The following is a 56,167-nucleotide window of genomic DNA, read 5'->3' as shown; positions in this document are numbered from 1 at the left end:
TCGGTCGCGTTCCACGCCTCGAAGTACCGTGCCACCGCGTCCGCGTACCGCTGCTGCTCCGTCATGATCTGCTCCTCGTCACGTCCGTAACCATGTGGGGATCGCGGTTCACGGGCCGGAGTGCGCCGGCCCGTGAACCGGTGCCCTCAGCTTGCCGGGCGGCGCGGCCGGGGTCGATGACGTCGGAGGTAATGGCCCTCGTCAGCGGGGGTGCGGGACGCGCAGCGGCTGCCACCAGCCGGGGTTGTCGCGGTACCAGGCGACGGTGCGCAGCAGTCCGGTGCGGAACGGCACCTCGGGGGCGTAGCCCAGCGCGCGCAGCTTGCGGTCGTCGAGGGCGTAGCGGCGGTCGTGGCCGGGCCGGTCGGCGACGTGGCGGATCCGGTCCGGGCCGGCGCCGCAGGCGTCCAGCAGCAGCTTGGTCAGGTGCAGATTGGTCAGTTCCTCGCCGCCGCCTATGTGGTAGACCTCGCCGGGGCGGCCCCGTTCCAGTACGAGGTGGATGCCGCGGCAGTGGTCGTCGACGTGCAGCCAGTCACGGACGTGCCGGCCGTCGCCGTAGAGCGGCACGGTCCCGCCGGACAGCAGGGAGGTCACGAACAGCGGGATGACCTTCTCCGGGTACTGGTACGGCCCGTAGTTGTTGCTGCAGCGGGTGATGCTCGCGTCCAGCCCGTAGGTGCGGGCGTAGGACCGGACGAGGAGGTCGGCGCTGGCCTTGGTCGCCGCGTAGGGCGAGTTGGGCAGCAGCGGGCTCTCCTCGGTCCACGCCCCGTCCTCGATGGAGCCGTACACCTCGTCGGTGGAGATCTGGACGAAGCGCGGTACGCCGGTGCGGCGCACCGCTTCCAGGAGGGTGTGGGTGCCGAGCACGTTGGTGCGGACGAAGGCGTCCGCGCCGGCTATGGAGCGGTCGACGTGGGACTCCGCGGCGAAGTTGAGCACCGCGTCGTGCCCGGGCAGCAGGTCGGCGAGCAGCGGACCGTCGCAGATGTCGCCCCGGACGAAGGTGAGGCCGGGATGGTCGCGCACCGGCGCGAGGTTGGCCGGGTTGCCGGCGTAGGTGAGCTTGTCGAGCACGGTGACCCGGACGTCCCCGGCGCCGGGGTACGCCCCGCCCAGCAGGCCGCGCACGTAGTGCGAGCCGATGAAACCGGCGGCACCGGTGACCAGCAGCCGCATCACGCTGTCCTCTCCGTCGGGGCGCCCGGGGCATTGTCCCCGGTGCGGTCACCCGGCAAGGCGCGCGGGTTCCTGGTCGTCCGTGTGGTCGGCCCCGGGGGCCGCCGGGCCGGCCGTGGGGGCCTGCCGGGTGGTGCGGCGGGCGGCCATCCAGGCGTAGACGAGGATTCCGGCGAAGAGGAACAGCACGCCCTGGTAGATCGCGGCGTAGCCGGCGCCGGCGACGAGCCAGAAGGTGAAGCCGAAGGCGGCCAGCGCGAGGGTCAGGTCGCGGGCGAAGCGGGCCGGGCGGACCCGGTCGCGGCGGCCGGTGAGGAGGAAGTAGACCTGGGCGCCGGCGGCGAGGAGGTAGGGGACGGTGGCGGAGAAGGTGGTGATCAGCACCAGGATCTGGAAGACGCCGCCGGTGCCGAGGAAGTAGTTGATGACGGTCAGCGCGCTGGCGAGGACGACGGCGGCGAGCACGCCGACGGTGGGGACACCGCGGCGCTTGATCAGGAACGGCGCGGGGAAGAGGCCGTCCTTGGCGGCGGCGTACGGCGACTGGGCGCTCATCAGCGTCCAGCCGTTGAGCGCGCCGATGATCGAGACGACGGCGGCGCCGGCGACGAGGGTGCCGCCCCAGTGGCCGCCGAACATCGCGTTCACCGCGTCCGAGAACGGCGCCGTGGAGTTCACCAGCTTGGTGTGCGCGACGGTGCCGAAGACCGCGAGGGTGCCCAGCAGGTAGACGACGGCGGCGCCGACGGTGCCGAGGACGGTGGCCCGGCCGACGTTGCGCTCCGGGTCGCGGACCTCGCCGGCGCTCATCGCCGCGGACTCCACGCCGACGTAGGAGTAGAGCAGGATCGCGGCGGCGGCGGACATGCCGCCGAGTGCGCTGCCGTGGCCGGCGTGGAACGGGCCCAGGTTGTGCGGGTCGAAGAAGAACAGTCCGACGACCGCGATGAAGAGCAGCGGGACGAACTTGAGGATCGTGGAGACCATCTGGACGGCGCCCACGTAGCGGGTGCCGGCGAAGTTGGCGAGGGCCGGGAGCCAGAGGGCGGCGAGCGCGACCAGCAGGTCGGTGCCGGCGGAGGCGTGGCCGGGGACGAGGACGTGCACGTAGCCGACGGCGGCGACCGCGAGGGCGGCGTTGCTGACCCAGGTCATGGTCCAGTACGACCAGGCCGAGAGGAAGCCGGCGAAGTCGCCGAACGCCTCGCGCGCGTAGACGTAGGGCCCGCCGGTGTCCGGGTGGCGCTCGGCGAGCCGGCCGAAGACCAGGGCGAGGGCGACCGCGCCGATGGTGAGCACGCCGAAGGCGACCAGGCTGACGGTGCCGAAGGGGGCCACGGAAGCCGGGAGGAGGAAGATTCCGCCGCCGATGATGTTGCCCATCACCAGGCAGGTGGCGGTCCCGAGACCGAAGCGGCGGGTGTGCCGGTCGTGCATGGCGTGGTGGGCCTCTCGTCGTGCGCGGTGCACCCGGGGTTACCGAGCAACGGTAATGGTCGGTGATCGAACGGCCGGGGCCCAAATCAGCGGGATTTGTGCGGCGGAGGGTGGTCCGGCGCGGCAAAACCTTCGGAGGCCGGGCCGTCGGGCCGTATTTCGTCCGCGGTGGCACCGCGCGGCCGATCCGCTCCTCGAAGGCGCGCACCGCACCGTGGCGGTGGTGGGAGCCGTCCCGCCGCGGCCCCGGCCGTACCGTCCCGTCAGCGTTCCGCCAGTACCCGGGACGCACCCACGGGCAGGTCCCACAGGTCCTCGCGGGGGCGGCCGGTCGTCTCCCAGGCGGCGCGGACCCTGCGCAGCGGTTCCAGCGGCGGCTCACCGGAGAGCAGGAACGTGGACCAGTGCATCGGCACCAGCGCGCGGGCGCCCAGATCCTGGCAGGCCCGGACCGCCTCCTCGGGGTCGGTGTGCACCGGGCGCAGCATCCAGCGCGGGTCGTAGGCGCCGATCGGCAGCAGTGACAGGTCGATGCCCGGGTAGCGGCGGCCGATCTCCTCGAACCAGTGGCCGTAGCCGGTGTCCCCGGCGAAGTGGACCCGCCGTCCGTCGGGGGCGGTGAGCAGCCAGCCGCCCCACAGGGAGCGGCAGGTGTCGGTGAGGGTGCGCTTGCTCCAGTGGTGGGCGGGGACGAAGTCGAGGCGCACCGGGCCGCCGGGTGCGGGGAGTTCGACCGCTTCCCACCAGTCGAGGTCGGTGACGTGGCGGAAGCCGCGCCGGCGGGCCCAGCAGGCCAGTCCGGCGGGCAGCAGCAGCGGGGTGTGCCGGGGCAGCCGCTTGAGGGTGGGGATGTCGAGGTGGTCGTAGTGGTTGTGGCTGATGAGGACGGCGTCGACCGGCGGCAGGTCCTCCCAGCGGACGCCGACGGGGGTGACCCGGGGCGGGGTGCCGAGGATCTTGCGGGACCAGACCGGGTCGGTCAGGAGGGTCAGGCCGGCGATCCGGATGATCCAGCTGGCGTGGCCGGCCCAGGTGAGGGCGACGGTGGTGGGGCCGGCGGCCGGCAGCGGGCCCGGCTCGAACGGCAGCTGCTGGATCTCCCGCAGCGTTTCGGGGGCCGGGCGCAGCTTGCCCTCGCGGGCGATCCGGGCCAGCGCGCGGACGCCGGGCAGCGGGGCGGTCAGCCGGTCGGTGAAGTCCCGGGGCCAGGTGCGGGTTTCGCCCAGCGGGCGGGGCTCGGCCAGAGGCGGCGGGGTGTCGGTGACCGGTGCCGGGGCGGTGACCGGTGCCGGGGCGGTGACCGGTGCCGGGGCGGTGCCGGGGTCCGCCGGCCCGCCCGGTCCGGCGCCGATGCCGCCCCGGTGGTCGGCGGACTGCTCGGCGAGGGAGCGCTCGGTCTGTTCGGTCATCGAGGGGCTCCATTCGGTGGACAGAACCGGGGCGGTTCACAACGGGGTCGGGGCGCGCAGGGCCGGTGGATCAGCCGTCCCCGGCGGCCGTGAGCGCGGCCAGGGCGCGCGAAAGGGCGGTCAACGCCTCGGTGATGTGCGGGAGTTGCAGCGGGTCGGGGGCGTCCAGGACGCGTTGCCGCAGCTCCTGGTCGGCGCCCAGCAGGGCCTCGGCGCCCAGCCGGACCCGCAGCGCGCCCGGATCGTCGCCGAAGCGGTGTCCGCCGCGCGCCGCCCAGGGCGCCAACTCCCGTTCCAGCGCGGTGGATTCGACGATGCCATGGGTGGTGAGGGGGCGCCGCAGCGGTTCCAGGTCGGCGTAGAGGTGACTGCCGGCGCGCGGCGGCCGGCAGAGGGCGCCCGCCTCGGTGAGGACGTGGTGGAGGGCGGTGGTGAGCACGCTGTGGATCCGGGCGACGGTGGCCGTCCGGGCCCGTACGGTGTCGGGCTCGCCGAGCGCATGGGTCACGGCGCAGGCGAGCGGGCCCGGAAGCGGGGTGCGGAGCTCGGCGAGCACCTCCAGGGTGGCGGTGCGCAGCTCGGCGCCCCGGCGGGTGTCCGGGAAGCGGGCCAGCGCGGCGGGCCAGGAGGCGGGCAGCAGGGTGGCGCGCAGGTCCGTGATCACCACGACCTCGCCGGGCAGCATCTCGGCGGGGCTGAGCAGCACGGTGTCGTGCGGTTCGTGCAGCAGGTCGCGGCGGGTCTCGTCGCTGAGGACCCACAGCCCCTCTTCGGCCGCCGCCTCGCACACCTCGTGCAGCTGCTCGGGCGCGGGGCAGGTGCCGGTCGGGTCGTCAGGGACGGAGAGCACCAGCACCCGCGGGGGGTCGCCGTGCCCGCGGGCCCGGCGGACGGTCTCCAGCAGCGCGAACGGGTCGGGCAGCCCACCGGACTCCGCGGGCACCGGCGCCCGGTGCACCGCCCGGCCGAGCAGCCGGGCGGGCGGTGCGTACGACTCCGAGCAGGGCCGGGGCAGGACCACGGCGCCGTCGGCGGCGGCGTACAGCGCGAGCAGCAGCGGGGTCGCCCCGGGTGCGGCGAGGATCTGGCCGGGGCCGGTGGCCAGGCCGCGGCGTTCCCAGTGGCCGGCGGCGGCGGTGCGCAGCGGGGCGCCGCCCCCGGGGGGTTCGGCGTCGGTACGGCCGGCGGCCGCGGCGAGGTGCGCGGCGAGGTCCGGCAGGACCGGCAGGCCCACCGGAGGGTCCGGGTCCGGCTCAGGCCGCGGATCGGGGGCGGTCCGCTGCATCCGTACCTCCACTCCACGACGGCGGGTCGATCGTGGGCCCATCACATGATGGGCGGCCCCGTCCACCTTCGCAGATCGCGCCGGTGCCGCCCGGGGGCGACACGTCGCGGGGACGGGTGGTGATCCCCGGGGGGCGTCAGGACGCCGCGGCCTTGGTGGTGCCGAGCTGGCCTTCGGTGGGGCTGCAGTCGGTGTCGCCCCGGGTCACGGTCACCGCGTTCACCCGGCTGGTCGGGACCATGACCAGCTGCGGCGCGATCGCGCGGCCGGTCTTGGGGTCGTAGGAGGGCTCGGCGAGATAGGTCCAGTCGCTGGCCGCACCGATGAAGTAGGCATCCAGTTCGTAACCCGCCCCGCAGGCCCGCGCGTCGTAGAGCGGCAGACTCGCCGACCAGGCCACCGCGCCCGGGACGGCCGTCAGCATCATCGCGGTCGTACATGCCGCGATCCAGACACCGGGCTGGGCTTCCCGGTAGCGGCGCATCTTCCGCAGTGCGGTGGCGAGGAACGCCGCCGCCGGGAGGAGCACGATCTCCGCCAGGACGATCATCCAGCGCGCACGGGCCGTCCCGGCGTGGATCAGGGCGACGGTTCCCGGAACCGCCAACAACGCGGTCAGCAGGACGAAAGCGGATCGCGGCGCCCGCTCGAAGAGCACGGTGAGTCCGCGGCGCAGCCGCGAGTGGCCCGGCAGGACCAGTCTCGGGAGCAAGTAGCCGACCACGGCGAACGCCAGGGCGGGGAGCAGGACCGAAGAGGCCGCGATCTCCTGGAGCACCTCACGGGGCAGCTGGCTGAGCACCAGTCCCCACCAGAACCCGTGCACCTTCATCCGTGCCGCGAGCGCCACGATGCCGGCCACGTAGATCAACACCGCGGACACCGTGAGCATCGCCGCGGCGCCGCCCAGCAGCCCTCGTGTGCTGAGCACCGCACCGGCCTCCGGGCCCGGTGCCGCCTTCTCGGAATCTGCCATGACTCATCGGTGTGCCGGGCCGTTCGGGCACACACCCGCCGGGGCGCGGAAACACCCGATCAGCGAGGCGGGAACGCGGGGAGCCCACGCCTCGCCGGCCCGACCCGCTCGTAGCGGTGCACCGTCACCCTCTCCCCCGCTCCCCAGTCCTGCTGCCCGGTGGCGTGGCGGACCCAGCCGCGCCGCTCGTAGAGGGCGATGGCCGCGGTGTCGGTGGCCTTCACCTCCAGTACGGGGCGCAGTCCGCGGGCCGCCGCGGCGTTCTCGACGGCGCCGAGCAGGCGTCCGCCGTGGCCCGCGCCGCGGGCGCCGGGGGCGACGTAGAGGCGGCTGACCTCGCGTCCGCACAGCGCGCCGTGGCCGACGATCCGGCCGGCCGACAGGGCGACCCAGGCGGCGGTCAGTCCGTCGGGGGTCAGCCAGCGCGCCGGGTCGTCCGGCCAGTGGTGGGGATATCCGCTGTGCGCGTGCACCTCGGCCAGTACGGCCGTGCAGGCGTCGAGGTCGGTGGCCCGTCGTCTCCTCAGCACCGGATGATGGAAGCACAGTTCCGGTCGGGAGGGGGTAGGAGGTGCCGCATGCGAACGCTCCTGAGCAAACTCGACCGGCGGACCTTCGACCTGATCGCCACCCGCGAGTGGCCCGGGGCCCAGCGGGTGCTGCCCCGGCTGACCCGCAGCGCCGATCATGGGGTGCTGTGGTTCGGGATCGCGGCGGGCGCGGTGGCACTGGGCGGACGGCCGGCGCGGCGGGCAGCGCTGCGCGGGGTGGCGTCCCTGGCCGTCGCCTCGGCCACGGTGAACACGCTCGGCAAGCGCTCGGTGCGCCGGCAGCGTCCGCTGCTGGACGCGGTGCCGGTGATACGGCAGCTGACCCGCCAGCCGTTCACCTCCTCCTTCCCGTCCGGGCACGCCGCCTCGGCGGCGGCCTTCGCGACCGGGGTGTTCTTCGAGAACAAGTGGTGGGGCCTGGCGCTGGCGCCGGTCGCCGTCTCGGTGGCGTTCTCCCGCATCTATACGGGCGTGCACTATCCGGGTGATGTGCTGGCGGGTGCCGCACTGGGCGCGGGGGCGGCGTTCGCGGTACGGGGGCTGGTACCGACCCGCGCCCAGCTGGCGCCGCCGGCCCGGCCGCGTGCGGAGGCGCCCGCGCTGCCCGGCGGCCGGGGGCTGGTGGTGGTGGCGAACCCGGGCTCCGGGCAGCGCACGGGCCAGCGCCCGGACCGGGCCGCCGAGGTGCACGCGGTGCTGCCGGAGGCCGAGGTGATGGTGTGCGACGGGCCGGAACGGCTGCCGCTGGAGGAGGCGCTGGAGGCCGCCGCGGAGCGGGCCCGGGAGCTGGGCGGCGCGCTGGGGGTGGTCGGCGGGGACGGCACGGTCAACGCGGCGGCGGCGGTCGCGGTGCGGCACGGGCTGCCGCTGGCGGTGCTGCCCGGCGGTACCGCCAACCACTTCGCGTACGACCTGGGGATCGAGAGCTTCGCGGAGGCGGCGCGGGCCGTGCAGAGCGGGGAGGCGGTCGCGGTCGACCTGGCGCGCTTCCGGACCGGCCCACACCGGGAGGGGCACTATTTCCTCAACACCTTTTCGGTGGGCGTCTATCCGGAGCTGGTGCGGATCCGGGAACACTGGGCGGGCCGGATCGGTGCCTGGCCGGCGGGGGTGCTCGCGGCGTGGGAGGTGCTGCGCTCCGCGGAACCGATGTCGGTGCGGATCGGCGGCGAACGGCGCTCGGTCTGGCTGCTGTTCGTGGGCAACTGCCAGTACCGGGGGCTGGGTTTCGCACCGGTGCGCCGGCACGACCTGGCGGACGGGGTGCTCGACGTACGGGTGGTGCACGGCGGCCGGCTGGCCCGCACCCGGCTGCTCGCGGCGGCCCTGATGGGCACTCCGCGCCGCTCGCCGGTGCTCGGCGAGGCGCGGCTGCCGCGGCTGCGGATCGGCGGGCTCGGGGACACCGCGGCGGTCGCGTACGACGGTGAAGTGGCCATGTCCGGCGGCGAGTTGACGCTGGAGAAGGAGCGCGAGGCGCTGACGGTGTATCGACTGCTGCCCGACTGAGCGACGCCTCGGCCACGGTGGACCCGGACACCCGGCCGGATCACATCATGAGACGGGACTCTCAAGATACGAGATCGACGCGTACCGTGGGTGCCACACCGACGCAGGCGAAGGAGTGCCCCCATGCCGCAGGAGTCCGCCGTCTACACGCACGGCCACCACGAGTCCGTACTGCGCTCCCACACCTGGCGCACCGCGGCCAACTCGGCCGGGTATCTGCTGGATTCGCTGAAGCCGCACATGCGGGTCCTGGACATCGGCTGCGGGCCCGGCACGATCACCGCCGATCTGGCCGCGCTGGTGCCGGACGGTCAGGTCACCGGGCTGGAGCGGGCGCCGGAGGTACTGGACCAGGCACGTGCCACCGCCGCCGCACGCGGGGCCGACAACGCCCGGTTCGTGGTCGGCGACGTCCACGCACTGGACTTTCCCGATGACACGTTCTGCGTGGTGCACGCCCATCAGGTGCTGCAGCACGTGGGTGATCCCGTCCAGGCGCTGCGGGAGATGCGCCGGGTGACCAGGCCGGGCGGGATCGTGGCCGTCCGCGATTCGGACTACTCGGCGATGACCTGGTACCCGGAGGTCCCCGGCATGGCCGACTGGAGGCAGCTGTATCTGCGGGTGGCCCGGGCGAACGGCGGCGAGCCGGACGCCGGGCGCCGGCTGCACGCCTGGGCCCGGCAGGCCGGCTTCGCCCCGGAGGCGATCACCGCCACCACGGGCACCTGGTGCTACCGGACGCCTGAGGAGCGGTCCTGGTGGAGCGAACTGTGGGCGGACCGCACGGTCAGCTCGTCGTACGCCCGGATCGCGGTGGACGGCGGGCACGCCACACCGGCCGACCTGCGGCGGATCGCGGAGGCCTGGCGGGCCTGGGGAGCCGAGGAGGACGGCTGGTTCGGCATCCTGCACGGCGAGATCCTGTGCCGGGTCTGAGCGCGGTCCCGTCCTCGGCCGCCGGGCCGGGGACGGCACCTCCGGGAGGTCGCACCGTCCCGGTGCGGGTGCGCATCGGGGTGCGGACGGTCCGATCACGGTCAGGTGATCGCGCACCGGCCGGGGCCCAACTAGGGTGGTTCATATGGACATTCTGGGGACCTCGCTGCGGGTGTGCGTCGGTGATCTCAATGCCGCGATCGGCGTCTACGAACGACTGACGGGCGCGGAGGCGATCCGCTTCCAGCGCGGCGGTGTGTCGGTCGCGGCCGTCGGCTGCTTCTTCCTGATGAGCGGCCCCGAGGCGGAGTTGTCGGTGCTGCGGAAGATCACCGCGACCCTCGCCGTGGCGGACGTGGACGAGGCGGTGGCCGATCTGACGGCGGTCGGCGCGGACATCATCGCCGGGCCGCTGCCGACGCCGATCGGCCGGAACGTGGTGGCCCGTCATCCGGACGGTTCGATCTTCGAGTACGTCGACCGCAAACAGGCCGCGGGAGCCTGACGGACTCCCCCGGCGGCCTGCTCCCCGTCCGGCGCACCCGCTCGGGACGGCCTCTTTCAGGCTTCCTCAGGCTCTCTCAGGGCACCTCCAGGACGATCTTGCCGCGGGCCCGTCCCGCCATGCTCCGCCGCAGCGCCTCGGGCGCCTCGGAGAGCGGGTACACCGCGTCGACCGCCACGGTCAGCTTCCCGGCGTCCGCGAGGGCGCCGAGGGCGGTCAGGGCGTCACTGTCCGGGCGCACCCACACCAGATGGCCGCCCTTCTCCTTGACCTCGCCGTCGGCGATGGACGCCACCCGGCCGCGGTCCTTGAGGAGTTCCTGCGAGACGTCCACCACGCCGCCGCCGACGAAGTCCAGGGCCACGTCGATGCCGTCGGGTGCCAGCGCCCGCACCCGGTCGGCGAGCCCGTCGCCGTAGGTGACCGGCTCGGCGCCGAGGGACCGCAGGAAGTCGTGGTTGCGCTCGCTGGCCGTGCCGATGACGCGGAGGCCCTGGGCGACGAGGATCTGCACGCCGAGCGAGCCGACACCGCCCGCGGCGGCGTGCACCAGGGCGGTCTCGCCCGCCTTGGCGCCGACCCGCGCGGCGGCCTGATAGGCCGTCAGTCCGGCGAGCGGCAGCCCGGCGGCCTGCTGCCAGCTGAGCGCGGCCGGCTTGCGCGCCAGGGTCCGCACCGGCGCGGCGACCAGCTCGGCGTACGTGCCGTGCTGGAGGTCGTCCTTGCGGACGTAGCCGATGACCTCGTCACCGACCTCGTACTCGGGGACATCCGCGCCGACCGCCTCGACCACGCCCGCCACGTCCCAGCCGGGGATGAGCGGGAAGTGGACGTTCAGCATCGGGTCGAGGTAGCCCGCGAGGACCTTCCAGTCCACCGGATTGACCCCGGCCGCCCGGACCCGGATCAGGACCGAGTCCGGGGCCACCTTCGGGTCGGGGAGGTCGGAGTACGTGAGGACGTCGGGGTCGCCGTAGCGCTGTGTGCTGATTGCCTTCATGACCGGGCACAACACGGGACGGTCCGGGATCATTCCGGACCCGCGCACACGTTCACCGGATCGGCGTACGGGTCCGGCGCACCCGTAGGGAGGCCGGCTACACCGGCCGCATCCGGTACTCGTAGGCGTCCGGGAGCGGATGCGCGGACCGGGCCCTGGCGCGTACCTCGTCGGTGACCGGTCCGCCGGCCGCGGTCAGCCGCTCGGCGATCGCGCACCAGGTGTCGCTGAGCGTCTCGTCGCCCTCCCGCAGATCGGCGATCTCGAAGCCGGCATCGAAGACCTCCCGGGCCGCGTCCGGCCGGTCCTGGGCGAGCAGGACCTGGGCGGTCAGCAACCGGAAGCGGCCCTCGGCGGCGACGCGCTCCGGCAGCGCGGCCAGCAGCCGTGCGGCCTCCTCGGTACGGCCGGCGGTGAGCAGTGCGGGCACCGCCTCCCGGACGAGGGCGGGCAGGGCGGCACGCCAGGTACGGGCGGCCGGACCGTCCGCGGCGGCCGCCGCGGCCACGGCGGCGCAGGCCTGCGCGTACCGGTCGGCGGCCCGCGCCGGTTCGCCCGCCGCGGCCTCGGCGACGGCCAGGCAGTAGAGCGGCAGGACGCACGCCTCGGGCCGGCGGGGCAGGACGCCTGCCTCGGGGGCGGTGGCACCGCGCCCGCGCTTCCCGGCTCCTGCCTCGGTGGCGGTGGCACGGCCCAGGCCCCCACCGCCCTGCCCGATCGCCCGTTCCCAGCTGCGGACCGCCTGGGCGCGGTCGCCGGCCTGCCACTGGGCGAGGCCGAGGTGGTAGTCGGTGGCCGGGCCCGGCGGGGCGGACTCCAGCAGGTCGCGCCAGGCCGGGGCGGTCGGCGCCGGGCCGGGCAGCGGGCCGCCGGGCGGCAGTTCACCGGTCCTCAACAGGACCAGCCACGGCTCCTGTTCGGGCCCGAGGGTGGCCGGGTCGAACGGCGTACCGGGCAGCGTGAAACCGGCCCGGGCCGCCTCCAGCGCACCCCAGCCCGACCCGGTGGCCAGCGCTTCCTTCGGCTCCCGGTCGGCGTACGGCAGCCAGGCCGCGTACGCCGCGTCGACGTCCGCCCGCGGCAGGGCCACCTCCAGCCCGGCGGCGACCGCCTCCCGGGCCGCCGCCCAGTCCGCACCGTGCACCACCGCGGCATCGGCGGCCAGCGGCCCGTACGCCTCCAGCCAGGTGAAGGCACCGCCGGCGTCCAGGGGCACGTGCTCCAGCTGGGTACGGGCGAGTCCGGCCTGGATCTCGGCGTAGCCGCCGGTGCCCGGCTCGGTGAGCCACTGCTGCCAGCGCCGCCCGGCCCGGCCCGTGCCCCACCGGAAGAGCTTGCGGCCGCGCAGCACGTCGGTGGACGTCTGGACCAGGCCCCGGCCGGCCGCGTCGAGCGAGGTGATCCAGCGGCGGGCACCGTCGGGCACCTCGTAGAAGTAGTCGGCCGGGAATTCACTGCTCCCCGGGTACGTGCGGTCGGCGCCGTCCGATTCCGGGACCGGGACCCGGCGCAGGGTCCGCTCGTAGCCGAAGAGCCAGGCCTCGTCGGCGGGCGCCAGGACGCGGGTGCCCGCCTCTTCGGGGACCGCGATGTTGGACCACCAGTACACGGGCACGGTGTGGTGGTGCGGGTTCCGGATCCGTACGCCCACGTGGAGGAAGTCGGAGCCGTCCGGCAGCCACAGGTCCACCTGGAAGGGCAGATCGCGCAGCCGCTCCCATTCCCACAGCCGGAGCATCTCACCGCCGTCCGGCGCCGGGACCCGGGCAGCGTGCAGAGGGGCGCAGGAGAGGGTGGTGTGGCCGGTGGCACCGATGTTCCATTCGATGCCACCGGAGAACCACGCGCCGTTGAGGGCGAACGCGGCGGGCTGCAACACCGGGTTCCGGTAGAGCAGTTCGCGGTCGGTGGGCTTGTGGTGCAGGGAGTACACCCGGCCGCCCAGAGCGGGCAGGACGGTGGCGCGCAGCCGGTCGTTCTCGATGACCAGGGCGTCGAGGTCGGTGCTGCGGCGGTCCCGGCCGTATCCGTCGCGCCGCGCGACCGGCAGGAGCGACGTCAGCGGCCGGTATCCGATCTGGCGCGCCATGTCGGCGGGCAGCCCGGCGTCCCGGGGGATGTGGACACGGTGGAGGTCGTGGCCGCCTTGGAGGGCGGGGAGGGGGTTGTCCGGACCGAGGGGGGCGGCGGGAAGGGTCAGGGTGGTGCGTCGCACGCTCGTGGCCACGGCTGCCTCGCAGGGGGGACCGGCCACCTCGGCTTCGGCGGCCTCCTGTTGACCATGGAACCGCCTCCTCGCCGGTCTGGACAGGGCTTCTTCCGGCCCGCGGGGTCAGGGTTACGCAAAGGAAGGCCTCGGGAACGGTGCGATGCCGCCCCGGGAACGGTGCGATGCAATCGCATCGGAAAATCAGGAGCGCCGGCGGAGGCGGCCGCATAGCCTGGCGCTCCACCCCCAGCCTCCACCCCCAGCTCCACCCCCACTGACGCAGCGACAGGAGACGCGAGGACCATGGCGACCCAGCACACCTACCGGGTGATCGTCCGCGGCAAATGGGACGGCCTGACGGCCGCGTCCCGGGCGAAGCTGCTCGCCGAGGCCGGCCAACACGGGCTGTCGCAGTACAAGTTCACGCCCGAGGGTGCGCTGGCCTACGACGCCGCGCTGCACTCGTTCAGCTACCGCTGCGTCATCGTCTCGGACGCCGCGGACGGCGAGGAGATGGCGGCCGCCCTCGGCGAGGAGAAGGCGGAAGCAGCGCTGACCGCGGCCGGCCTCGGGTACCGCGACCTGCGGTCCACGGTCACCGACATGGACACCATGAAGATCAACCGCAAGTCCCGGTGAACGGGGGCCGAACGGGAGCTGGGGCGGACTCGGGCCCGGGCCCGGACTCGCGCTCCGACTCGGGCTCGGACCAGCGCTCCGGCTCGGACTCGGGCTCGGTGAAGCGCAGCCGGGTGCGGAGGACCGGCACCGTGCGGCCGAAGGTCACGGCCGTGGTGGGCACCGGCGTTACGTGGCCGGTGCCCCGTCCGTGACCATCTCACTGGTGATCGCCCAGCGTTCGTGGTCGCGCCAGGCGCCGTCGATGAAGAGGAAGTCCGGGGAGAACCCCTCGCGACGGAAGCCGGCGCGCCGGACGAGGGCGAGCGAAGAGGCGTTCTCCGGCTGGATGTTGACCTCCAGCCGGTGCAGGCCCAGCGCGCCGAAGGCATGGTGGAGCACCAGGCGCAGCCCCTCGCTCATCAGGCCTCGGCCGGCGGCGTGCGCGAAGGCGCCGTAGCCGATCGCACCGCAGCGGAAGGCGCCGTGCACGATGTTGTTGATCGTGAGGTAGCCCGCGATCCGGCCGGTGGTGAGCTCGCAGATCAGGAAGCCCTCGCGCTGGGGTTCCTGCAGCCTGAGCAGATAGGCGTCAAAGGCGGCGGCGTCGGTCGGCGGGTGGAGCCACGGCCGGTGCAGCTCGGCGCTGGCGCGCGCCCCGGCGGTGAACTCGTCCCGGTCGGCGGCGGTGAAGGGCCGGATGCCCACCCGCGGTCCGCGCGCGAGGTAGCGGTGGTTGATCGTCACCGGCAAATCGTACGGACGGCCGCACGGTACGGCCAGCGATTACGGGCAGCGCCACACCCTCGGCGCCGCCTCTCGGCGTCCCGCCCTCAGCACCACCTCTCAGCGCCACACCGGGGCGTCCGCGCCCACCCGGCCGGGCGGGGTCGCCCAGGTGTCCGGCGCGCCGTCGAAGCAGACCGGCGGCAGGGCGTGACGCAGCCGGCCGAGCGGACCGACGGTCTCCCGGAGGTGGTCCGCCGGGTCGTACCCACGGTCGCCGGGCTCCGCGGCACCGGCCGGCGGCCGCCCGGGCCCGTTCCTGAGTCCGTCCTCCGCCTTCCCCTCCCCCCTCCCCTTCCCATCGGTGCCCCCGCTCCCGTCGCCCTCCGACAGGTCGTGCATCAGCCAGTGGGCGGTGCGGGCCAGGGAGAGGGTGGCGAGGAACGGGCCGCCGGTGCGGGTCTGTTCGGTCAGTGCGCGGAGTACGGCGGCGGCCAGCAGATAGCCGGTGCCGTGGTCGAGGGCCTGGGCGGGGAGCGCGCCGGGGGTCCCGTCCGGGCCCGCCTCGACGGCGGCGATGCCGGTGGCCACCTGCACCAGGCTGTCGAAGCCGCGCCGCCCGCCCCAGGGGCCGTCGTCGCCCCACGCGGAGAGGCGGGCCACCACCAGCCCCGGGCGGCGGGCGGCCAGCTCCCCGGGGGCCAGGCCGAAACGGTCGAGGGCGCCCGGGCGGTAGCCGGTGACCACGACGTCGGCGCGGGCGAGCAACTCCTCGAAGGTGGCCCGGCCGGCGGCCGAGCCGAGGTCGAGGGCGGTGGACCGCTTGCCGAATCCGGTGTCGCTGTGCGCGTCCTGGCTCTCCGGCAACTGCGGTGCGTCGATGCGCAGCACGTCCGCGCCGAGCAGGGCGAGGGTGCGGGTGGCGACCGGGCCGGCGATCACCCGGGTCAGGTCTAGGACCCGCAGACCGGCGGCGGGCCGCACCGGGTGCCCCACGAGCGGCGGCAGGACGCGCGGCGGTCCACCGGCGTCGAGCGGGCCCAGGGTCAGCAGCGGACGGGCGGCCACCGCCGCGCCCTGCGGATGCCGCGCCCACTGCCCGGGCGTACGCGCCGCGACGGCCAGCCCGCCGGCCGCGTACACGGTCTCCTCGATCTCCTCGGCCGCGCGCCCGGCCAGCTCGGCCTCGACCTCCGGGGCCCCGGCACCGTCCGGCAGACCGAGCGCCCGGAGCAACCGGGCGCGGTGGTGCGGGTAGTTGGCGTGGGTACGCACCCAGCCGTCGGCGGCCCGCCAGAAGCGGGACAGCGGCGCGAACGCCGGCGCCGGACGGCCGTCGATCCGGAGGTGGCGTTCACTGACGAAGGCGGTGGCGACCGCCCCGTCGTCGACGCGTACGGCGGGTACCGGGCCGCCGCGGCGGGCCGCCGCCAGCTCGGCCGCGGCGAGCGCGCACACGGCCACCGTGCCCCGTGCCAAGGTGCCCACCGCAAGCCGCGCCGGCAGCAGACCGCCCGGTCCGCGGTACGCGACCCGCTCGATCAGCCCCGGCTCACCTCCGAGCGCCGCCCACGCCGAAGCGGTGCCGCGCCCGCCCCCCTCACCCTGTCGTTGCCCCATACAGGCAGTCTGCCACGGCCCCCGCGACCCGCCGGAACCTACTGCGGCCGGCTCCGGGCCCCGCCGGCGCCGCCCACCCCCGTGTGGCCGCGCCGCCGGTGCCCCCGCCGTCAACTCCGCGCGCGCCCGCCCCCCGTGACGTGCGCGTGCGGACTCAGGTCCCTCCGTAGGCGACCGATCTTCACCGGTTCACCACCGATCGGCCGAGGCCCGCCTCGTGTCCGTCGTCGTACCAGGACGCCGGCGAGAGGTCGGTGGGCTCCGGTGGTTCGGTGGCCCCGCCAAGGTCGGCTGCCGCCGCGAGGGCCCCGTAGCGCAGGTCCCAGTCGTGCGCGCTGCGGGTGTCCGGTGGCACGAGGCGGTCCCCCTCTCGGAGGTAGGTCAGCAGCCTCTCGTGCGGAGAGGACTGACGTTCACTCATGGATGCTCCCCATTTCGGATGTGCAGGACCGGGGCGGGATAGGTCCCACCCTGAAGCCGCGTTGACGCACGGCCTCGGGGCGGGATCCAGCCCGGCAGGCGGCGCCGGGACGGTGGGCGGGCGGCGGCCGCCAAGGTGCGGCCGCCGGGAGCCCGTGGCCTACGCCGGTTCCAGGTCCTCGTCCTCCCGCCAGAACTTCGCCTTCGCCTCGGCCGCGGCCAGCTGCCGGCTCACCGTCGCCGAGGAGATCTCCAGCAGTTCCGCGATCTCGGTGCCCTTCAGGCCCCAGACGTGGGTGAGCTCCCAGACCGCCGCCTGCCGCTCGTCGGCGATCGCCGCCTTCACCGACTCCAGCAGCTCCAGGTATTCGAGGCCGGCGGCCGGGTCCGGGCCGAACCGCCGCCCGTGCTCAGGTGGTTCGTCGTACGGCCGCTCGCCCGAGGAGCTCTTGCGCCAGTGGTCGCGGAGCTTGTTGCGGGCCACCACGGTCGCGAAGACCAGGACCGGCTTCTCGAACCTCGTGCCCTTGCGGAACTCCTGGAAGATGGCGATGCACACCTCCTGGGTGATGTCCTGGGCCAGGTGGTAGTCGTGGGTGACCCGCGTGACCGAGGCGATCAGCCGCGGCTCGACGGTACGCAGCGCCTCCATCAGCTCGGCCTCGCGCTCCTTGGACAGCCGGCGGGGTGACTCCGCGGAGTCGCTTCCGCCCCCTGAGAGCTGCCTCATGTGTCGTCCCTCTCCGCTGACCGGGTACCGCTCGGGGGTCCCGGGCTCCCTGGAAGGACGGGACGGGGGCCGGAAGTTTTTCATCGGGCCGGGATGAAAATTCCGGCCGCCCCGGCGGGACTTGACGGTATGGACACTCGCACCGCACTCGCCCTCGTGCTCGGCGGCCTCGCCGTCTACCTCGCCTACGTCAACCCGGTGCTCGGCGCCGCCCTGGGCATCGGCGTCGTGGTGGTCACCTTCCTGCTCACGCTCCTGGAGAAGTAGCCCGGCCGCTCAGGTCCGCACCGCCGCCTCCCGCTCGGCCGCGGTCGGGGCGGCGAGGGCCAGGCGGCGGTGGATGCGGCGGAGCATCGTGCGGGCCATGAAGGGGTGGACGCGGCGGACCACCGCGAAGTAGAGCCGGCCGGCCGTGTTGTGAATGCGGACGACCGTGCCGAGGGTGACGGTGCCGTCCGCGACCAGGAGCGAGGCGCGGAAGTCGAGGTGCCGGGCGTCCTCGCCGAGCAGCAGCTCCTGGTCCGTCCGGCCGACGACCGGGAAGGGGGCGCCGCGCAGTACGCCCTGCCACTCCTCCGGGGCGTCCGGCAGGCCGGGCCGGAGATCCAGCTGCCAGGCGTCCTCGAAGTCGGTGCGCGGGAAGGCCCGGCGCGCGAGCCGCGCGGCGGCGGGCAGTTCGACCGCCCGGGCGCGGTCCCACGCCAGGCGGTGCAGCAGGCGGATCCACGGGGAGCGGCGGGGTGGCGGTATCCGCCGTCCCGCGGCGGCCCGTTCGATGTTGTCGAAGAGCTCCTGGACGACGGTGCGGTGCATCGCACGGATCGCGACGGTCCACAACAGCCTCCGGACGGGCGGGAGTTGTGCCTCCAGGAGGTGTTCCACGCGGCAGCGGTCGGGGCCGTCGGGGCGGACGGTGACCTCGTGCCGGCCGCGGCTGCCGTCGGTGAAGTCGAAGCGGATGCGGCGGCCGGGCTCGTACGCGCCGACGCGGTAGCGGACGAAGCCGTGGCCGCCGTCCGCGCCGACGCCCAGCGGGCGGTCGAAACGCATCGGGGGCCAGGCCGGCGCGGGGAAGAGCGGGTCGTGGTCGCTGCCGAGCCGGTCGAGCAGGGCGCCGACGGTCTCGGCCGGGGCCTGGACGGTGCGGGAATGGACGTCGCGAACGGTACGCACGGAGCACCTCCATACGGTGGCGTATGTTTTACCGTACGGTAGCGTATGGACATGGCACGACAGCAGCGGGTGAAGGAATCCGGCGGCGTCCCCCGGCAGCGGCTGACCGCGCAGGACTGGGCCGACGCCGCCCTCGCGGCCATCGGCGAGGGCGGTCTCGCGGCGGTGGCCGTGGAGCCGCTGGCCGCCCGGCTCGGCACGACGAAGGGCAGCTTCTACTGGCACTTCGCCAACCGGGAGGCGCTGGTCGAGGCCGCCCTGGAGCGCTGGGAGCAGCTCGGCACGGAGGCCGTGATCACCGAGGTCGAGGCCGAGCCGGACCCCGGCGAGCGGCTGCGCCGGCTGCTGCTGCACGCCGCGAACCGGTCCGCCGAGGACCCCTTGGAGGTCTCCCTGCTCGCGACCGCGGCGCAGCCCAGGGTCGCGGCCGCACTGGCCCGGGTCACCGAACGGCGGATCGGCTACGTCGCCTCGCTCTTCGCGGAGCTGGGCTTCCCCGAGGAGGAGGCGCGCCGGCGCGGACTGCTGGCGTACACCGCCTACCTCGGGCACACCCAGCTGGCGCACGCCGTCCCGCGGAGCCTGCCGGACGCGGCCGCGCGCGAGCACTATCTGGACGACGTGATCGACATGCTGGTGCGTCCGCTGTGACGGCTGGCAGGAGGAGGTACCGGTGCCCGAACTCGACCGAAGATGAACCAAGTTGGCCGATCTACGCGTAGACGCGCCATGTGCCCGAGGCATGAAGTGGAGATCAGCGCGGCGAATACGGCGCGCAGGTGCGTTGACATCCCACACCCGAGTGGTTCGAGTCCACTCCAACCCCCCTCGCCCGGGAGGCATGTCGTGACCGAAGCCATTTCCTACTTCCAGGACCGCACCTGTCCCTACCACCCACCCAGTGCCTACCAGCCGCTCCGGGAGGCCGGACCGCTGACGCAGGTGACCTTCTACGACGGCCGCAAGGTATGGGCGGTCACCGGCCACGCCGAGGCGCGGGCGCTGCTGAGCGACCCGCGGCTGTCGGCCGACCGGCAGAACCCGGCCTTTCCGATCCCCTTCGAGCGGTTCGCGGCGATCCGCCGGGTCCGCACCCCGCTGATCGGGGTGGACGACCCGGAGCACAACACCCAGCGCCGGATGCTGATCCCCAGCTTCAGCGTCAAGCGGACCGCCGCGCTGCGGCCGGAGATCCAGCTGATCGTCGACGAGCTGATCGACCGGATGCTGGAACAGGGCCCGCCGGCCGAGTTGGTCTCGGCGTTCGCGCTGCCGGTCCCCTCGATGGTGATCTGCGCGCTGCTCGGCGTCCCGTACGCCGACCACGAGTTCTTCGAGGAGGAGTCCCGCCGCATCCTGCGCGGCCGCTCGGCCGAGGAGGCGGAGGACGCCCGGGCCAAGCTGGAGGAGTACTTCGCCGGGCTGATCGCCGACAAGGAGAAGCGCCCGGGCGACGGACTGCTCGACGAGCTGATCGAGGACCGGCTCCGGGCCGGCGCCCTGGAACACGACGAGCTGGTCCGGCTCGCCATGATCCTGCTGGTGGCCGGCCACGAGACCACCGCCAACATGATCTCGCTCGGCGTCTTCACACTGCTCGAACACCCCGAGCAGCTGGCGCAGTTGAAGTCCGAGGAGAGCCTGATGCCGACCGCGGTGGAGGAGCTGCTGCGGTTCCTGTCCATCGCCGACGGCCTGCTGCGGGTGGCGAAGGAGGACATCGAGGTCGGCGGTCAGCTGATCCGCGCCGACGACGGCGTGCTGTTCCCGGCGTCCCTGATCAACCGCGACGAGAACACCTACCCCGCGCCCGACCGGCTGGACTTCGGGCGGTCCGCCCGGCACCACGTCGCGTTCGGCTTCGGCATCCACCAGTGCCTGGGCCAGAACCTCGCCCGGGCGGAGCTGGAGATCGCGCTCCGTTCGCTGTTCACCCGGATCCCGGATCTGCGACTCGCCGTACCGGCTGCCGAGATTCCGTTCAAACCGGGGGACACTCTCCAAGGCATGATCGAACTGCCGCTGGCCTGGTAGCGGCCATGGCGGCGGACGAACGAAAGGGGTCCGGCATGCGGATCACCATCGACCAGGACGTGTGTATCGGCGCCGGCCAGTGCGCCCTGACCGCCCCCGCGGTGTTCGACCAGGACGACGACGGCTTCGGCCTGGTGCGTCCCGGCCGCGAGGACGGCGCCGGCGACCCGCTGGTACGGGAGGCCGCCCGGGCCTGCCCCGTGCAGGCCATCACGATCACGGACGACTGAGCCGACACCCGTCCACCCCCTCCGCTACCGCAACACCCCCTGGGTGACCGGCAGTTCGAGGACCCCGGTGTCCTCGGGCGCGCTGGTGACCGTCACCGGCTTCACCCCGCGATTGCCCGCGTAGGCGGAGTCGCTCGCGGCGAGGGTGAAGCGCAGTCGGTGCCCCGGCTCCCAACGGTGCACGATGCCCGGCAGTTCCACGGTGAACCGCCGGGTCACATCGGGCACCCGGGCCGGGGCCACCAGCCGGTGCACCAACGTCTGCTTGCCGTCCGGCGCGACGTCGTAGAGCTTCGCGAAGAGCACGAGCTTGTCGGCCGCGTCGGCGGAGTTCTGCACCTGCTCGGTCCGCGGCGAGACCACCTTCAGCGTCACCCTGGGCGCGCCCACCACGTCCACCGGCCGGCCGGTGACCGGCGCGGACGTCCAGTCCAGATGCGTTCCGCGGGCGTCGAACGCTGCCGGGTCGGGCAACCGGAGCATCCCGGCCAGCGAACTCTCCGAATGGCTGGTGGCGACCCGCAGATTGCGGTACTCGCGGCTGCCGCGCACCACCTTGGCCCGGTTGTCGACGAGCTTGCCGTCGCCGGACAGATACAGCCGCCGGCTGCCGCCCGCCGGGAAGGCGGCCGAGGTGGCGTAGGTGTTCCCGCCGGTCACCCAGTCCCGGTAGTACGCGAAGGCCGGCCCGGTGCCGGTGTGCGTGCGGTGCCGCAGATAGCGGCCGAACCAGGCGAGGATCCGGCGTCCGACGTAGCTGCCCTCCATATTGCCCTTGGCGAGGCTGAGTTCACCCGCGGGCGGGTTCTTGATGCCGCCGCTGTGGCCCCAGTACTGCCAGATCATCTTCGCCGGGGTGCCCTGGGCGGTGAGGGCGCGGTAGGTGGCGGAGGCCTCGTTGAGGTTGAAGAGGCTGTCGGCCTGGCCCTGGACCAGCAGCGTCGGCGCCGTGACGGACTTCAGGTACGAGACGGGAGAGACGCTGCGCGCATAGCGGAGCATGGCCTCGGTGTGGGCTGCCGGGTACTTCCCGGAGTCCAGCAGCCGCTTGGTCCCGCAGGCCCGCGCGACGAAGTGCAGACAGCCCGCGCCGCCGGTCCGCGACGGGTCGATGCCGGGGTGCAGCAGCCCCTGCGCCTCGCCGATCAGGAAGAACCCGTTGGTCCACTGCCATTTGTAGGCGCCCGGTACCGGTCCGCCGACGCCCTGCCGGCGACCGGCGTTGTTGGGGTCCAGGGAGTAGGACAGGTCGTTCCAGGTGATCAGCGGCACCAGGGCGTCCACCCGGTGGTCGACGGCGGCCGTCGCCAGCTGGATCGCCCCGCCGTAGGACCCGCCGATCATGCCGACCCGAGGGTCGCCCCGGCCGTCCTTGGCGACGTAGTCGAGGCGGGTGCCGTTGTCGGCGGTCCGCGATCCGGCCAGCAGATCGACGAGTTGGCTCGCCGCCCGGCCGTCGGTCCGGGGATCGTCCAGGGAGATCGGGCAGCCGGTCCTGCCGAAGCCGAGGCCGGAGTAGGCCAGCGCCACATAGCCGCGGGCGGCGAACGCCTTGGCGAGGGCGTCGGTGGAGCCGTCCGCCTTGCTGCCACCGAACCCGTTGGTGGTCAGCACGGCGGGCGCGGAGTGGGCCGCGTCCACGCCGGACGGTCGGTAGACGTCGGTGTCGACGGTGCAACTGCGGCCGCCGGCACGGACGGTGACCTTGAGCGCGGTGACGGTGTACGGCCCGGCGGCCGCGGCCGAGGGGCCGGTCAGGGCGAGGGGCGCGGCGAGGGTGGTGCCGGCCAGCAGGGCGAGGGACGTGCGGAGCAGCGGACGGGACACGGCTCGGAACTCGCGGGGCACCAGGACCTCCAACGGGGACACGGCGTACCAACCAGTCGGTAACGGCGTTCATGTTGTGACACGAGTATCGACGTGTCAACGCTCCCGGACGCCGTTTGCCGTAGGGACGTCAGTTCGCCACCGTCCGCCGCGGACCTCCTAATTGGGCCTACGGCGGACGCGGCCGCCGGTCACTCGCGGAGCTCCAGCGGCGGGACCTCGTCGCACGGGAAGCCGAAGGTCCGGGCGTAGAGGGCGAGTTCCGCCTCCAGGGAGCGGACCAGGGTCTCCGCGCGGCGGAAGCCGTGTCCCTCGCCGGGAAAGGCCAGATAGGCGTGCGGTACCCCGCGTCCGGCCACCTCGGCGAGGAAGCGCTCGCACTGCGCGGGCGGGCAGATCACGTCGTCCAGCCCCTGGAGCAGCAGGAACGGCGCGGTGATCCGGTCCGCGCGGTGCAGCGGCGAGCGCTCGCGGTAGCGGTCGGGGACCTCGGCGAACGGGCCCACCAGCGACTCCAGGTACCGGGACTCGAAGTCATGGGTCCCGCCGTTTGCCCAGTCGGAGAGGTCCAGCACGGGGTAGCTGATGGTGCCGCAGGCGTAGAGGTCGGTGGAGGTCAGCGAGGCGGCGGTGGTCCAGCCGCCGGCGCTGCCACCGCGGATGGCGAGCCGGGCGGGGTCGGCGGTGCCCTCCTCGGCCAGCGCCCGGGCGACCGCCGCGCAGTCCTCCACGTCCACCACGCCCCACTGGCCGCGCAGCCGCTCGCGGTAGGCGCGGCCGTAGCCGGTCGAGCCGCCGTAGTTGACCTGGGCGACGCCGATGCCCCGGGAGGTGAAGTAGGCGATCTCCAGGTCGAGCACCAGCGGCGCGCGGCTGGTGGGGCCGCCGTGCGCCCAGATCACATAGGGCGGCGGCAACTCGCCGTCCACAGCGCTGTGTTCGGGGTTGTGCGGGGGATGGATGTGCGCGTGCACGTCCCGGTCGCCGGGGCCGCGGAAGGTGCGGTGCCGCGGCCGGGGGTAGTAGGCCGGGTCCACGACGTCGGTGTGCCGGCAGGCGATCGCCCGGGCGCGCCCGGTGCAGGTGTCCAGCTCGACGACCTCGTACGAGCGGTCCGGGCCGCCCGCGATGCCGACGACCCGGCTGCCGTGCGCGGCGAGCGTGGGCGTCCACTCCGTCCAGGGGCCGGCGGCGTCGACGAGGTCGCCGCTGACCGGGTCGAGGATGCCCAGCGTCATGGCGCCGCGGCCGTGCAGCACCGCGAGGGTGCCGTTCTCCAGCGGCAGGAACCAGCGCTCGCCGACGTTCCACAGCGGGCCGCCGAACTCCTCCTGCCGGGCGGGGCACAGGCCGCGGCTCGTCACCACGCCGTCGTCCTGGGCACCGGGGTGGAGGCGCCGGAGCTCCCACCAGCCGCCGGGGTCCGAGACGAACAGCAGCGAGCCGTCGGCGTCCCACTCGATCTGCACCACGGACTCGCCGCTCGCGCCGCCGCCCGGAGCGGTCGGGCCGAGGTCGCCGGCCACCGGCCGGACGGCGGTGAACTCGCCCTTGCCGGTGACCTCGGCGAGCATGACGAGCGTGCCGTCCCAGGGCATCCGGGGGTGGTCCCAGGCGAGCCAGGCCGCCCTGTCACCGTCCGGGGAGATCCGCGGACCGGTCACGAACCGGTGCCGGTCGTCGCTCAACTCCCGTACGGACTGCCGGTGTCCGGCCGCCGAGCCGTCGAGCGGGACGGCCGCGATCACCCGCCGCACGTCCGTCGGCCCCTCGCCGGTGAACTCCTCCAGGACGCACCACACCTCGCCCAGCTCGGGGCGCAGCACCGGATCGACCCAGCGCAGCCCCTCCCCCACCACGGACAGCGGGGTGAGCGGGCGGGGCTCCCGGCCGCTGTCCGGTTCGAAGGCGTACAGCCGCTGGTCGGCGAAGTCGCAGAAGACGATCAGCGGTCCGCGCTCGGTCACGGTTCCGGCCCAGGGCAGGCCGCCGTACTCCAGCACCCGGCTGCGGACGTTCCACGGCGCGGGCAGCACCGTCTGCTCGGTGCCGTCCGGCCGCCGGCGGACCAGCGCCCGGCGGCCGCCCTCGGCGGGGCGCGGCTCGGTCCACCACACCTCGTCGCCGACCACGCCGACGAAGGCCGGCCGGCCGTCGTGCGCGGCGACCGTCCGGGCATCTACCGGGGACGTCCAGCTGCCGTAAGGGGCCGTGGTCACCATGGTGCGGATCCTCTCCTCCACCGGTCGGGCGGGGCGCGGGCCGGTCAGGCCGCGCGCAGGAAGTGGTCGAGGACCCGGACACCGAAGTGCAGCCCCCCGACCGGTACGCGCTCGTCCACGCCGTGGAAGAGCGCCTGGTAGTCGAAGCCCTCGGGGAGCTTCAGCGGCGAGAAACCGTAACCGGTGATGCCCAGCCGGGAGAACTGCTTGGCGTCCGTGCCGCCGGACATGCAGTACGGGACGACGTGGCCGTCCGGGTCGAAGGCCTCGACGGCGGCCCGCATCGCGGCGTACGTCGGTGTGTCCACCGGGGCCTGCAGGGCGACCTCGCGGTGGTGGTACTCCCAGTCCACCTCGGGGCCGGTCAGCTCGTCCAGGGTGGTGCGGAACTCCACCTCGCCGCCGGGGACGACCCGGCCGTCGATGTGTGCCACGGCGGAGCCGGGGATCACATTGACCTTGTAACCGGCGGACAGCATCGTGGGGTTGGCGCTGTTGCGGACGGTCGGTTCGACGAGCTTGGCGGACGGGCCGAGCTTGCCGAGGAGGGCGTCGACATCGCAGTCCGGCGCGTCCACGTCGACGTCCAGGCCGTGCAGGGCGACCAGTTCGCGCAGTGCGGCCCGTACGGTCGGGGTGAGCCGGACCGGCCATTCGTGCTCGCCGATCCGGGCCACCGCGCCGGCCAGCCGGCTGACCGCGTTGTCGTGGTTGACCTTCGAGCCGTGCCCGGCCCGGCCCCGGGCCGTCAGCTTGAGCCAGGCGGTGCCGCGCTCCCCCGCCGCGATCGGGTACAGCTGCATCCCGCCGCCGGCGTGGAAGGTGAACGCCCCGGATTCGCTGATGCCTTCGGTGCAGCCGGCGAACAGCGGGGCGTGCCGGTCGGCCAGGAAGCCCGAGCCGTCCTCGGCGCTGGCCTCCTCGTCGGCGGTGAAGGCCAGCACGATGTCGCGGCGCGGCCGGACGCCGGTGCGCGCCCAGTGCCGTACGGCGGCGAGCACCATTGCGTCCATGTTCTTCATGTCGATGGCGCCGCGGCCCCAGACCACGTCGTCGACGACCTCGCCGGAGAACGGGTGCACGGTCCAGTCGGCGGCTTCGGCGGGGACCACGTCGAGATGGCCGTGGACCAGCAGGGCGTCGGCCGCGGGGTCGGTGCCCTCGATGCGGGCGACGACGTTGGTGCGGCCCGGGGTGCGTTCCAGCAGGGTCGGTTCGATGCCGGCGTCGGCCAGTCGCTCGGCGACGTACTCGGCGGCCGGGCGCTCCCGGCAGGTGCCGTCGCCGGCGTTGCTGGTGTCGATCCGGATCAGGTCGGAGGTGAACCGCACCACCTCGTCCAGCGCCTGCCGGTCCACCCCGGCCGCGTGGCCGGCGGCGCCCTCTTGCTCGGTCTTCTCAGCCATATTCTTCCTCCACGGCGGACGACACGACGGTGGTGACCGCCTTGAAGCACCGGATGGCTTCGTACATGTTCCGACTGGTATACGCGACCCGGCGCTCCGCGCTGCGCTCCACGCCGGGCACGCAGGTCGCGGCACCCACCAGATGCTGCGCGTCGAACTCCAACTCGACGTGGAACGGGCCCCGGCGCGCCGCCTCGTGACGGACCGCCAGCGCCGTGCCCATGGCGGCCGCGGCCCGGATGTCGGCGGCCGTACGGGTCGGTGGCCGGCAGACCGCGGCGTAGCGCGAGACGTAGTCCTTGACCGCCACGGCGGGCGCCTCGGGGGCGTATCCCTGGGCGTCCTGGCAGGTGCGGTCGTCGCCGGTGACCAGGACGACGGGCACGCCGTACTCGGCGACGACGAGGGAGTTGAGATAGCCCTCGCTGGCGCGGGTGCCGTCGACCCAGACGCCGGTCAGGGTGTTGGCGAGGTAGGTGTGGGCGAGGACGCCTTCGGTACCCGCGCCGGTGTGGTAGCCGACGAAGGCGATGCCGTCGACGTCGCCGTGCTGGACGCCCTCGACCATGCTGAGCGACTTGTGCCGGCCGGTGAGCATCTGTGCCCGTTCGTCGAGCTTCTCCAGCAGGAGGTTGCGCATCGACCAGTGGGCCTCGTTGACGAGCACCTCATCGGCCCCGCCGTCGAAGAATCCGGCGATCGCCGCGTTGACGTCGGAGGTGAACATGTGGCGGCAGCGTTCCCACTGCGGCTTGCCCGGCAGCACGTCCGCGGGCCAGGTCACGCCGGTGGCGCCCTCCATGTCGGCGGAGATGAGGATCTTCACGGTCACCAGTCCTATCGCAGGCAGCAGGCGGTATGCACGATTTTGGACATCACTCGTTCACAACGTTTCCGAGGCACCGAACGCGCCCGGCATGGCATGACACCTCGTCCGGAACCCTCCAGGACCACCGAGTTGGCCGCAACATCGTGACGCCCTCGTAGCGCACGCAGGTGACGCGGACATGCTCGTGTGGCACCGTATTCCACACAGTTTCTGTCGCAAAGCGGAAGGGCATCCGCCAGAATTCCGATGGAGTTCTGACGGACTTCTGTCAGCCGCCGACGCCCCCAGCCCGGTGGGATAGAACGTCCCGAACCGGCCTCCCACATGAGGAGACAGAGGCAGAATCATGAGCACAACACGTAACGCCAGCCCGTTAGTACAACCCGGCGACCCGCAGGCGGACGGCGGTGACGAGCAACTGGCCGTCCTCACCGAGCTGGTCATCCACTCCCTTTGCGAGCGCAATCCGGGCTTCCGGGAATTCCTGGAGCGGAACGACGGGGCGCAGGTCACCCGGCTGATCGCGGACGTCCTGCGGGCCGGCCGGCCGCTGCCGGCCACCGTGCGGGCGGTCCGGCTGGCGACCGCCACCGACCTCCACCTCGTCGCCGCGGCGCTCGGCGACTGCCTGGTCAGCCTGCCGGACGAGGCGCCGGGGCTGCTGATCCCCGGCGCGCTCGCCGAGGGCGACGAGGGCCGGGCCCGACTGAAGGGCATCCTGCGCCACCGCGCCGCCGCGGTCGGCCATGCGGTGCCACCGCAGGACGCCGCCGCCTCGGTCCGTGCCGCCTCCCGCCTGCTGGAGCTGGCCGCCCGGTGCGACGGCCCCGCCGCGGGCGTGGCGTTCGTCGACGACCATCTCTCCAGCCTGCTGCTCCTCCAGGACGAGTCGCTCACCCGCACCCTCATCGCCCGCCGGCTCAGGCCGCTCGCGGGCCTGTCACCGGAGCGGTGCGCGCGCTTGGAGGCGACACTGCTGGCCTGGCTGGGCGGAATGGGCGCGCCGGAGGTGGCCAAGGCGCTCAGCATCCATCCGCAGACCGTGCGGTACCGGATGCGCCAGCTGGAGAAGCTCTTCGGCGCCCGGCTGCGCGATCCGCGGACCCGCTTCGAGATCGAGCTGGCCCTGCGCGGCCGACGGCTGATGGCGGGCGCCCACCGCCGACGGACCGCCGCGTCCCGCCGGCCACGCCCCAGCCGCCTCCGCCAACCGGTGCCACGCCCCTAGCGGCACGCCCCAGGGCGCCGCGCCACCCACCCCGCGTGCCGCACCCCTCCCCTCCATCCGCTCCGCCCGGCCCGCCCCGTCCGTCCCCATTTGGCGAATCTCACACCCGAGCCACACCTCCCAAATACGGACATAGCACCCCATATTCCGAGGGTGTCCTCCGGCCTGCCCCGTATCGTCACCGTGACCCATGAAGGGCGCACCGCCGCCGCACGCGGCTGCGCCGGCCCGACCGCCTCCGGTCACTCCAGGGCCGACCCGCCACCGGCGGGGCCCCGATACAGCGGGACAGGAACCACCCCCATGCACGGATCACGCCTCCACGGACGACGCCCCACCACCGGTACGCGCCGCGGGCTGGCCGCGCTGGTGGCCGCCGGATCACTGCTCACGGTGCTCACCTCGGCGACCCCGGCCGCGGCCGGCACCGCCAGCGCCCCGGTGGCCGGCGCCAAGGTCGTCTGCAGCTCCAAGAAGCCCGGCCTGGCCCCGGCCTTGTCCCACGACCTCGCCGACGCCCTGCACGGCCGGCGGAGCGCCTCGGCGCTGGCCGTCTACGACCGCCGCACCGGCACCCGCTGCGCCTTCAAGTCCGGCACCCACTTCGACTCGGCGAGTGTGGTGAAGGTCACCGTGCTCGGTGCACTGCTGCGGCAGGCCGAGGAGGCGCACCGGAAGCTGACCCCGCACGAGGTCAAGCTGACCACCGCCATGATCACCAAGTCGGACAACGACGCGACCAACGCCCTGTGGCACCAGATCGGCCCGGCCGGCGTCCAGCGCTTCCTGGACCTCGCCGGGATGCGGGACACCGTGCCGGGCCGCGGCGCGAGCTGGGGCCTCACCCAGGTCACCGCCGCCGACCAGCTCACCCTGATGCAGCTGCTCACCACGGACGGGGCGGTGCTCGGCCCGGCCTCCCGCGGCTACGCACTCGACCTGATGCACCGGGTGGCGGCCGACCAGCGCTGGGGCGTACCGGCCGGCGCCCCGGCCACCGCGACCGTCCACGTCAAGAACGGCTGGCTGCCGCGGGACACCGGCGGCTGGCGGATCAACAGCGTCGGCACCTTCACCGGCCACGGCCACGACTACGGCATGGCCGTCCTCTCCACCGGCAACGCGACCATGGACTACGGGGTCGCCACGGTCGAGGGCGCCGCCCGCGTCATCCACCGCGACCTGCAGCGCTGAGCCGGCCGCCCGCGGGCGGCCACGGCACCTTCCTAGGCGAGCTCGGTGGCACAGCCGTCCCGGCGGCTGATCTCCAGCACCGGACAGCCCAGCTCCAGGACCTGTGCGACGATCCGGGCGCTCAGGCCGGGACTCAGGTCCGGCAGCAACTCGGTTGAGCGGCCGACCAGTTCGGCGGCGCCGGGGAGAGCGGCGTCGGTCGGCTCGGTGCCGGTGTGCCGGGCGAATCCGGGCATCCAGCGCTCACCTCCGGCGCCCGGCCCGCCCGGGCCGTCGGGCAACAGGGCGGTGTCCGCGGCGAGGACGAGAGTCGGCCCGGGGCCAGGGGCGGCGAGCGGGTACGCCCACCACAGCAGGTCCACGGGCCCCGCCCCGCCGGTCGTCATCCGGGCCCGGCCCGCGGTGGGGTAGGACGTCCGACCTCCCGACGAGGCGTGCGGACCACCGTGCCCGTCGCACCCCTCCGCACCGCTGTCGCCGAGGGCACCCGTGACCGGCATCAGGTCGAGCGCGGGGGTGCCCACCGCCTCCGCGCGGCCGGGCCCGAAGAGCCGGTGGGCGCCGCTGTTCCAGTGGGAGATCCGGCCGTCCGCGGCCACCACCACGACCGCAAGCGGAATCCGCTCCGGCAGCGCGTGGCGCGGCTCGGCCACCCGGGCTGCCGTACCGGGCCGGCTGGCGGCGTCCGACCGGCCACGCTCCACGGGCGATTGCTTCCTGGTACCCCGATCGTGCCTCACCGCCACCACGCTACGGCCGCGGGCCGACGCGGTGGGCGGCATTTCCCCAAGAGGCCGAACAGGTGGTATGCCCCCACAACAGGCGCCCGGTCACCGCCCGTTGGAGCGCGGTCAGTCCTCGTGCCCGAGCTGGAGGTCGCGTTCGGTGCGGCCGCCGCCGGCCACCTGGAGGACGGTGGCCACCGGCGGGTATCCGGCGGCGACCACGGTGTACTCGCCGGCCGCGAGGTCCACGAAGCGGAACAGCCCGTCGGGCCCGGTGACGGCGGTGTCGACGACATTGCCCGCGACGTCCAGCAGGGTGACCCGGGCGTCCTCGACGGGGCGTCCGCCACCGGCCCGTACGGTCCCGCGCAGCACCGCACCACCCGCGAGTTCGATGTCCTGGCGGGTCTCCCGCGACGCCTGGACGGTGACCGGCAGCGCCGCCGGCCGGTACGCCGGTGCGCTGGAGGCGAGGGTGTACTCGCCGGCCACCAACTCCCCGATGACATAAGCGCCTTCGCGTCCGCTGCGGGTGGTCGCGACGACCTCGCCGCGCACATCGGTGAGGGTGACCATGGCATCGCGTACGGGGGTGCCGTCCGCGGTGGTGACGGTGCCGGCCAGCCGCCCGGCGCCGCCGAGGACCACGTCCAGTTCGACCGGCCGTTCGCCGACGGTCACGGTCACGGCCTGCGGCTGGTGGCCGCCGGCGGCCGCGATCAGCACGTAGGAGCCGGGTCCGGGGGTGCTCAGGGCGTACCGCCCGTCCTCGCCGGAGGCGCCGCGGCCGATCTGCCGCCCGGTGACGTCGATGAGGGTGAGCGCGGCCCGCGGCACGATGGAGCCGTCGTGGTGCCGTACCGCCCCGCACACCGGGATGCCCTGATGCCCACCACCGGAGAAACGGGAACCACGGCGGTAACCACTCCCGGGGAACGTCGGGTTGAGGGCCTCCGGGTCCACGGCGGAACGGGCCTGCGGCACGGCGGTCGGCACGGTCTGTCCAGTCGGTTCGGCAGCTACGGAAGGCCCGGCAGGTCCCGCCGATTCGGTCGGCTCGCCGTAGGTGGTGGGCCGGTCCGGGGTCGGGGAGGTCTGCGGGGCGTGAGAGGCGTGGGACACCAGTGTTTTCTCTTTCAGGAAGAAGGCGAGCACGAGGCCCAGGACGAGCACCGGAACGAGGGAGAAGAAGACCCTCGGCACGGCGTGGGCGTAGGCGGCGACGGAGCCGTCGCGCAGGGAGGCGGGCAGCGCGCGCAGCAGTTGCGGGATGATCGACTCCGGGTCGGGCAGCCACCGCGACACCGGCGGCCGGCCGGGGAGCCGGCGGGTCAGCCGGTCGGCGAAGAGGATGCCGAAGAGGGCCACGCCGAGGCTGCCGCCGAGGTGCCGGAATCCGTGGTTGGCGCTGGTCGCGGTGGCGAGGTCGCGGGCGCGTACGGAGTTCCGGGCGGCGAGCACCAGCACCGGCAGCACGAGGCCGAGGCCCAGGCCCACGAGGGCCGTCAAGAGGCTGGAGGTCTCCCTGGGGGTGCCCGGAGCCGTCAGCGCCAGCAGCCACATCCCCCCGGCGGCCGCCGCGCAGCCCAGCACGGGGAAGATCTTGTAGTGGCCGGTGCGGCCGATGAGCCGGCCGGAGACGACGTACGCGAGGACGATGCCGCCCATCAGCGGCAGCATCAGCAGGCCGGACTCGGTGGCCGAGGCGCCGCCGGCTCCCCGCAGGAAGGTCGGCAGCCAGCCGGCGGCGCCGAAGAGGGCGATGCCGAGGGCGGCGCCGATCGGGCCGGTGCGGGCGAGGAGGGAGTCGCGGAACAGCCGCAGCGGGACGATCGGGTCGGCGGCGAAGTGCTCGACGGCGAGGAGGAGCAGCGCGCTGCCGAGCGCCCCGGCCCCCAGCCCGAGGACGACCCGCGAGGTCCAGGCGTACTCCGTGCCGCCCCAACTCATCAGCAGCACAAGGCAGGTGGAGAACGCTGCGAGCAGCAGGGCGCCGGCGAGGTCCGGCCTGGGCCGGCGGGGCGGCCGCGGCAGCTTCAGTGCGAAGGCGATGACGAGGAACGTCAGCGCACCGAACGGGACGTTGAGGGAGAAGCACCAGCGCCAGGAGGCGTGGTCGGCGCAGAAGCCGCCGATCAGCGGTCCGGCCGCGGAGGCGAGGCCGCAGGCGGCGCCGATCAGTCCCAGGGAACGGCCACGGGCCCGGGGCGGTACGACGTCGGCGACGAGGGCATGGACGCCGATCAGCAGTCCGCCGCCGCCGACGCCCTGGACGGCCCGGAAGGCGACCAGTTCGTCCATGGTGCGCGACCAGCCGGCCAGCGCCGAGCCGGCGGTGAAGACCAGGAGCGCGAAGAGGAGGACCGGTTTGCGGCCGAAGAGGTCGCCGAGTCTGCCGTGGAGGGGCAGGGCGAGGGCGGAGGCGAGGAGGTAGGACGTCATCGCCCAGGACATGGCGCCCCGGCCGTGCAGCTCACCGACGATCTTCGGGAGTGCGGTGGCGACGACGGTCTGGTCGAGGGCCGCTAGCAGCAGGACCGGCAGCAGGCCGACGAAGACCAGCCGGGCCCGGCGGGGGCCGCGCGGCACCGGCGTGCCGTCCGGGGCACCGGGCCGGGCCCCGGCGGGTGACGCCGTGGCCGTGCCCGGTGCCGGTGGGCCGGTCCGGCCGGCCGGGTCGCTCAGGGTGGTCCCGCCCACGTGCTGCTCCCCTCGTCACGCCTGTTGCCGCCCAATTTCTCGCATTGGGCGACAACAGCGTTCAAGCGCGACGAAAGGGGTCGGGCGCGGCGGGAACGGACGTCAAGTGCCTTGTCGGGCAGGCCCCTTGGTCTCCCATCAGGGCTTTCCGTACGGAACGGGTCCGACGGCCTGGGCACCTCGGCGCGGCCGAAACCACCCGAACCGGTGAGCGTGACGCAACGCGTCCAGGGTGACGCATGTGACGTCCGCACTCAGCGCAGGAAGCACCCGACGCCGGTGGCGAACCGCGCGCGCATGACACCCAGGGACGTACGACGCACAGGGACGCGCGGCGCAGGGATGCGTGACGCACAGGGGACGTACGACGTCCGATCACTTCTCCATGCGCGCCGCGAGGTTGGCGAGGATGGTGTCGTAGATCCGGCCGAGGCCCTTGGGGGCGAAGGTCCGCTCGAAGAAGCCGCCGATACCGCCCGCGCCCTGCCAGGTGGTCGTGACGACGACCCTGGCGCGCTTCTCGCCGGCCGGCGTGACGACCCAGGTGGTCACCATGGAGGAGTTGCGGTCCTTCTCCACGAGCTGGCCGTCGGTGGGCTCGTCGACCTCCAGCAGGCAGTCGCGCACCCGCTTGCTCGTGGCCTGGAGCTTCCAGTGGACGAGGGTGCCCTTGCCGTCGCCGCCCTCGCGGACCTCGTACTCCGAGAAGTGCTCGGGCAGCAGCTGCTGGCGCGTGCCGCTGTAGTCGGCGAGCGCGTCGAACACGTCCTCCGGGTCCGCCGCGATCTCGCGCTGCGTGGTGGCCTCGACCTGACCCATGTGCGTCTTCCTCCAGTAGTCGGCTGCCGGTCCTGCGATGCGCGGCCAAGCCAACCACCACTGGGGTGCGCGCCCAAAATCCGCCCGGGCCCGCCCCGTCGGACGGGAGGAGAACACGAGGGGAACACGTGTTCTATTATGGCGCCGGGGGCTCGACGGCATGCAGCATGCAGAAGGAGGCCCGATGCGCTGGGACAACCTGGGTGACGGCCCGGCCGCACTGTTCGGTGCGGACGTGGTCAGCCGGACGATCGACACCCCCGAATTCCGCGGGATCACGTTCCACGAGGTGCGCGCCCGTTCCCTCGTCAACCGCGTCCCGGGGGCCTCCCGGATGCCGTTCGAATGGACGGTCAACCCCTACCGAGGCTGCAGCCACGCCTGCGTCTACTGTTTCGCGCGCAAGACCCACAGCTATCTGGACCTGGACACCGGCCTCGGCTTCGACTCCCAGATCGTGGTGAAGATCAACGCACCGGAACTACTGCGCCGCGAACTGGCCGGGCGCCGCTGGCGCGGTGACCACATCGCGATGGGCACCAACGTCGACTGCTACCAGCGCGCGGAGGGCCGCTACCGCCTCATGCCCGGCATCCTCACGGCCCTGCGCGATCACGCCAACCCGTTCTCGATCCTCACCAAGGGCACGCTCATCCTGCGCGACCTGGAACTCCTGCGGCAGGCCGCCGGGATCACCGACGTCGGCATCTCGGTCTCCGTCGGCTTCCTGGACCACGAGCTGTGGCGCACGGTCGAGCCCGGCACGCCCGCCCCCGAACGCCGGCTGGACGTGGTGCGCACCCTCACCGCGCACGGCATTCCCTGCGGCGTGCTGATGGCACCCGTCATCCCGTTCCTCGGCGACGCGCCGGAGCAGCTGCGCGGCACGGTCCGTGCCATCGCGGAGGCCGGCGCGGGATCCGTCACACCGCTGGTGCTGCACCTGCGCCCCGGCGCCCGCGAGTGGTTCCTGTCCTGGCTGGACCGCCACCACCCGCATCTCGTACGGCGCTACGCGACGATGTACGCGGACGGCGCCTACGCGCCCACGTGGTACCAGCGCCGGATCACCCGCCAGGTCCACGAACTCGCCGCCGAATACGGCATCGGCCCCGCCCGCTCCGGGGAGACCCGCCGCATCCGCCCGCCGTCCGGGGACCCGGCCGAAAATTCCACGCCCTCAGCCGATTCCACACCTACGCCTGCGCCCACGCCCCCGGGGCCGGGGCCGACCCAGCTGACCCTCATCTGAACCAGCCGGCCGGCCGCTCACGCAGAAGCGGCCGGGACGGCCTCCAGGGCCCGCGCCAGGCGGTCGCGGGCCTCGGTCTGGGCGGCGATCCGCTCGTCGATGACGGCGAGCCGCTCACGGGCGATCCGCAGCCCCTCCGCGGACGGCGGGGCGGTGGTCATGTCGCCGTCCAGGCAGGAGGTGAAACAGCGGACGTCGGCGAGCGTGAGCCCGGCCGCCAGCAGGTGGCGGATGTTGCGCACCCGTAGGACCGCGCGGGCGTCGTAGACCCGATAGCCGTTCGCCTCCCGGACGGAGGCGATGAGCCCCTCCCGCTCGTAGTTCCGCAACGCCCGCGGCGTCGCCCCCGTGACCTCCGCCAACTCCCCGATCCGCACGGGCCCCTCCCTCGGCTCCAGCCTCGCAGCCGATTCCAGCACGGAACACGAGTGCGGTGGTGGCCCGGCCACGGATCCGGGCCGGGCCGGGCCGGGCCGGGCCCATGACGGCACGGGCCCGGGCGGGCTCAGCCGACCACCGCTCCGCCGTCGACCGGGAGGATCACCCCCGTGACGAACGAGGCGGACGGGGCGGCCAGGTGGGTGATGGCCCAGGCCACCTCCTCGGGACGGCCGATCCGTCCCATCGGCGTGTGCGCGATCTGCCATGCGCGGAGCGCCGCCCGCTGTTCCTCGGGCAGGCCCTGGTGGAGCGCGATCGGGGTCTCGATCGCGCCGGGGGCGACCGCCACCACCCGCACCCCGCGCGGTGCGAGTTCCACCGCCCAGCTACGGGTGAGCAGTTCGAGCCCCGTCTTGGTCGCGGCGTAGACCGCATTGCCGGGCCAGCCGCGCTGGCCGATCGAGGTACTGATGTTGACCACCACCCCGCCGGTCCGCTCCAGATGGGGCACCGCTTCCTGCGTCAGCAGTACGGGCGCGACGAGGTTCGTCGCCAGTTGCGCCGCCATCGCCTCCTTGGTGAAGCTGCCGAGTGCCCCGGTGCCCACTATGGCGGCGTTGTTGACCAGTACGTCCAGCCTGCCGTACGTCTCGATCGCGTGGCGGACGAGGTTCGACGGGGCGTCGTCCGCGGTGATGTCGGCGGTGTACGGGACGATCTCGCCGTCCCCCTCGGCGTCCGCCGCCGTCTCCGCCAGCGGCTCGGCCCGGCGGCCCACCGCCAGTACCCGCGCGCCCTCCGCCGCGAAGGCCCGGGCGGCAGCCCGCCCGATCCCCGTACCGGCGCCGGTGACGATCACCACCCGGCGCGGCGGGGTGTCCGTGGGATGCCTGCCGGTTCCGGTGGCGTTCGGCCCGGGCTCCTGCCGCGTCGACGGGGTCTTCATGGTGGGGGTGGTGTGCGTGGTGTGCGGGGTCGCGCTGTGTGCCATGCCGGAAGTCTCGAACCCTGCCCCCAGGGGCAAGGTCAAGCGCACGGCCGCGGAAACTCCAAAAGCCCCCTTGACCGGGCCCCTAGCCTCTCCCTCATGGACACGGACAGGAGCAGGAGCAGGGACAGGAGGCCGGCAGGGCCGCTCCGGATACGGGAAATGGGCGAGGCCGACATCGAGGCGGTCTCGGCGGTGCGGGTCCGCGGTTGGCAGGCGGCGTACCGCGGGCTGATGCCGCAGACGTATCTGGACGGGATGAGCGTGGCGGCGGACGCCGAGCGGCGGCGGTCGTGGTTCGGGCGGCGCTCGCCGGAAGTGGTCGACCTGGTGGCGGAGTCGGCCGGCGAGGTGGTCGGCTGGGCCTCGGTCGGCCCGGCCCGCGATCCCGATGTGGCCCCGGGCGCCGAGGAGTTGCCCGACCCGCGCCCGACCGCGGGTGAGCTGTTCGCGCTGTACGTCGCGCCCGAGCGGATCGGCACCGGCGTCGGGCGCGCCCTGCTGGCCGCGGGCACGGACCGGGCACGGCAGAGCGGATACCGCGCGCTGTATTTGTGGGTGGTGCGCGGCAACGCCCGCGCCCGGCGGTTCTACGAGCGCGCCGGCTTCGTGGCGGACGGGGCGGAGGAGACGTACAAGGTGGGCGGCAGCAGCGTCCCCGAGCTGCGCTACCGGCGCCCGCTCTCCCCGTGTTCTCCGGACCCCACGCCGTGTTCTCGGGACACCAGGGCGGACATCGCGTGATCTCCAGCTGACCGCTTCAGCCCGCCGGTCCCTCCTCAGCGGTCGCCGGGCCCTCCTCAGCGGCGCCCGCACCCCCGTCGCCCCGCCCCTCGTCCCCCGGAAGCTCGTGGACCCCGAGCCGGGCCAGTGAGGCCGCCGCGGCGGCGGCCAGGCGGGGGTGGCCGGTGGCGGCGGTGAGGGCGGGTACGGCGCGGCGGTCGCCCAGGGCGCCCAGGCCCTCGACGCAGGCGAGTGCCACCCGCCAGTAGGGGTTGTGCGGGGTCAGCAGCCGCTCCAGGGTGGCGATCAGCGCCGGCACGGACTGCGGTGCGCGCAGCTCGGCGAGGAGCCGGACCGGGTGCAGGGCGTACGCGGTGCGCAGCGGGTTGGTGGCGAGGGCGGCCGCGGCGCGGGCGGTGCGCGGGTCGCCGAGCCGGCTCAGGGCGTGGGCCGCGGTGGCGCAGCGCACCGGATCGCGGTAGTTCAGCAGCAGTACGAGCGTCTCGAAGGCGCGTTTGTCGCCGGCGCAGCCCAGGATGAAGGCGGCGATCTCACGGGCCCACAGGGGGCGTTCGACGGCGACCAGCATCCGGGCGAGTTCTTCCCGCCCGGCGGGGGTGTTCTTGCGGGCGAGCCCCAGCAGGCGCTCGTAGGCGACCAGATCCTGTGGGGAGCGGAGTTCGGCCCGCACCCGGTCCGTCAACTCGTGGAATTCGTCTTCCATTTGCCGCTTCCCTCCCGCCGGGGCGCCCCGGTTGCCGAGACGTGGCCTGCACCACAGACTAATGACCCGCCCTACCCCTGGCGCTGCGGTTACCCACCGGTTAACCTGCTGGAACGAGCAGCACCCCTGCTCGGGCGGCCTGGTGACGCAGCCGCCACAGAGTGAAGTCGGTTCGGCACCGCAACAGCACGACCTCGATACAGAGCACGGCACGGCCCCGGGACAGGGCCCGCCGCGGCTCCCCCACCGCCGGCGCTGCCAGCAGCGCTGCGGCCTCCGCGGCCCCGCCGCGCTCCGGCCGCCGCGTATCCGCTGCCCCTCGCGTCCGCGCGGCCACCCCTTCAGTCGTCACTTCTCCCCTGCCCTTCAGGGGAACACCCTCAGGAGTTCGCGATGGGCCCTTCGTCCACCCCTGATCTCTCCCCCGACATCTCCCCACTGTCCCTCTCCACCGTGGCCGTCGTCGGCCTGGGCACGATGGGCACCGGCATCGCCGAGGTGCTCGCCCGGGCCGGCCGCGAGGTCATCGGCATCGACACCGACGAGGCCGCGGCCCGGCATGCCGTCGCCGCGCTGGAGGCCGCCACGGCCCGTGCGGTGCGCCGCGAGCGGATCACCGAGCGCGAGCGGCAGGACGTCCTGGCCCGTTTCCGCACCTTCACCGATCTGCAGGCCGCCGCGGACGCCGATCTGGTCATCGAGGTGGTCCCCGAGGACTACGAACTCAAGCGGCAGGTCTTCGCCGAACTGGACGCCGTGGTGCGGCCGGACGCCGTGCTGGCCACCGGCACCAACGCACTGTCGGTGACCCGGCTCGCCGCCGATTCGCAGCGTCCCGAGCGGGTGCTCGGGCTGCACTTCTTCAACCCCGCACCGGCCATGAAGCTGGTCGAGGTGGTCTCCTCGGTGCTCACCGCGCCGACCGCGGTCGCCGCGGTCACCGAGCTCGCCCGCGACCTGGGCAAGGACCCGATCGCGGTGGGTGACCGGCCCGGGTTCGTCGCCGACGGCCTGCTCTTCGGCTATCTGAACCAGGCCGCCGCGATGTACGAGTCGCGGTACGCCACCCGTGAGGACATCGACGCCGCGATGCGGCTCGGCTGCGGCTTGCCCATGGGCCCGCTGGCACTGCTCGACCTGATCGGCGTGGACACCGCCCGGACCGTCCTGGAGGCGATGTACGCCGAGTCCCAGGACCGGCTGCACGCCCCCGCGCCGATCCTGGGCCAGCTGGCCGAGGCCGGGCTGACCGGCCGCAAGGCGGGCCGCGGCTTCTACACGTACGAGGCACCGGGCTCGGCCACGGTGGTGCCGGACGCGGAGAGCCCGGCGGTCAGCGGCGAGGCCGCGGCCGGGCGTACGGTCACCCGGGTCGGCGTGGCCGGTTCCGGGACGATGGCCAGCGGGATCGCCGAGGTCTTCGCCAAGGCGGGATATCAGGTCGTGCTGGCCGCCCGCAGCGCGGAGAAGGCGGAGAAGGCGAAGGCCCGGATCGCCAAGTCGCTGGGCCGGTCCGTGGACAAGGGCCGGCTGACCGCCGAGGCCCGGGACGCGGCGCTGGCGGCGATCACGCCGTCCGGGACGCTGGACGCGTTCGCGGACGTGGACCTGGCCGTCGAGGCGGTGGCCGAGGATCTCGCCGTCAAGCAGGAGCTGTTCCGGACGCTGGACAAGGTCTGCAAGCCGGGCGCGGTCCTGGCCACCACGACCTCGTCACTGCCGGTCGTGGCCTGCGCCCGGGCCACCTCGCGCCCGCAGGACGTCATCGGGATGCACTTCTTCAACCCGGCGCCGGCGATGAAGCTGGTCGAGGTGGTGCGGACGGTCCTGACCTCCGACGAGGTGCACGCGACCGTGCGGACGGTGTGCGCCCGGGTCCGCAAGCACCCGGTGGACTGCGGCGACCGGGCCGGCTTCATCGTGAACGCGCTGCTGTTCCCGTACCTGAACAACGCGATCAAGATGGTCCAGGAGCACTACGCGTCGCTGGACGACATCGACGCGGCGATGAAGCTCGGCGGCGGCTACCCGATGGGCCCGTTCGAGCTCCTCGACGTGGTCGGCCTGGACGTCTCGCTGGCCATCGAGAAGGTCCTGCACGCCGAATTCCGCGACCCGGGACTGGCCCCCGCGCCGCTGCTGGAGCACCTCGTCGCGGCGGGGTGCCTCGGACGCAAGACGGGCCGCGGCTTCCGTGAGTACGCCCGGCGCTGACCCGTGGGGGCGCCCCCGCCCGGACGGGGCGGGCTGGGGTGGGCTGCTGGAGCCGGACGGCGGTCCACCCCCGCTCACGAGGGCGGAGGTGGGACCTCATGCCGCAGGCCGGGTAAATATGCAGTACCGTCCCCACATGTCCCAGCCCGCTCGTACGCAGCCCTCCGACGCCCCCGACAGCAGCACTCCCGGCACCCGCCGCGCGGCCGCGCAACGGCTCAAAATGCGTCGCGAACTGTCGGCGGCGGCCATGGAGCTGTTCGCGACCAAGGGCTACGAGGCGACGACGGTCGATGAGATCGCGGCCGCCGCGGGCGTCGCCCGGCGGACGTTCTTCCGCCACTTCCGCTCCAAGGAAGAGGCGATCTTCCCCGACCACGACGACACCCTGGTGCGGGCCGAGGCGGTCCTGGACGCCGCGCCGCCGCACGAGAACCCGCTCGACACGGTCTGCCGCGGCATCAAGGAGGTCATGCGGATGTACGCGGCCTCGCCGGCCGTGTCGGTGGCCCGCTACCGGCTGACCCGCGAGGTGCCCACCCTCCGCGAGGCCGAGATCGCCTCGGTGGCCCGTTACGAGCGGCTCTTCACCCGCTATCTGCTGGGCCACTTCGACGAGGGCGCGCACCGCGAGGGCGATGACGACCCGCTGCTGGCGGAGGTCGCCGCCTCCGCCGTGGTCACCGCGCACAACCACGTGCTGCGCCGCTGGCTGCGGGCCGGCGCGGAGGGTGATGTGGAGGCCCAGCTGGACCATGCCTTCGAGATCGTCCGGGAGACCTTCGGCGCCGGGATCGGCGCGGGCCGCGGCACCACGGGCGAGCAGCCCGCGGCGTCGGTCTCCCGGGAGGGCGAGGTGCTGGTCGCGGTGGCGCGTACGGACGCCCCGCTGGAGGAGGTCATGCGCACCATCCGCAAGGCGATCAAGGACCGGAGATGATCCCGTAACGGCCTGACGGGCCCGGCCCGCTCGTGCTATCCACTACGGAGTGGCGGACGCGAGCGAGGCGGGGCCGGCTCCGGCCACCCACAACACGGTCAGCGGCGGGCAGGCCCGCGACGTGATCCAGGGTGGCGTCGTCCAGATCTACCCGGCGCCCGCCCCCATCCGCTCTCTGAACGCGCTGCCGCCCCGGCCGGCCGCCCTGCTCGGCCGCTCCGGCCCGCTCGCCGCGCTCCTGGCCCTGCTGGCGCCCGGCGACCGCGCCGGGGCTCCCACCGCGATAGCGGTCACCGGCGAGGGCGGGGTGGGCAAGTCGGCGCTGATGGCGGCCGCCGCGCACGAGGCGCACGAGTGGTTCCCCGGCGGGGTGCTCTACGCGGACGCCCGGGCGCACGGCGGCGGGGAGCCGATGAGCCTGGAGGAGCTGCTGGGCACCTGGCTGCGGGCGTTCGGCATCCCCGGCGACCAGCTCCAGCCGCACCGGGCCGGGCTGCTCGCCCAGTTCAGCAGCCAGCTGTGGGAGGCGGAGGAGGCGCTGCTGATCCTGCTCGACGACGCCGCGCCGGACGAGCACCTGGTGCCGCTGATACCGCCCGACCGCCGCCACCGCCTGCTGGTCACCGTCCGGAGCGCCCCGGAGCACGCCTCCTTCGCCGTGCTGCGGCTGGACACGCTCAGCCCCAAGGATTCCCTGGCGCTGCTGGAGGCCGCCGCCACCGAGCCGGTCCCGCCGTCGCAGCTGGACGAGATCGCCGCGCTCTGCGGCCATCTGCCGCTGGCGCTGGACGTGGTGGCCGGCCGGCTGCGGGACGGCGACGACAGCGCGCAGCGCGTCCTGGCCGCGTTACGCCCGCCCGGTGAGCGGCTGGCCGAACTCGACCCGGTACGGCAGGCGTTCGAGGCCTCGTACCAGGCGCTCGACGCCCCGGACGCGCGGATGCTGCGCCGTCTGGGGCTGCACCCGGGCAACGAGATCGACGCCGGGTCGGCCGCCGCGCTGGCCGGGGTCTCACCGGCCGAGGCCGACCGTGCGCTGCGCCGCCTGGTCAGGGCCCAGCTGCTGCGCCCCACCGGCCCCGAGGGCCGGGTCCGCTTCCACGACCTGCTGCAGCTCTACGTCGGTGAACTGGCCGCGCAGGAGCCGGAGTCGGCGCGTGGTGCGGCGCTGGAGCGGCTGATGGCCCACTACGGCGAGCGGGCCGCCACCACCGACGAGGCATGGTTCGACCGGGAGCGCGGGGCGCTGGCGGCGGCCCTGGCGGCGGCGGTGGACCAGGGCCGGTACGAGCATGTCGCGCCGGTGGTGGAGCACCTGGTGGCGCATCTGCTGCGGCGCACCCGCACCGTGGACGCGCTGTTCGTACTGCGGCAGGGCGTCCTCGCGGCCCGGCACCGCGCCGACCACCTCCGGGAGGCGGAGCTGCTGCGGATGATGCGTCGCCACTACCGTGCGCTGGAGCGCTGGCCGGAGGCCCGGTCCTGCGCGGAGGCGGGCCATCTGGCGCGTATCCGGGCCGGTGTTCGCTCGCCGGAGCTGGACGACGACCTCGGTGAGCAGGCAGCCGAGCGCGGTGACCACGGGGCCGCGGCGCACCACTACGGGCGGGCGGTGCGCGGCTGGGCGCTGCGGGGTGACCGGCACCGGCTGGCGGCCTCGCTGCTGGCGCGGGGGGACGCGGAGGAGGGGCTGGGGCGCACCCGGGACGCGGCGCTCTCGTACCGCCGGGCGGTGGCAACGGCGCCCGACGGTGATCTCACGGTCGTGGCGCACGCCTGGCTGAAGCTGGCCGGCTGCGCGGCGCACCGTCAGGACCGCCGGCAGGTCCTGGAGCTGCTGCGCCGCGGGCTGGAGGTGGCGCGCAGGTCGGGGGACGTCCGGGTGACGGTCGAGGCGCTGGCGCTGCTCATGGAGGCGGAGATGGGGGCGGGGCGGCCGGGAGCGGCCGAGCAGCTGCTCCGGGAGGCGCTCAGCGAGGCCGGGGCGCACCACCTGCCGCTGCTGCGGGAGCACCTGCTGGCGATCAAGCCGCCGTGGTTGAAGCTGGCCGCGGAGCCGGAGGCCGCCGCCGGGCCCCGCCCGGGGGCGGCCTCCGCCCCGCAGGAGCCGCCGCCCGCGGTGCCGGACCCGCCGGTGGAGCGGGCGGACCGCTATGTGCGGCCGGTGCTGCTGCGGCTGCTCGCCCTGCCGTGCTGCGGGGTGCTCTGGGCGCTCGGCTGCCTGACCGTGGCGCTGGTGGAGGGCGGGCCGGTGGCCCCGTGGCCGGCGCAGCTGGCGCTGGCCGGTGGCACGGCGTGGGCGGCCCGGCGGGTCTGGCAGCGCAGCCGCGGCAGCCGGCTCGGCGGTCTGGCCGCGGTCGGCCTGCACCGCTTCCACGCGGTGGGTGCGGCCGGGCTGCTGGCGGCGGGGGTCCGGGCCGGGGCGCCGGGCGGCAGCGCCGTCGCCGCCGGGCTGCTGGTCCTGCACACCGCCGCGCAGCTGTGGCCGGCCGTTCGTGGGCGCCTGAGGTCCCGGGCCTGACCGGGACACGACCCACCCGAACGGTCTAACCGCATCCCCCTTCACCTGCCGTGATGCCGGGAGTGCGGTGCGTCACCGGCAAGCCCCCCATCGGCCCGTCTACCGCTCATACGTGCCGGCCAAATGACATCTGAGAGAAATTCTTGGCACTCAGTGTCTTGTCGACTGGCACGCGGTGTCATACGTTGAGGGTGTCCGGGCGACCGGCGGACGAGGCGATCCTCGTGCGCCGGCTGTCCCAACAGCCCTCCCCGGCTGCCGCCCGGATGCCTGCGTCACAGGCACACCGCCCGGCACCCGCCGGGCACCGCGCTCACCAAGGCGCTGCCAGGCACCACGGCCGACGCCTCCGCAACACCGGCGGAGACGGCGGCGGTAGCGCCACCCCGGCCGAACCGACGGCACCACCTCCCGCACCACCCCCGACGTTCCCTCAAGCCGTTCCTTACCAAATCCCCCGAGCTCTCGACCCCGCTCGAGCAGGGGCGGCCCCACCCGCCGGAGGCACACCGTGAACGAGATCCTGGACGCAATCCTTGCGCCTGACACCACCAGCGCCGACTTCGCCGCGCTGCCCATCCCCGAGTCCTACCGCGCGGTGACCGTGCACAAGGACGAGGCCGAGATGTTCGCCGGCCTGCCCACCAAGGAGAAGGACCCGCGCAAGTCGCTGCACGTCGACGACGTCCCGGTCCCCGAGCTCGGACCCGGTGAGGCGCTGGTGGCCGTGATGGCCTCCTCCGTGAACTACAACTCCGTCTGGACCTCGATCTTCGAGCCGCTGTCGACCTTCGGGTTCCTGGAGCGCTACGGCAAGGTCTCCGACCTGGCCAAGCGCCACGACCTGCCGTACCACGTCATCGGCTCCGACCTGGCCGGCGTCGTCCTGCGCACCGGCCCGGGCGTCAACGCCTGGAACCCCGGCGACGAGGTCGTCGCGCACTGCCTGTCCGTCGAGCTGGAGTCCTCCGACGGGCACAACGACACCATGCTCGACCCCGAGCAGCGCATCTGGGGCTTCGAGACCAACTTCGGCGGCCTCGCCGAGATCGCGCTGGTGAAGTCCAACCAGCTGATGCCCAAGCCCAAGCACCTGAGCTGGGAGGAGGCGGCGGCCCCGGGCCTGGTCAACTCGACCGCGTACCGCCAGCTGGTGTCCCGCAACGGCGCCGGGATGAAGCAGGGCGACAACGTCCTGATCTGGGGCGCCAGCGGCGGCCTCGGCAGTTACGCCACGCAGTTCGCGCTGGCCGGCGGGGCCAACCCGATCTGCGTCGTCAGCAGCGACCAGAAGGCGGAGATCTGCCGGAAGATGGGCGCCGAGGCGATCATCGACCGCAACGCCGAGGGCTACAAGTTCTGGAAGGACGAGCAGACCCAGGACCCGAAGGAGTGGAAGCGCTTCGGCAAGCGCATCCGCGAGCTCACCGGCGGCGAGGACATCGACATCGTCTTCGAGCACCCCGGCCGCGAGACCTTCGGCGCGAGCGTCTTCGTCACGCGCAAGGGCGGCACCATCACCACCTGCGCCTCGACCTCGGGCTACATGCACGAGTACGACAACCGCTACCTGTGGATGTCGCTGAAGCGGATCATCGGCTCCCACTTCGCCAACTACCGCGAGGCGTGGGAGGCCAACCGCCTGATCGCCAAGGGCAAGATCCACCCGACCCTGTCGAAGACCTACACCCTGGAGGAGACCGGCCAGGCGGCGTACGACGTGCACCGCAACCTGCACCAGGGCAAGGTCGGCGTGCTGGCGCTGGCGCCCGAGGAGGGCATGGGCGTGCGCGACGAGGAGATGCGCGCCCAGCACCTCGACGCCATCAACCGCTTCCGGAACGTCTGAGGCCGGGAGGCACCCATGACAGAACGTCACCCTCAGTCCCAGGGGCGAAGGGAACGGGACCGGCCGTGGCTGATGCGCACGTACGCCGGTCACTCCACGGCGGAGGCGTCGAACGAGCTGTACCGGCGCAATCTCGCCAAGGGCCAGACCGGTCTGTCGGTGGCGTTCGACCTGCCGACGCAGACCGGCTACGACCCCGACCACGTCCTCGCCCGCGGCGAGGTCGGCCGGGTCGGGGTCCCGGTGTCCCACCTCGGTGACATGCGCCGGCTGTTCCAGGACATCCCCCTGGACCAGATGAACACCTCGATGACCATCAACGCCACCGCCATGTGGCTGCTGGCGCTCTACCAGGTCGTCGCGGAGGAGCAGGGCGCGGACATCACCAAGCTCCAGGGGACGACCCAGAACGACATCGTCAAGGAGTACCTCTCGCGCGGGACGCACGTCTTCCCGCCGGGGCCGAGCCTGCGGCTCACCACCGACATGATCACGTACACGGTGGCCCACATCCCCAAGTGGAACCCCATCAACATCTGCTCGTACCACCTCCAGGAGGCCGGCGCGACCCCGGTCCAGGAGATCGCGTACGCGATGAGCACCGCGATCGCCGTGCTCGACGCCGTGCGGGACTCCGGGCAGGTGCCGCCGGAGAAGTTCGGCGACGTGGTCGCCCGCATCTCGTTCTTCGTGAACGCCGGCGTCCGGTTCATCGAGGAGATGTGCAAGATGCGCGCCTTCGGCCGCATCTGGGACCACATCACCCGCGAGCGGTACGGCATCGAGAACCCCAAGCAGCGGCGCTTCCGCTACGGCGTCCAGGTCAACTCGCTCGGCCTGACCGAGGCCCAGCCGGAGAACAACGTCCAGCGGATCGTGCTGGAGATGCTGGCCGTGACGCTGTCGAAGGACGCCCGCGCCCGGGCGGTCCAACTCCCGGCCTGGAACGAGGCGTTGGGCCTCCCCCGGCCCTGGGACCAGCAGTGGTCGCTGCGCATCCAGCAGGTCCTCGCGCACGAGAGCGACCTGCTGGAGTACGAGGACATCTTCGCCGGCTCGCACGTCATCGAGGCCAAGGTGGACGCGCTGGTCACCGACTGCCTGGCCGAGATCGAGCGGATCCAGGAGATGGGCGGCGCGATGGCCGCGGTGGAATCCGGCTACCTCAAGTCGCAGCTGGTGTCCGCGCACGCCGAGCGGCGGGGGCGGATCGAGGCCGGCGAGGAGAAGATCGTCGGCGTGAACTGCTTCGAGTCGACCGAGCCCAACCCGCTCACCGCGGACCTCGACACCGCCATCATGACCGTCGACCCGGCCAACGAGGCGCGGGTGGTGCGGGGGCTGCACGACTGGCGGGACAACCGTGAGGAGGGGCGTGCCCAGGAGGCGCTGTCGGCGCTGAAGAAGGCGGCGGCCGGCGACACCAACCTCTTCGCGGCGACCCTGGAGTGCGCCCGTGCCGGTGTGACGACCGGCGAGTGGGCCTGGGCCCTGCGGGACGTCTTCGGCGAGTTCCGGGCGCCCACGGGCGTCTCCAGCGCCCCGCTGGCGGTCGCCGCCGAGGCGGGCAGCCCGCTGGCCGCGGTCCGCGAGAAGGTCGCCAAGACGGCGGCCGAGCTCGGCAGCGGCAAGCTGCGGCTGCTGGTCGGCAAGCCCGGGCTGGACGGGCACAGCAACGGCGCCGAGCAGATCGCGGTACGCGCCCGGGACGCCGGCTTCGAGGTGATCTACCAGGGCATCCGGCTGACGCCGGAGCAGATCGTCTCGGCGGCGGTCGCCGAGGACGTGCACTGCGTGGGCCTGTCGATCCTCTCCGGCTCGCACGCGGAGCTGGTGCCGGACGTGCTGGCCCGGCTGCGGCGGGCCGGCGTCGACGACATCCCGGTCATCGTCGGCGGCATCATTCCCTCGGCCGATGCGACCGCGCTCCGGGAGGCCGGAGTGGCGGCCGTCTTCACGCCCAAGGACTTCGGTATTACGGAGATCATCGGCCGTATCGTCGACGAGATCCGGACGGCGAACCAGCTCGACCCCTTGGAGGTCCCCGCATGACGGCGGTGAACCGGCAGCGGCCGAGGCGCTCCTGCCTCGCGGTGCCCGGCAGCAATCCGCGCTTCCTGGAGAAGGCCCAGGGCCTGCCGGCGGACCAGGTGTTCCTGGACCTGGAGGACGCCTGCGCACCGCTCGCCAAGGAGGGCGCCCGGCACACGATCGTCGAGGCGCTGAACGAGGGCGACTGGACCGGCAAGACCCGGGTCGTGCGGGTCAACGACTGGACGACGCACTGGACGTACCGGGACGTCATCACGGTCGTCGAGGGCGCGGGACCGAACCTGGACTGCATCATGCTGCCCAAGGTCCAGGACGCTCAGCAGATCGTGGCGCTGGACCTGCTGCTGACGCAGATCGAGAAGACCATGGGCTTCGAGGTCGGCCGGATCGGCATCGAGGCGCAGATCGAGAACGCCAAGGGCCTGGTGAACGTCGACGCGATCGCCGGTGCCTCGCCGCGGCTGGAGACCATCATCTTCGGCCCGGCCGACTTCATGGCGTCGATCAACATGAAGTCCCTGGTGGTCGGCGAGCAGCCGCCCGGCTATGGCGCGGACGCGTATCACTACATTCTGATGCGCATTCTGATGGCCGCGCGGACCTACGATTTGCAGGCCATCGATGGCCCCTACCTTCAGATCAAGAACGTGGAGGGGTACCGGGAGGTCGCCGGCCGCGCCGCCGCGCTCGGCTTCGACGGCAAGTGGGTGCTGCACCCGGGCCAGGTCGAGGCCGCCAACGAGGTGTTCTCACCGTCCCAGGCGGACTACGACCACGCCGAGCTGATCCTGGACGCCTACGAGTGGCACACCTCGGAGGCGGGCGGCAAGAAGGGGTCCGCGATGCTCGGTGACGAGATGATCGACGAGGCGAGCCGGAAGATGGCCCTGGTCGTCGCCGGCAAGGGCCGGGCCGCCGGCATGATCCGTACATCCAAGTTCGAAGCCCCGGAGGCATGAGCGCGATGCAGTTCGGCCGCACCTATGAAGAGTTCACCGTCGGCGATGTGTACAAGCACTGGCCGGGGAAAACGGTCACCGAATACGACGACCACCTCTTCTGTCTGCTCACGATGAACCATCACCCGCTGCACATGGACAGCAACTACGCGGAGCAGACCACCGACTTCGGCAAGAACGTCGTGGTCGGCAATTACATCTATTCGCTGCTGCTGGGCATGTCGGTGCCGGACGTCTCCGGAAAGGCCATCGCCAATCTCGAGATCGAGTCGCTGAAGCACGTGGCGCCGACCTTCCACGGCGACACGATCTACGGCGAGACCACGGTGCTCGACAAGACGCCCTCGAAGTCGAAGTCGGACCGCGGAATCGTGTACGTGGAGACCAAGGGCTACAAGCAGGACGGCACCCTGGTCTGCATCTTCCGCCGCAAGGTCATGGTCCCCACGGCCACGTACATCAAGGAGCGCGGCGGCGAGCAGCCCGGCCGCCCCGAGCTGGCGGCCCCCGCGGCCAAGAAGGAGAAGTGACCGCCATGACCCGTCTTGCGCAGACCGAGGGCCTGACCGACATCCAGCGGGAAATCCTCTCCACCGTCCGCGACTTCGTGGACAAGGAGATCCTGCCGGTCGCCACGGAGCTGGAACACCGCGACGAATACCCGACGCAGATCGTCGAGGGCCTGAAGGAACTCGGCGTGTTCGGCCTGATGATTCCCGAGGAGTACGGCGGACTGGGTGAATCCCTTCTCACCTACGCGCTGACCGTCGAGGAGATCGCCCGCGGCTGGATGAGCGTCTCGGGCATCATCAACACCCACTTCATCGTGGCGTACATGCTCAAGCAGCACGGCACGCAGGAGCAGAAGGACTATTTCCTGCCGAAGATGGCGGCCGGCGAAATCCGGGGCGCCTTCTCGATGTCGGAGCCGGCGCTCGGCTCGGACGTCTCGGCCATTTCCTCCAAGGGTGTGCGGGACGGCGACGATTACGTCCTCACCGGCCAGAAGATGTGGCTCACCAACGGCGGTTCGTCCACGCTCGTGGCGGTGCTGTGCCGTACGGACGAGGGACACCCGGAGGGCACCGCTCCGCACAAGTCGATGACCACCTTCCTCGTGGAGAAGGAGGCCGGCTTCGGCGAGGTGCGGCCCGGCCTGACCATCCCGGGCAAGATCGACAAGATGGGCTACAAGGGCGTCGACACCACCGAACTGATCATGGACGGGCTGCGCATCCCGGCCGATCGGGTGCTCGGCGGCCAGAGCGGACGTGGCTTCTATCACATGATGGACGGCGTCGAGGTCGGCCGGGTCAATGTCGCCGCGCGCGGCTGCGGCGTCGCCCAGCGCGCCTTCGAGCTGGGCGTTTCCTACGCGCAGCAGCGGCACACCTTCGGGAAGCCGATCGCCCAGCACCAGGCGATCCAGTTCAAACTGGCCGAAATGGCGACAAAGGTCGAAGCGGCCCATGCCATGATGGTTAATGCCGCTCGCAAAAAGGACTCCGGTCAGCGAAACGACCTGGAGGCGGGCATGGCGAAGTACCTCGCCTCCGAGTACTGCAAGGAGGTCGTGGAGGACGCGTTCCGCATCCATGGCGGGTACGGCTTCTCCAAGGAATACGAGATCGAGCGCCTCTACCGGGAGGCCCCGATGCTCCTGATCGGTGAAGGTACCGCCGAGATCCAGAAAATGATCATTGGTCGCCGGCTACTGGAGGAGTACCGAATCCAGGCGTGAATGTCCGGTTTAGGTCAGTTTGGCCTAGACGAAGATCACACCCCGTCATTGTTCTTCGGCCACGGATTGGCTCTGGCTCTTGGCCAGTTGCCGCTCGCAACCGATAGCATCCGGGAAAGCCGCCGTCCCCCGTATCCCTACGCGGCATCCTCCGCTACGAAGGTCATCCATGCCCCACAGCCAATCCTCTGCACAACGCGGTCGCGTCCGCCTCGCGCGCGGAGCGTCGCCGTGGCTCCTGCCGACCGTTGCCACGGCGGCGGTCAGCCTCGCCCGGTCCCGCCGGTCGGGACGCTGGGCCGCTGTTGCCGTGCCCACCACCGCACTGGCGGCGGGCATGCTGTGGTTCTTCCGCGACCCGGAGCGGGAGATTGCCCAGGGCCGCGTCATTTCTCCGGCCGACGGCGTGGTGCAGAGCATCATGCCGTGGAAGGACGGGCGCACCCGCGTCGCGATCTTCATGAGCCCGCTGAACGTCCACGTCAACCGCGCGCCGCTGGCCGGCACGGTGACGTCCGTGGAGCACATCCCCGGCGGGTTCGTTCCGGCGTTCAACAAGGAGAGCGAGAACAACGAGCGGGTCGTCTGGCACTTCGACACCGAGCTCGGCGACATCGAGATGGTGCAGATCGCCGGCGCGGTGGCCCGCCGCATCGTCCCCTACGTGCCGCAGGGCACCAAGGTGGAGCAGGGCGAGCGGATCGGGCTGATCCGCTTCGGCTCGCGCGTCGACGTCTACCTCCCGGAGGGCGTCGAGGTCGCGGTCGAGGTCGGCCAGGCCACCACCGCGGGGGTGACACGTCTTGACCGTGATTGATCCTGAGACGCAGGCGGGCTGGGCGCCCGAGACGGACGAGGACGAGGACGACATGCCGCTGTCGACGCGGCTGTCAATAGCGGACACCCTCACCCTCGGCAACGCCATCTGCGGCTTCATGGCGGTGTACTTCACCACCACCGGCGTGCTCATCCCGCACCTCACGGGGACCGAGGACGGCGGAATGGCCCGGCACAGCGCGGCCATGGCCGTGATCCTGATGCTGTTCGCGTCGGTCTTCGACCTCTTCGACGGGCTGGTGGCGCGCAAGCTGCGGGCCTCGGCGATGGGGGCCGAGCTCGACAACCTCTCCGACCTGATCAGCTTCGGACTGGCGCCCGCGTACTTCGTCGTGACCTGGGGCATGGTCGCCCAGGACGCGCACCAGCGGGTGTCGGTCGTGGCGGCGGTGGTGGTGCTGCTGGCGGTGGTGCTGCGGCTCGCGCGGTTCTCCTGCGTCACCCTGCGTGACGGCATCTTCCAGGGCATGCCGAGCCCGTTCGGCGCGCTGACCGTCGTCGCCATCGTGCTGCTGGAGCTGCCGTTCCTGCCGACGTTGCTGGCGATCATCGGGGTGGCCTGGCTGATGGTGAGCCGGGTCGAGTACCCCAAGCCGCGGGGCCGGCTCGCGGTGGCGATGCTCAGCTGGATCGTGCTCAGCATGGGCATGCTCGCGGCCTGGGCGCTGGACGCGCCCGGCGGCCAGCTGCTGCTGCAGACCGGCTGCTCGCTGCAGATCGTCCTGGGCGCCATGATCCCGGTGTTCGCCACGGCCCGCCGGGTCAACACCTTCCGCGACAACCGCCGCGAGTCCCGCGCCGAGTCGCGGGCCGCGCAGCTCCCCTAGCGGGAGCGGAAGCTTCGCACAGAACGCCGGGAGCCCCGGGCGAACGATTCGCCCGGGGCTCCCGGCGTTCTCGCGCTCCGCGGTCAGACCAGGAAGTCGCGGGCGAGGTTCTCCGCCGCCCGCTCCAGCAACGGACCCGCCTCGGCCATGCAGCGGGCCGGGTCGGACTCCAGGTCGGTCAGCGCGTACGCACGCTGGATACCGGCCCGGGTGAGGGCCTCCGGCGGCAGCTGGAGCCGGCCGCAGACCGCGACCACGTCCAGGCCCGCCGCCCGGGCCGCCGCGGCGACACCGGCCGGGGCCTTGCCGTGCAGCGTCTGCTCGTCCAGCGAGCCCTCGCCGGTGATCACGAACGTGGCGCGGGCCAGCGCCGGCGCGAAGCCGAGCACCTCCAGCATCACGTCGATACCGGCCCGGAACGTCGCGTCCAGACCGACCAGCGCGCCGTAGCCGATCCCGCCGGCCGCGCCCGCGCCGGGCGCCAGCGCGTACTCGGCGGCCTTCGGGCCGACCGCCCGCTCCAGCACCTGGGCGTAGTGCGCGAGCGCCGCGTCCAGCGTGGCGACGTCCTGCTCACTCGCGCCCTTCTGCGGGCCGTAGACCGCCGGGGCGCCCTTGGGGCCGGTGAGCGGATTGTCCACGTCGCTGGCGAGCACGAACTCCGTCCCGGCCAGCCGGGGATCCAGGCCCGACAGGTCGGCGGTGACCAGCTCGCGCAGCGGCCCGCCACCGGGAGCCACCGGATTGCCGTCCGCGTCCAGGAACCGGGCCCCCAGCGCCGCGAGCATGCCCGCGCCGCCGTCGGTCGTGGCGCTGCCGCCGACGCCGAAGACGATCGTGGCCGCGCCCGCGTCCAGGGCCGCGAGCAGCAGTTCGCCGGTGCCGTACGTGGTCGCCGTCAGGGGCGCGAAGACGCCCTCGGGGAGGTGCTGGAGGCCGGACGCCTCCGCCATCTCCACCACCGCGGTGCCGTCCTCGCGCAGCGCGAAGGTGGCCGTCACCGGGGTGCCGGTGGGGCCGGTGACCCGCGCTTCGTGGCGGGTGAAGCCGGCCGCGAGCGCCGCGGCGACGGTCCCGTCACCGCCGTCCGCGACCGGGACGGCCGCCACGTCCAGATGGGGGACCACGCGCCGCAGACCGGCCGTGACGTGCTCGGCGACCTCGACGGCCGTGAGCGATCCCTTGAACTTGTCCGCGGCGATCAGCACATGTGCTGTGTGTGTCCTTGCTGCGTCCGCCACCGTGTTTCCCCTTGCTTTCGAACTGGCAGTCGCGCCGCTGCGACCTTATCCGGCGCGCGGCGCTGCGAACAGGGCACTCCGGTACGCGGACGCTTCGAGCGCCCCGGAATGCGCCTCGAAGATCCCCCGGGCAGGCTCTAGGCTCGCGCCCGTGACGACCTTGGACTACGCGACCTACATCGCCGGCCTGCCCCGCGTGCTCGCGGGCGCCGGTGCCCTCCTCCGTGACGCGCAGGGCCGCATCCTGCTCGTCGAGCCCAACTACCGCGACACCTGGATCCTGCCGGGCGGCACCGTCGAGTCGGACGACGGCGAGTCGCCGCGGCAGGCCGCCCGCCGGGAGACCGCCGAGGAGATCGGCCTGGACGTCGAGCTGGGCCCGCTGCTCGCGGTCGACTGGGTCCGCGGGAAGGGGCGGCCGCCGCTGGTGTCGTACCTCTTCGACGGCGGGGTGCTGGACGCGGACCGGTTCGCCGCGATCCGGCTCCAGGAGGAGGAGCTGCTGTCCTGGCGCCTGGTCGACTGGAAGGAAGCCCGGACCCTGGTCAGCCCGGAGATGGCCCTGCGCATCGGCGCCGCCCTGAAGGCCCTCGCGGACGGCGGCGGCCCGGCGGAACTGGAGGACGGCGTCCCGCCCGCGGGAGCGGTCGCCACCCGAAAATGACGTGATCGCCGGCCACCCGGGAACCTAGGGTGGCCGGCATGGAAGAGATCGCCGCCAGGATCGCGCAGGTGCCGGGAGTCGTCGGGGTGATGCTCGGGGGGAGCCGGGCGCGGGGGACGCACCGGGCGGACTCCGACTGGGACCTGGGGGTGTACTACCGGGGCGAGCCGGATCTGAAGGCGCTGGAGGCGCTGGCCGCCGAGGTGACCGGCGGGCCGGTCGAGGTGTTCGGGCCGGGGGCCTGGGGGCCGTGGGTGAACGGCGGGGCCTGGCTCGTACTGCCCGACGGCCGCCATGTGGACTGGATCCTGCGCGACCTCGACCGGGTGCGGCGGGTCTGGGAGGACTGCCGGGCGGGCCGCTTCGAGACCGGGATGCAGGCCGGTCATCCGCTCGGTTTCTGGTCGCCCGCGTACCCGGGCGAGGTGGCGCTGGGCCGGGTGCTCGCCGACACCGAAGGGGAGCTGTCCGGCCTCAAGGAGGAGACCCGCGCCTACCCTCCCGCGCTGCGTACGTCCCTGACCGGCACGGCGGTCTGGGACGCCGGCTTCTCGGTGGCGATGGCGGGCAAGTCGTCCGCGGCGCAGGACGTGCTGCACGCGTCCCTGTGTCTGTCCCGGGCCGTCGGTCAGCTCGTCCAGGCCCTGTACGCGCACCACGGCGCCTGGTGCCTCAACGAGAAGGGCGCCCTCGCGGCCGCCGCAGCCCTGCCGGACACCCCACCCGATTTCGCCCCCCGTGCCACCGCCCTGCTCGCCCACCCCGGCCATACGGAAGCGGAGCTCCGCGGCTCGCTGAAGGAGGCGCAGCGGCTGGTGGACGAGGTACGGGGCGTGGTCGGGGCGGCGTCATCGGAGCGCGGGTGAGTGGTGTGTGGCCGCCGCACCGTCTCCGGGGGTGAGGGTCCGCCGTAGCGGGTCCGCGGTCAGCGGCTGACGCCGACCGCGTGGCCGTAGGTGCGGGGGTCGGTGACGAAGTCGAGCATGGCCCGGGCCACGTCGGCGCGGGCGATGACGGAACCGGCCGGTCCGGCCTCGACGGCATGGCGGTAGCGGCCCTCGCCGGGGCGGTCGAGCAGCCGGGGCGGGCGGACCGCGGTCCAGTCGAGGCCGCTGTCGCGCAGCACCGCCTCCATCCGCGTCAGGTCGGTGTAGACCTCCTTGAGGACGGCCCACAGCAGGGGCCCGAACACCCGGTGGCCGAGGAACGGCTGGCCGGCGCCGGTGCGGTTGAGCGGGGCCGCGCTGACCACCAGGAGCCGCCGTACGCCGGTGGCGGTCATCGCCTCGACCACGGCCCGGGCGGAGGTGGACGCCGGGCGCAGCGGATCGTGCCGGCCGGCCTGGCCGATCCCGGAGAGCACCGCGTCGGCACCGTCAACCACGGCCTTGACGGAGGCGGGGTCCAACGGGTCGGTGCGGACGACCGTCAGCCGCTCGTGGCGTTCGGTCAGTTTCTCCGGGCTGCGCAGCGCGGCGGTCACCTGGTGGCCATCGGCCAGGGCGTGGGTGACGAGCTGCCGGCCGACGCCGCCGGACGCGCCGAGGATGGTGAGTTTCATGGTCCCTCCCGGGACGAGCTGGGCCGCGGAACAAGCGGAGAACCGGAACGAGCAGGACGAACGCCCACTACGCCCGCCCGGGACGGAGCGGGAGAAGTGAGGTGAGTGAGCGCTCACCAACCAGAGTGAGTGAGTATTCACCCACCTGTCAAGGTAAGCTCTTCCCATGACCTCCGACGCCGCCGCTCCCCTGACCGGAGGCGCGCTGACGCGCTCCCGCATCCTCGACGCCGCCGCCGCGCTGATGACGACCGTGGGCCTGACCCGTACGACGACGAAGCAGATCGCCCGGGAGGCCGGCTGCTCCGAGGCGGCGCTCTACAAGCACTTCCGCAACAAGGAAGAGATCTTCGTCCGGGTGCTGCACGAGCGCGCACCGCGGTTCTCGGACGCGCTGCGGCGGCTGCCGGACGCCGTCGGGGACGAGGGCGGCCCGGCCCGGCATCTGGAGGAGGTGGCGCTGACGGCCCTGCGCTTCTACCGGCGTTCGTTCCCGATCGCCGGTTCGCTCTTCGCCAGCCCCGAGCTGTTGGACACCCACCGGCGCAAGCTGGACGAACTGGGCACCGACGGGCCGCAGAACGCCGTCCAGCACCTGGCCGCCTACCTGACGGCCGAGCAGAAGCTGGGCCGGATCGCCTCCGGCATCGACCCGCACGCGGCCGCCACCCTGCTCATCGGCGCCTGCTTCCACCGCGCCTTCCTCGACCTGTTCTTCGACGCCAAGGCGCCCGCCGGCGCCCTGCTCCCCGAAGACGAGCGGGAGTTCGCGACCGAAACCGTCCGCGCCCTGCTCGACGGACTCCGACCGCCGGGTACGCCGTAGCACCCGCCGGGGCACCGTGGACACCAGGGCGGCGACACCGGGACGCCGTCGAGGCATCGGGGCGATACGCCGGGACGCCGTGAACACACCGGTGCGGCAGCGGGGCACCCTCGATACACCGGTGCGGCAGCGGGGCACCGGAGACGCACGGGAGCGGCAGCGTCTTCGCGCTCATCTCCCGCCCGCGCCACGGGAGTTGGCCGCACCCCCACCGCGTTGTGGCCTGCAAGGGGCGCCCGTGTCCCCTACGGGATCTGTTCGACCACCCCCTAGTACTGCAACCGCATGTGGTGTGACCGTGTGGGGTGGGGCTCGTTGGTGTGACTGTGTGAGAAGTCGCTGACGGTTGAGCAGATCGATTCGT

The 56,167-nt window shown here is 73.2% G+C and carries 51 protein-coding genes (1 of these 51 cut by a window edge); 25 read left to right on the top strand and 26 right to left on the bottom strand.

Translation table 11 applies throughout. From position 1 onward, the window contains the following. From IG62_RS0124375 to IG62_RS42195, 7 genes are all read right to left on the bottom strand, one after another. Positions 1–65: the start of a nuclear transport factor 2 family protein gene (locus tag IG62_RS0124375; protein ID WP_030807129.1), read on the bottom strand. 310 nt of this gene lie to the left of the window's left edge; the window shows 65 of its 375 coding nt (coding positions 1–65); it begins with the start codon at positions 63–65; its stop codon lies off the left edge, out of view. Positions 66–201: 136 nt separating this feature from the next. Further along, a complete protein-coding gene (rfbB, locus tag IG62_RS0124370; protein WP_030807126.1) occupies positions 202–1,182 on the bottom strand; it encodes a dTDP-glucose 4,6-dehydratase in 981 nt (326 codons plus the stop codon). 48 nt (positions 1,183–1,230) lie between these two features. Next, positions 1,231–2,619: an amino acid permease gene (locus tag IG62_RS0124365; RefSeq protein WP_030807123.1), complete on the bottom strand. Its 1,389-nt coding sequence runs from the start codon at positions 2,617–2,619 to the stop codon at positions 1,231–1,233. 263 nt (positions 2,620–2,882) lie between these two features. Continuing rightward, on the bottom strand, positions 2,883–4,028 hold the full coding sequence (locus IG62_RS0124360; RefSeq protein WP_030807120.1) for an MBL fold metallo-hydrolase: 1,146 nt from the start codon (positions 4,026–4,028) through the stop codon (positions 2,883–2,885). A gap of 70 nt (positions 4,029–4,098) precedes the next feature. Continuing rightward, positions 4,099–5,313, bottom strand: coding sequence for an aminotransferase class I/II-fold pyridoxal phosphate-dependent enzyme (locus IG62_RS0124355; RefSeq protein ID WP_037839185.1), 1,215 nt, complete (start codon positions 5,311–5,313; stop codon positions 4,099–4,101). A gap of 136 nt (positions 5,314–5,449) precedes the next feature. Next, complete coding sequence (locus IG62_RS0124350) at positions 5,450–6,289, bottom strand: hypothetical protein (protein ID WP_030807114.1); 840 nt, start codon at positions 6,287–6,289, stop codon at positions 5,450–5,452. A 59-nt stretch (positions 6,290–6,348) separates the two neighbouring features. Beyond that, the gene (locus IG62_RS42195; protein WP_051798513.1) at positions 6,349–6,819 is read right to left on the bottom strand and encodes a GNAT family N-acetyltransferase; all 471 of its coding nucleotides are present in this window, start codon (positions 6,817–6,819) and stop codon (positions 6,349–6,351) included. Between the two features lie 48 nt (positions 6,820–6,867). Between IG62_RS42195 and IG62_RS0124340 the strand changes: the two genes are divergently transcribed. The 3 genes from IG62_RS0124340 (at position 6,868) to IG62_RS0124330 (ending at position 9,793) form a co-directional block, all read left to right on the top strand. Beyond that, positions 6,868–8,349 carry a bifunctional phosphatase PAP2/diacylglycerol kinase family protein gene (locus IG62_RS0124340; RefSeq protein WP_030807111.1) on the top strand — a complete coding sequence of 494 codons (1,482 nt, stop codon included), beginning with the start codon at positions 6,868–6,870 and terminating at the stop codon, positions 8,347–8,349. 123 nt (positions 8,350–8,472) lie between these two features. Further along, entirely contained in the window at positions 8,473–9,288 is an 816-nt protein-coding gene (locus IG62_RS0124335) for a methyltransferase domain-containing protein (RefSeq protein WP_030807108.1), read from the top strand. 145 nt (positions 9,289–9,433) lie between these two features. Continuing rightward, entirely contained in the window at positions 9,434–9,793 is a 360-nt protein-coding gene (locus IG62_RS0124330; protein ID WP_030807105.1) for a VOC family protein, read from the top strand. A 76-nt stretch (positions 9,794–9,869) separates the two neighbouring features. Here the strand turns inward: IG62_RS0124330 and IG62_RS0124325 are convergent, their stop codons facing one another. After that, positions 9,870–10,793, bottom strand: a complete 924-nt coding sequence (locus IG62_RS0124325; protein ID WP_030807102.1) for an NADP-dependent oxidoreductase — start codon at positions 10,791–10,793, stop codon at positions 9,870–9,872. Between the two features lie 97 nt (positions 10,794–10,890). Next, entirely contained in the window at positions 10,891–13,020 is a 2,130-nt protein-coding gene (locus IG62_RS0124320) for a DUF5107 domain-containing protein (protein WP_030807099.1), read from the bottom strand. A 285-nt stretch (positions 13,021–13,305) separates the two neighbouring features. Between IG62_RS0124320 and IG62_RS0124315 the strand changes: the two genes are divergently transcribed. Then, positions 13,306–13,641, top strand: a complete 336-nt coding sequence (locus IG62_RS0124315; protein ID WP_030807096.1) for a DUF6204 family protein — start codon at positions 13,306–13,308, stop codon at positions 13,639–13,641. A 168-nt stretch (positions 13,642–13,809) separates the two neighbouring features. Here IG62_RS0124315 and IG62_RS0124310 read toward each other — a convergent pair whose 3' ends face one another. From IG62_RS0124310 to IG62_RS0124295, 4 genes are all read right to left on the bottom strand, one after another. Further along, positions 13,810–14,367: a GNAT family N-acetyltransferase gene (locus IG62_RS0124310; protein WP_030807093.1), complete on the bottom strand. Its 558-nt coding sequence runs from the start codon at positions 14,365–14,367 to the stop codon at positions 13,810–13,812. Positions 14,368–14,466: 99 nt separating this feature from the next. Further along, positions 14,467–15,966 (bottom strand): CoA transferase, encoded by a 1,500-nt coding sequence (locus IG62_RS0124305; RefSeq protein WP_030807090.1) that lies wholly within the window; start codon positions 15,964–15,966, stop codon positions 14,467–14,469. 181 nt (positions 15,967–16,147) lie between these two features. Beyond that, positions 16,148–16,387 carry a hypothetical protein gene (locus tag IG62_RS0124300; RefSeq protein ID WP_030807086.1) on the bottom strand — a complete coding sequence of 80 codons (240 nt, stop codon included), beginning with the start codon at positions 16,385–16,387 and terminating at the stop codon, positions 16,148–16,150. Positions 16,388–16,546: 159 nt separating this feature from the next. Beyond that, positions 16,547–17,116: an RNA polymerase sigma factor gene (locus IG62_RS0124295; protein ID WP_030412943.1), complete on the bottom strand. Its 570-nt coding sequence runs from the start codon at positions 17,114–17,116 to the stop codon at positions 16,547–16,549. 129 nt (positions 17,117–17,245) lie between these two features. Here IG62_RS0124295 and IG62_RS47910 point away from each other — a divergent pair, with 129 nt between their 5' ends. Beyond that, positions 17,246–17,383, top strand: coding sequence for a hypothetical protein (locus tag IG62_RS47910; protein WP_199812519.1), 138 nt, complete (start codon positions 17,246–17,248; stop codon positions 17,381–17,383). A 9-nt stretch (positions 17,384–17,392) separates the two neighbouring features. Here IG62_RS47910 and IG62_RS0124285 read toward each other — a convergent pair whose 3' ends face one another. Further along, entirely contained in the window at positions 17,393–18,289 is an 897-nt protein-coding gene (locus IG62_RS0124285; protein ID WP_030807083.1) for a DUF2867 domain-containing protein, read from the bottom strand. Between the two features lie 45 nt (positions 18,290–18,334). On the opposite strand from IG62_RS0124285, the gene IG62_RS0124280 reads away from it, so the two are divergent. The 3 genes from IG62_RS0124280 (at position 18,335) to IG62_RS0124270 (ending at position 20,553) form a co-directional block, all read left to right on the top strand. Then, entirely contained in the window at positions 18,335–18,940 is a 606-nt protein-coding gene (locus tag IG62_RS0124280; protein ID WP_030807080.1) for a TetR/AcrR family transcriptional regulator, read from the top strand. Positions 18,941–19,135: 195 nt separating this feature from the next. Continuing rightward, positions 19,136–20,323 carry a cytochrome P450 gene (locus tag IG62_RS0124275; protein ID WP_030807076.1) on the top strand — a complete coding sequence of 396 codons (1,188 nt, stop codon included), beginning with the start codon at positions 19,136–19,138 and terminating at the stop codon, positions 20,321–20,323. A gap of 35 nt (positions 20,324–20,358) precedes the next feature. Further along, positions 20,359–20,553: a ferredoxin gene (locus IG62_RS0124270; RefSeq protein WP_030807073.1), complete on the top strand. Its 195-nt coding sequence runs from the start codon at positions 20,359–20,361 to the stop codon at positions 20,551–20,553. Between the two features lie 24 nt (positions 20,554–20,577). On the opposite strand, the gene IG62_RS0124265 is transcribed toward IG62_RS0124270, so the two are convergent. The 4 genes from IG62_RS0124265 to IG62_RS0124250 form a co-directional block, all read right to left on the bottom strand. After that, positions 20,578–22,413, bottom strand: a complete 1,836-nt coding sequence (locus IG62_RS0124265) for a CocE/NonD family hydrolase (protein ID WP_051798514.1) — start codon at positions 22,411–22,413, stop codon at positions 20,578–20,580. A 158-nt stretch (positions 22,414–22,571) separates the two neighbouring features. After that, on the bottom strand, positions 22,572–24,602 hold the full coding sequence (locus tag IG62_RS0124260) for a S9 family peptidase (protein WP_030807067.1): 2,031 nt from the start codon (positions 24,600–24,602) through the stop codon (positions 22,572–22,574). A gap of 44 nt (positions 24,603–24,646) precedes the next feature. Beyond that, entirely contained in the window at positions 24,647–26,008 is a 1,362-nt protein-coding gene (locus IG62_RS0124255; protein WP_030807065.1) for a M20/M25/M40 family metallo-hydrolase, read from the bottom strand. Further along, complete coding sequence (locus IG62_RS0124250; RefSeq protein WP_030807062.1) at positions 26,001–26,834, bottom strand: M55 family metallopeptidase; 834 nt, start codon at positions 26,832–26,834, stop codon at positions 26,001–26,003. Before IG62_RS0124250 ends, IG62_RS0124255 begins: the two co-directional genes overlap by 8 nt. A gap of 349 nt (positions 26,835–27,183) precedes the next feature. On the opposite strand from IG62_RS0124250, the gene IG62_RS0124245 reads away from it, so the two are divergent. Next, the gene (locus IG62_RS0124245) at positions 27,184–28,065 is read left to right on the top strand and encodes a helix-turn-helix domain-containing protein (RefSeq protein ID WP_078872208.1); all 882 of its coding nucleotides are present in this window, start codon (positions 27,184–27,186) and stop codon (positions 28,063–28,065) included. 303 nt (positions 28,066–28,368) lie between these two features. After that, positions 28,369–29,259, top strand: a complete 891-nt coding sequence (locus IG62_RS0124240; RefSeq protein ID WP_030807056.1) for a serine hydrolase — start codon at positions 28,369–28,371, stop codon at positions 29,257–29,259. Positions 29,260–29,291: 32 nt separating this feature from the next. Here the strand turns inward: IG62_RS0124240 and IG62_RS0124235 are convergent, their stop codons facing one another. The 3 genes from IG62_RS0124235 to IG62_RS0124225 form a co-directional block, all read right to left on the bottom strand. Further along, the gene (locus IG62_RS0124235; RefSeq protein ID WP_030807054.1) at positions 29,292–29,963 is read right to left on the bottom strand and encodes a PAS domain-containing protein; all 672 of its coding nucleotides are present in this window, start codon (positions 29,961–29,963) and stop codon (positions 29,292–29,294) included. A gap of 147 nt (positions 29,964–30,110) precedes the next feature. Further along, a complete protein-coding gene (locus IG62_RS0124230) occupies positions 30,111–32,684 on the bottom strand; it encodes an MFS transporter (RefSeq protein ID WP_030807053.1) in 2,574 nt (857 codons plus the stop codon). A 375-nt stretch (positions 32,685–33,059) separates the two neighbouring features. Next, positions 33,060–33,503, bottom strand: a complete 444-nt coding sequence (locus IG62_RS0124225; protein ID WP_030807052.1) for an SRPBCC family protein — start codon at positions 33,501–33,503, stop codon at positions 33,060–33,062. Positions 33,504–33,687: 184 nt separating this feature from the next. Between IG62_RS0124225 and IG62_RS0124220 the strand changes: the two genes are divergently transcribed. Then, entirely contained in the window at positions 33,688–34,755 is a 1,068-nt protein-coding gene (locus IG62_RS0124220; RefSeq protein WP_030807050.1) for an Rv2578c family radical SAM protein, read from the top strand. Between the two features lie 17 nt (positions 34,756–34,772). Here the strand turns inward: IG62_RS0124220 and IG62_RS0124215 are convergent, their stop codons facing one another. Further along, on the bottom strand, positions 34,773–35,132 hold the full coding sequence (locus tag IG62_RS0124215) for a MerR family transcriptional regulator (protein ID WP_030807048.1): 360 nt from the start codon (positions 35,130–35,132) through the stop codon (positions 34,773–34,775). Positions 35,133–35,260: 128 nt separating this feature from the next. Beyond that, entirely contained in the window at positions 35,261–36,127 is an 867-nt protein-coding gene (locus IG62_RS0124210) for an SDR family NAD(P)-dependent oxidoreductase (RefSeq protein WP_420711098.1), read from the bottom strand. A 159-nt stretch (positions 36,128–36,286) separates the two neighbouring features. On the opposite strand from IG62_RS0124210, the gene IG62_RS0124205 reads away from it, so the two are divergent. Then, positions 36,287–36,868: a GNAT family N-acetyltransferase gene (locus tag IG62_RS0124205; protein WP_030807042.1), complete on the top strand. Its 582-nt coding sequence runs from the start codon at positions 36,287–36,289 to the stop codon at positions 36,866–36,868. Between the two features lie 16 nt (positions 36,869–36,884). On the opposite strand, the gene IG62_RS0124200 is transcribed toward IG62_RS0124205, so the two are convergent. Then, entirely contained in the window at positions 36,885–37,571 is a 687-nt protein-coding gene (locus IG62_RS0124200; RefSeq protein WP_030807039.1) for a HEAT repeat domain-containing protein, read from the bottom strand. 393 nt (positions 37,572–37,964) lie between these two features. Here IG62_RS0124200 and IG62_RS0124195 point away from each other — a divergent pair, with 393 nt between their 5' ends. The 10 genes from IG62_RS0124195 to pssA all read left to right on the top strand — a co-directional run bounded on the left by IG62_RS0124195 (position 37,965) and on the right by pssA (position 51,511). Further along, positions 37,965–39,785: a 3-hydroxyacyl-CoA dehydrogenase family protein gene (locus IG62_RS0124195; RefSeq protein ID WP_051798512.1), complete on the top strand. Its 1,821-nt coding sequence runs from the start codon at positions 37,965–37,967 to the stop codon at positions 39,783–39,785. A gap of 136 nt (positions 39,786–39,921) precedes the next feature. Further along, positions 39,922–40,725 carry a TetR family transcriptional regulator gene (locus IG62_RS0124190; RefSeq protein ID WP_030807033.1) on the top strand — a complete coding sequence of 268 codons (804 nt, stop codon included), beginning with the start codon at positions 39,922–39,924 and terminating at the stop codon, positions 40,723–40,725. 49 nt (positions 40,726–40,774) lie between these two features. After that, entirely contained in the window at positions 40,775–43,246 is a 2,472-nt protein-coding gene (locus tag IG62_RS0124185; protein ID WP_030807030.1) for an NB-ARC domain-containing protein, read from the top strand. 511 nt (positions 43,247–43,757) lie between these two features. Then, positions 43,758–45,095: a crotonyl-CoA carboxylase/reductase gene (gene ccrA / locus IG62_RS0124180; protein WP_030807027.1), complete on the top strand. Its 1,338-nt coding sequence runs from the start codon at positions 43,758–43,760 to the stop codon at positions 45,093–45,095. Positions 45,096–45,110: 15 nt separating this feature from the next. Continuing rightward, entirely contained in the window at positions 45,111–47,147 is a 2,037-nt protein-coding gene (locus IG62_RS0124175; protein ID WP_078872207.1) for a protein meaA, read from the top strand. Then, positions 47,144–48,106, top strand: coding sequence for an HpcH/HpaI aldolase/citrate lyase family protein (locus IG62_RS0124170; protein WP_030807020.1), 963 nt, complete (start codon positions 47,144–47,146; stop codon positions 48,104–48,106). The genes IG62_RS0124175 and IG62_RS0124170 overlap by 4 nt, the downstream gene beginning before the upstream one ends. A gap of 5 nt (positions 48,107–48,111) precedes the next feature. Beyond that, positions 48,112–48,636: a MaoC family dehydratase gene (locus IG62_RS0124165; RefSeq protein ID WP_030412968.1), complete on the top strand. Its 525-nt coding sequence runs from the start codon at positions 48,112–48,114 to the stop codon at positions 48,634–48,636. A 5-nt stretch (positions 48,637–48,641) separates the two neighbouring features. Next, the gene (locus tag IG62_RS0124160) at positions 48,642–49,847 is read left to right on the top strand and encodes an acyl-CoA dehydrogenase family protein (protein ID WP_030412969.1); all 1,206 of its coding nucleotides are present in this window, start codon (positions 48,642–48,644) and stop codon (positions 49,845–49,847) included. Between the two features lie 169 nt (positions 49,848–50,016). Further along, a complete protein-coding gene (locus IG62_RS0124155; RefSeq protein ID WP_030807016.1) occupies positions 50,017–50,664 on the top strand; it encodes a phosphatidylserine decarboxylase in 648 nt (215 codons plus the stop codon). Beyond that, positions 50,651–51,511, top strand: coding sequence for a CDP-diacylglycerol--serine O-phosphatidyltransferase (pssA, locus tag IG62_RS0124150; RefSeq protein ID WP_030412971.1), 861 nt, complete (start codon positions 50,651–50,653; stop codon positions 51,509–51,511). Before IG62_RS0124155 ends, pssA begins: the two co-directional genes overlap by 14 nt. Positions 51,512–51,594: 83 nt before the next feature. Here pssA and IG62_RS0124145 read toward each other — a convergent pair whose 3' ends face one another. After that, positions 51,595–52,719 (bottom strand): glycerate kinase, encoded by a 1,125-nt coding sequence (locus tag IG62_RS0124145; RefSeq protein WP_030807013.1) that lies wholly within the window; start codon positions 52,717–52,719, stop codon positions 51,595–51,597. 184 nt (positions 52,720–52,903) lie between these two features. Here IG62_RS0124145 and IG62_RS0124140 point away from each other — a divergent pair, with 184 nt between their 5' ends. Next, complete coding sequence (locus IG62_RS0124140; protein WP_030807010.1) at positions 52,904–53,416, top strand: NUDIX domain-containing protein; 513 nt, start codon at positions 52,904–52,906, stop codon at positions 53,414–53,416. A 38-nt stretch (positions 53,417–53,454) separates the two neighbouring features. Continuing rightward, complete coding sequence (locus IG62_RS0124135) at positions 53,455–54,282, top strand: nucleotidyltransferase domain-containing protein (RefSeq protein WP_030807008.1); 828 nt, start codon at positions 53,455–53,457, stop codon at positions 54,280–54,282. Positions 54,283–54,341: 59 nt separating this feature from the next. Here IG62_RS0124135 and IG62_RS0124130 read toward each other — a convergent pair whose 3' ends face one another. Continuing rightward, positions 54,342–54,977, bottom strand: a complete 636-nt coding sequence (locus IG62_RS0124130) for an NAD(P)-dependent oxidoreductase (protein ID WP_030807005.1) — start codon at positions 54,975–54,977, stop codon at positions 54,342–54,344. 166 nt (positions 54,978–55,143) lie between these two features. On the opposite strand from IG62_RS0124130, the gene IG62_RS0124125 reads away from it, so the two are divergent. Next, positions 55,144–55,803: a TetR/AcrR family transcriptional regulator gene (locus tag IG62_RS0124125; RefSeq protein WP_030807002.1), complete on the top strand. Its 660-nt coding sequence runs from the start codon at positions 55,144–55,146 to the stop codon at positions 55,801–55,803. Positions 55,804–56,167 lie beyond the last annotated feature (364 nt).

The organism is Streptomyces sp. NRRL S-337 (genome assembly GCF_000720175.1).
GTDB classification, from domain to species: Bacteria; Actinomycetota; Actinomycetes; order Streptomycetales; family Streptomycetaceae; genus Streptomyces; species Streptomyces siderophoricus.
This window is presented reverse-complemented; position numbering and strand designations above follow the sequence as displayed.

Excerpts from the sequence above, each read along its gene's own strand:
- IG62_RS0124350 (WP_030807114.1), bottom strand. The coding sequence starts at position 6,289 with ATGGCAGATTCCGAGAAGGCGGCACCGGGCCCGGAGGCCGGTGCGGTG.
- IG62_RS0124325 (WP_030807102.1), bottom strand. The coding sequence starts at position 10,793 with ATGAAGGCAATCAGCACACAGCGCTACGGCGACCCCGACGTCCTCACG.
- IG62_RS0124125 (WP_030807002.1), top strand. The coding sequence starts at position 55,144 with ATGACCTCCGACGCCGCCGCTCCCCTGACCGGAGGCGCGCTGACGCGC.
- IG62_RS0124305 (WP_030807090.1), bottom strand. The coding sequence starts at position 15,966 with ATGGGGCAACGACAGGGTGAGGGGGGCGGGCGCGGCACCGCTTCGGCG.
- IG62_RS0124240 (WP_030807056.1), top strand. The coding sequence starts at position 28,369 with ATGCACGGATCACGCCTCCACGGACGACGCCCCACCACCGGTACGCGC.
- IG62_RS0124210 (WP_420711098.1), bottom strand. The coding sequence starts at position 36,127 with ATGGCACACAGCGCGACCCCGCACACCACGCACACCACCCCCACCATG.
- IG62_RS0124200 (WP_030807039.1), bottom strand. The coding sequence starts at position 37,571 with ATGGAAGACGAATTCCACGAGTTGACGGACCGGGTGCGGGCCGAACTC.
- IG62_RS47910 (WP_199812519.1), top strand. The coding sequence starts at position 17,246 with ATGGACACTCGCACCGCACTCGCCCTCGTGCTCGGCGGCCTCGCCGTC.
- IG62_RS0124245 (WP_078872208.1), top strand. The coding sequence starts at position 27,184 with ATGAGCACAACACGTAACGCCAGCCCGTTAGTACAACCCGGCGACCCG.
- IG62_RS0124130 (WP_030807005.1), bottom strand. The coding sequence starts at position 54,977 with ATGAAACTCACCATCCTCGGCGCGTCCGGCGGCGTCGGCCGGCAGCTC.
- rfbB (WP_030807126.1), bottom strand. The coding sequence starts at position 1,182 with ATGCGGCTGCTGGTCACCGGTGCCGCCGGTTTCATCGGCTCGCACTAC.
- IG62_RS0124165 (WP_030412968.1), top strand. The coding sequence starts at position 48,112 with ATGCAGTTCGGCCGCACCTATGAAGAGTTCACCGTCGGCGATGTGTAC.
- IG62_RS0124260 (WP_030807067.1), bottom strand. The coding sequence starts at position 24,602 with ATGGTGACCACGGCCCCTTACGGCAGCTGGACGTCCCCGGTAGATGCC.
- IG62_RS0124175 (WP_078872207.1), top strand. The coding sequence starts at position 45,111 with ATGACAGAACGTCACCCTCAGTCCCAGGGGCGAAGGGAACGGGACCGG.
- IG62_RS0124315 (WP_030807096.1), top strand. The coding sequence starts at position 13,306 with ATGGCGACCCAGCACACCTACCGGGTGATCGTCCGCGGCAAATGGGAC.
- IG62_RS0124135 (WP_030807008.1), top strand. The coding sequence starts at position 53,455 with ATGGAAGAGATCGCCGCCAGGATCGCGCAGGTGCCGGGAGTCGTCGGG.
- IG62_RS0124220 (WP_030807050.1), top strand. The coding sequence starts at position 33,688 with ATGCGCTGGGACAACCTGGGTGACGGCCCGGCCGCACTGTTCGGTGCG.
- IG62_RS0124355 (WP_037839185.1), bottom strand. The coding sequence starts at position 5,313 with ATGCAGCGGACCGCCCCCGATCCGCGGCCTGAGCCGGACCCGGACCCT.
- IG62_RS0124295 (WP_030412943.1), bottom strand. The coding sequence starts at position 17,116 with ATGAGGCAGCTCTCAGGGGGCGGAAGCGACTCCGCGGAGTCACCCCGC.
- IG62_RS0124280 (WP_030807080.1), top strand. The coding sequence starts at position 18,335 with ATGGACATGGCACGACAGCAGCGGGTGAAGGAATCCGGCGGCGTCCCC.
- IG62_RS0124160 (WP_030412969.1), top strand. The coding sequence starts at position 48,642 with ATGACCCGTCTTGCGCAGACCGAGGGCCTGACCGACATCCAGCGGGAA.
- IG62_RS0124225 (WP_030807052.1), bottom strand. The coding sequence starts at position 33,503 with ATGGGTCAGGTCGAGGCCACCACGCAGCGCGAGATCGCGGCGGACCCG.
- IG62_RS0124360 (WP_030807120.1), bottom strand. The coding sequence starts at position 4,028 with ATGACCGAACAGACCGAGCGCTCCCTCGCCGAGCAGTCCGCCGACCAC.
- IG62_RS0124155 (WP_030807016.1), top strand. The coding sequence starts at position 50,017 with ATGCCCCACAGCCAATCCTCTGCACAACGCGGTCGCGTCCGCCTCGCG.
- IG62_RS0124190 (WP_030807033.1), top strand. The coding sequence starts at position 39,922 with ATGTCCCAGCCCGCTCGTACGCAGCCCTCCGACGCCCCCGACAGCAGC.
- IG62_RS0124330 (WP_030807105.1), top strand. The coding sequence starts at position 9,434 with ATGGACATTCTGGGGACCTCGCTGCGGGTGTGCGTCGGTGATCTCAAT.
- IG62_RS0124205 (WP_030807042.1), top strand. The coding sequence starts at position 36,287 with ATGGGCGAGGCCGACATCGAGGCGGTCTCGGCGGTGCGGGTCCGCGGT.
- IG62_RS0124255 (WP_030807065.1), bottom strand. The coding sequence starts at position 26,008 with ATGGCTGAGAAGACCGAGCAAGAGGGCGCCGCCGGCCACGCGGCCGGG.
- IG62_RS0124270 (WP_030807073.1), top strand. The coding sequence starts at position 20,359 with ATGCGGATCACCATCGACCAGGACGTGTGTATCGGCGCCGGCCAGTGC.
- IG62_RS0124335 (WP_030807108.1), top strand. The coding sequence starts at position 8,473 with ATGCCGCAGGAGTCCGCCGTCTACACGCACGGCCACCACGAGTCCGTA.
- IG62_RS0124300 (WP_030807086.1), bottom strand. The coding sequence starts at position 16,387 with ATGAGTGAACGTCAGTCCTCTCCGCACGAGAGGCTGCTGACCTACCTC.
- IG62_RS0124195 (WP_051798512.1), top strand. The coding sequence starts at position 37,965 with ATGGGCCCTTCGTCCACCCCTGATCTCTCCCCCGACATCTCCCCACTG.
- IG62_RS0124365 (WP_030807123.1), bottom strand. The coding sequence starts at position 2,619 with ATGCACGACCGGCACACCCGCCGCTTCGGTCTCGGGACCGCCACCTGC.
- IG62_RS0124340 (WP_030807111.1), top strand. The coding sequence starts at position 6,868 with ATGCGAACGCTCCTGAGCAAACTCGACCGGCGGACCTTCGACCTGATC.
- IG62_RS0124170 (WP_030807020.1), top strand. The coding sequence starts at position 47,144 with ATGACGGCGGTGAACCGGCAGCGGCCGAGGCGCTCCTGCCTCGCGGTG.